This window comes from Variovorax sp. Sphag1AA, from assembly GCF_014192575.1.
Lineage (GTDB): Bacteria > Pseudomonadota > Gammaproteobacteria > Burkholderiales > Burkholderiaceae_C > Variovorax.
Window position 1 is genome coordinate 165277 of the sequence record NZ_JACHYC010000004.1, and the last position, 55548, is coordinate 220824.

The 55548-nt window shown below is 65.7% G+C and carries 56 protein-coding genes (2 of these 56 cut by a window edge); 21 read left to right on the top strand and 35 right to left on the bottom strand.

Annotated elements, in window-relative coordinates:
• On the bottom strand, positions 1-890 hold the start of the coding sequence (locus FHW64_RS16820; RefSeq protein WP_184529174.1) for a glycoside hydrolase family 28 protein. It extends 1120 nt beyond the left edge of the window; only the first 890 of its 2010 coding nucleotides appear in the window; it begins with the start codon at positions 888-890; its stop codon lies beyond the left edge, outside the window.
• Positions 891-1250: 360 nt separating this feature from the next.
• On the opposite strand from FHW64_RS16820, the gene FHW64_RS16825 reads away from it, so the two are divergent.
• Genes FHW64_RS16825 through FHW64_RS16850 form a run of 6 tightly spaced genes read left to right on the top strand, consistent with a single transcriptional unit; the run spans position 1251 to position 5752 of the window.
• Positions 1251-2042 (top strand): transporter substrate-binding domain-containing protein, encoded by a 792-nt coding sequence (locus FHW64_RS16825; RefSeq protein ID WP_184528227.1) that lies wholly within the window; start codon positions 1251-1253, stop codon positions 2040-2042.
• Between the two features lie 12 nt (positions 2043-2054).
• Complete coding sequence (locus FHW64_RS16830) at positions 2055-2717, top strand: amino acid ABC transporter permease (RefSeq protein ID WP_184528229.1); 663 nt, start codon at positions 2055-2057, stop codon at positions 2715-2717.
• 7 nt (positions 2718-2724) lie between these two features.
• Positions 2725-3378 (top strand): amino acid ABC transporter permease, encoded by a 654-nt coding sequence (locus FHW64_RS16835; RefSeq protein ID WP_184528231.1) that lies wholly within the window; start codon positions 2725-2727, stop codon positions 3376-3378.
• Positions 3362-4144: an amino acid ABC transporter ATP-binding protein gene (locus tag FHW64_RS16840; RefSeq protein ID WP_221210383.1), complete on the top strand. Its 783-nt coding sequence runs from the start codon at positions 3362-3364 to the stop codon at positions 4142-4144. Before FHW64_RS16835 ends, FHW64_RS16840 begins: the two co-directional genes overlap by 17 nt.
• 55 nt (positions 4145-4199) lie before the next feature.
• On the top strand, positions 4200-4778 hold the full coding sequence (locus FHW64_RS16845; protein WP_184528233.1) for a DUF1439 domain-containing protein: 579 nt from the start codon (positions 4200-4202) through the stop codon (positions 4776-4778).
• Entirely contained in the window at positions 4775-5752 is a 978-nt protein-coding gene (locus FHW64_RS16850) for a glycerophosphodiester phosphodiesterase (protein ID WP_184528235.1), read from the top strand. The genes FHW64_RS16845 and FHW64_RS16850 overlap by 4 nt, the downstream gene beginning before the upstream one ends.
• A gap of 4 nt (positions 5753-5756) precedes the next feature.
• Here FHW64_RS16850 and FHW64_RS16855 read toward each other — a convergent pair whose 3' ends face one another.
• The gene (locus FHW64_RS16855; RefSeq protein WP_184528237.1) at positions 5757-6230 is read right to left on the bottom strand and encodes a Cd(II)/Pb(II)-responsive transcriptional regulator; all 474 of its coding nucleotides are present in this window, start codon (positions 6228-6230) and stop codon (positions 5757-5759) included.
• 209 nt (positions 6231-6439) lie between these two features.
• Between FHW64_RS16855 and FHW64_RS16860 the strand changes: the two genes are divergently transcribed.
• Entirely contained in the window at positions 6440-7456 is a 1017-nt protein-coding gene (locus FHW64_RS16860; protein WP_184528239.1) for a P1 family peptidase, read from the top strand.
• On the opposite strand, the gene FHW64_RS16865 is transcribed toward FHW64_RS16860, so the two are convergent.
• Positions 7426-7653 (bottom strand): hypothetical protein, encoded by a 228-nt coding sequence (locus FHW64_RS16865; protein ID WP_184528241.1) that lies wholly within the window; start codon positions 7651-7653, stop codon positions 7426-7428. The two genes, FHW64_RS16860 and FHW64_RS16865, sit on opposite strands and share 31 nt — an antisense overlap.
• A gap of 241 nt (positions 7654-7894) precedes the next feature.
• Here FHW64_RS16865 and FHW64_RS16870 point away from each other — a divergent pair, with 241 nt between their 5' ends.
• Complete coding sequence (locus tag FHW64_RS16870; protein WP_221210382.1) at positions 7895-9265, top strand: TAXI family TRAP transporter solute-binding subunit; 1371 nt, start codon at positions 7895-7897, stop codon at positions 9263-9265.
• Here the strand turns inward: FHW64_RS16870 and FHW64_RS16875 are convergent.
• The 3 genes from FHW64_RS16875 to ettA form a co-directional block, all read right to left on the bottom strand.
• Positions 9187-10095, bottom strand: coding sequence for a response regulator (locus tag FHW64_RS16875; RefSeq protein ID WP_184528245.1), 909 nt, complete (start codon positions 10093-10095; stop codon positions 9187-9189). The genes FHW64_RS16870 and FHW64_RS16875 overlap by 79 nt on opposite strands.
• 130 nt (positions 10096-10225) lie before the next feature.
• Positions 10226-11515: a PQQ-dependent sugar dehydrogenase gene (locus tag FHW64_RS16880; protein WP_184528247.1), complete on the bottom strand. Its 1290-nt coding sequence runs from the start codon at positions 11513-11515 to the stop codon at positions 10226-10228.
• Between the two features lie 90 nt (positions 11516-11605).
• On the bottom strand, positions 11606-13267 hold the full coding sequence (gene ettA, locus FHW64_RS16885; protein ID WP_184528249.1) for an energy-dependent translational throttle protein EttA: 1662 nt from the start codon (positions 13265-13267) through the stop codon (positions 11606-11608).
• A gap of 102 nt (positions 13268-13369) precedes the next feature.
• Between ettA and FHW64_RS16890 the strand changes: the two genes are divergently transcribed.
• Complete coding sequence (locus FHW64_RS16890) at positions 13370-14722, top strand: tetratricopeptide repeat protein (RefSeq protein WP_184528251.1); 1353 nt, start codon at positions 13370-13372, stop codon at positions 14720-14722.
• A gap of 231 nt (positions 14723-14953) precedes the next feature.
• Positions 14954-16714 carry a DEAD/DEAH box helicase gene (locus FHW64_RS16895; RefSeq protein WP_184528253.1) on the top strand — a complete coding sequence of 587 codons (1761 nt, stop codon included), beginning with the start codon at positions 14954-14956 and terminating at the stop codon, positions 16712-16714.
• Between the two features lie 69 nt (positions 16715-16783).
• Here FHW64_RS16895 and FHW64_RS16900 read toward each other — a convergent pair whose 3' ends face one another.
• The 14 genes from FHW64_RS16900 to FHW64_RS16965 all read right to left on the bottom strand — a co-directional run bounded on the left by FHW64_RS16900 (position 16784) and on the right by FHW64_RS16965 (position 32057).
• Entirely contained in the window at positions 16784-17854 is a 1071-nt protein-coding gene (locus FHW64_RS16900) for an ABC transporter ATP-binding protein (protein ID WP_184528255.1), read from the bottom strand.
• Positions 17855-17875: 21 nt separating this feature from the next.
• Complete coding sequence (locus FHW64_RS16905) at positions 17876-18727, bottom strand: carbohydrate ABC transporter permease (RefSeq protein WP_184528257.1); 852 nt, start codon at positions 18725-18727, stop codon at positions 17876-17878.
• Positions 18724-19599, bottom strand: coding sequence for a carbohydrate ABC transporter permease (locus tag FHW64_RS16910; RefSeq protein ID WP_184528259.1), 876 nt, complete (start codon positions 19597-19599; stop codon positions 18724-18726). The genes FHW64_RS16905 and FHW64_RS16910 overlap by 4 nt, the downstream gene beginning before the upstream one ends.
• A 26-nt stretch (positions 19600-19625) precedes the next feature.
• A complete protein-coding gene (locus FHW64_RS16915) occupies positions 19626-21002 on the bottom strand; it encodes an ABC transporter substrate-binding protein (RefSeq protein WP_184528261.1) in 1377 nt (458 codons plus the stop codon).
• A 75-nt stretch (positions 21003-21077) separates the two neighbouring features.
• Positions 21078-21824: a FadR/GntR family transcriptional regulator gene (locus FHW64_RS16920; protein ID WP_184528263.1), complete on the bottom strand. Its 747-nt coding sequence runs from the start codon at positions 21822-21824 to the stop codon at positions 21078-21080.
• Between the two features lie 10 nt (positions 21825-21834).
• The gene (locus tag FHW64_RS16925; RefSeq protein WP_184528265.1) at positions 21835-22803 is read right to left on the bottom strand and encodes a 2-hydroxyacid dehydrogenase; all 969 of its coding nucleotides are present in this window, start codon (positions 22801-22803) and stop codon (positions 21835-21837) included.
• Between the two features lie 111 nt (positions 22804-22914).
• Entirely contained in the window at positions 22915-24408 is a 1494-nt protein-coding gene (locus FHW64_RS16930; RefSeq protein ID WP_184529178.1) for an amidohydrolase family protein, read from the bottom strand.
• Positions 24409-24413: 5 nt separating this feature from the next.
• Complete coding sequence (locus tag FHW64_RS16935; protein WP_260305109.1) at positions 24414-25307, bottom strand: MurR/RpiR family transcriptional regulator; 894 nt, start codon at positions 25305-25307, stop codon at positions 24414-24416.
• Between the two features lie 8 nt (positions 25308-25315).
• The gene (locus FHW64_RS16940) at positions 25316-26587 is read right to left on the bottom strand and encodes an amino acid deaminase (protein ID WP_184528269.1); all 1272 of its coding nucleotides are present in this window, start codon (positions 26585-26587) and stop codon (positions 25316-25318) included.
• A 13-nt stretch (positions 26588-26600) separates the two neighbouring features.
• A complete protein-coding gene (locus FHW64_RS16945; RefSeq protein ID WP_184528271.1) occupies positions 26601-27590 on the bottom strand; it encodes an ABC transporter ATP-binding protein in 990 nt (329 codons plus the stop codon).
• On the bottom strand, positions 27587-28630 hold the full coding sequence (locus tag FHW64_RS16950; protein WP_184528273.1) for an ABC transporter ATP-binding protein: 1044 nt from the start codon (positions 28628-28630) through the stop codon (positions 27587-27589). Before FHW64_RS16950 ends, FHW64_RS16945 begins: the two co-directional genes overlap by 4 nt.
• A complete protein-coding gene (locus FHW64_RS16955) occupies positions 28627-29493 on the bottom strand; it encodes an ABC transporter permease (protein WP_184528275.1) in 867 nt (288 codons plus the stop codon). The genes FHW64_RS16950 and FHW64_RS16955 overlap by 4 nt, the downstream gene beginning before the upstream one ends.
• Positions 29490-30440, bottom strand: a complete 951-nt coding sequence (locus tag FHW64_RS16960) for an ABC transporter permease (protein ID WP_184528277.1) — start codon at positions 30438-30440, stop codon at positions 29490-29492. Before FHW64_RS16960 ends, FHW64_RS16955 begins: the two co-directional genes overlap by 4 nt.
• Positions 30441-30458: 18 nt before the next feature.
• Entirely contained in the window at positions 30459-32057 is a 1599-nt protein-coding gene (locus FHW64_RS16965) for an ABC transporter substrate-binding protein (RefSeq protein WP_184528279.1), read from the bottom strand.
• Positions 32058-32178: 121 nt separating this feature from the next.
• Here FHW64_RS16965 and FHW64_RS16970 point away from each other — a divergent pair, with 121 nt between their 5' ends.
• The 3 genes from FHW64_RS16970 to FHW64_RS16980 are packed head-to-tail and all read left to right on the top strand — an operon-like array spanning position 32179 to position 34134.
• Positions 32179-32571 (top strand): RidA family protein, encoded by a 393-nt coding sequence (locus FHW64_RS16970; RefSeq protein WP_184528281.1) that lies wholly within the window; start codon positions 32179-32181, stop codon positions 32569-32571.
• A gap of 22 nt (positions 32572-32593) precedes the next feature.
• Positions 32594-33496, top strand: a complete 903-nt coding sequence (locus FHW64_RS16975; protein ID WP_184528283.1) for a 2-dehydro-3-deoxygalactonokinase — start codon at positions 32594-32596, stop codon at positions 33494-33496.
• Positions 33493-34134: a 2-dehydro-3-deoxy-6-phosphogalactonate aldolase gene (locus FHW64_RS16980; protein WP_184528285.1), complete on the top strand. Its 642-nt coding sequence runs from the start codon at positions 33493-33495 to the stop codon at positions 34132-34134. The genes FHW64_RS16975 and FHW64_RS16980 overlap by 4 nt, the downstream gene beginning before the upstream one ends.
• A 4-nt stretch (positions 34135-34138) precedes the next feature.
• Here FHW64_RS16980 and FHW64_RS16985 read toward each other — a convergent pair whose 3' ends face one another.
• Genes FHW64_RS16985 through FHW64_RS17005 form a run of 5 tightly spaced genes read right to left on the bottom strand, consistent with a single transcriptional unit; the run spans position 34139 to position 40133 of the window.
• On the bottom strand, positions 34139-36229 hold the full coding sequence (locus FHW64_RS16985; RefSeq protein ID WP_184528287.1) for a site-specific recombinase: 2091 nt from the start codon (positions 36227-36229) through the stop codon (positions 34139-34141).
• Positions 36230-36272: 43 nt separating this feature from the next.
• A complete protein-coding gene (locus tag FHW64_RS16990; RefSeq protein WP_184528289.1) occupies positions 36273-36983 on the bottom strand; it encodes an SDR family oxidoreductase in 711 nt (236 codons plus the stop codon).
• Between the two features lie 33 nt (positions 36984-37016).
• Positions 37017-38420: an MATE family efflux transporter gene (locus tag FHW64_RS16995; RefSeq protein ID WP_184528291.1), complete on the bottom strand. Its 1404-nt coding sequence runs from the start codon at positions 38418-38420 to the stop codon at positions 37017-37019.
• The gene (locus FHW64_RS17000) at positions 38417-39676 is read right to left on the bottom strand and encodes an MFS transporter (protein ID WP_184528293.1); all 1260 of its coding nucleotides are present in this window, start codon (positions 39674-39676) and stop codon (positions 38417-38419) included. The genes FHW64_RS16995 and FHW64_RS17000 overlap by 4 nt, the downstream gene beginning before the upstream one ends.
• Positions 39669-40133 carry a MarR family winged helix-turn-helix transcriptional regulator gene (locus FHW64_RS17005; RefSeq protein ID WP_184528295.1) on the bottom strand — a complete coding sequence of 155 codons (465 nt, stop codon included), beginning with the start codon at positions 40131-40133 and terminating at the stop codon, positions 39669-39671. The genes FHW64_RS17000 and FHW64_RS17005 overlap by 8 nt, the downstream gene beginning before the upstream one ends.
• A 52-nt stretch (positions 40134-40185) precedes the next feature.
• On the opposite strand from FHW64_RS17005, the gene FHW64_RS17010 reads away from it, so the two are divergent.
• Both FHW64_RS17010 and gloA read left to right on the top strand, forming a co-directional pair.
• Positions 40186-40722 (top strand): PaaI family thioesterase, encoded by a 537-nt coding sequence (locus FHW64_RS17010; RefSeq protein WP_184528298.1) that lies wholly within the window; start codon positions 40186-40188, stop codon positions 40720-40722.
• Between the two features lie 63 nt (positions 40723-40785).
• Positions 40786-41196, top strand: a complete 411-nt coding sequence (gene gloA, locus FHW64_RS17015; protein ID WP_221210381.1) for a lactoylglutathione lyase — start codon at positions 40786-40788, stop codon at positions 41194-41196.
• 12 nt (positions 41197-41208) lie between these two features.
• Here the strand turns inward: gloA and FHW64_RS17020 are convergent, their stop codons facing one another.
• The 4 genes from FHW64_RS17020 to FHW64_RS17035 all read right to left on the bottom strand — a co-directional run bounded on the left by FHW64_RS17020 (position 41209) and on the right by FHW64_RS17035 (position 45065).
• Entirely contained in the window at positions 41209-41937 is a 729-nt protein-coding gene (locus FHW64_RS17020) for a haloacid dehalogenase type II (protein WP_184528302.1), read from the bottom strand.
• Entirely contained in the window at positions 41934-42569 is a 636-nt protein-coding gene (eda, locus tag FHW64_RS17025) for a bifunctional 4-hydroxy-2-oxoglutarate aldolase/2-dehydro-3-deoxy-phosphogluconate aldolase (RefSeq protein WP_184528304.1), read from the bottom strand. Before eda ends, FHW64_RS17020 begins: the two co-directional genes overlap by 4 nt.
• A complete protein-coding gene (gene edd / locus FHW64_RS17030; RefSeq protein ID WP_184528306.1) occupies positions 42560-44398 on the bottom strand; it encodes a phosphogluconate dehydratase in 1839 nt (612 codons plus the stop codon). Before edd ends, eda begins: the two co-directional genes overlap by 10 nt.
• A 127-nt stretch (positions 44399-44525) precedes the next feature.
• Positions 44526-45065 (bottom strand): OmpA family protein, encoded by a 540-nt coding sequence (locus FHW64_RS17035; protein WP_184529180.1) that lies wholly within the window; start codon positions 45063-45065, stop codon positions 44526-44528.
• A gap of 150 nt (positions 45066-45215) precedes the next feature.
• On the opposite strand from FHW64_RS17035, the gene FHW64_RS17040 reads away from it, so the two are divergent.
• Together FHW64_RS17040 and FHW64_RS17045 are read left to right on the top strand one after the other, a co-directional pair.
• Positions 45216-45830 carry a gamma-glutamylcyclotransferase gene (locus FHW64_RS17040; RefSeq protein ID WP_184528308.1) on the top strand — a complete coding sequence of 205 codons (615 nt, stop codon included), beginning with the start codon at positions 45216-45218 and terminating at the stop codon, positions 45828-45830.
• A 20-nt stretch (positions 45831-45850) separates the two neighbouring features.
• Positions 45851-46387 (top strand): superoxide dismutase family protein, encoded by a 537-nt coding sequence (locus FHW64_RS17045; RefSeq protein WP_184528310.1) that lies wholly within the window; start codon positions 45851-45853, stop codon positions 46385-46387.
• Here FHW64_RS17045 and FHW64_RS17050 read toward each other — a convergent pair.
• Complete coding sequence (locus FHW64_RS17050; RefSeq protein ID WP_184528312.1) at positions 46374-46952, bottom strand: NTP transferase domain-containing protein; 579 nt, start codon at positions 46950-46952, stop codon at positions 46374-46376. The two genes, FHW64_RS17045 and FHW64_RS17050, sit on opposite strands and share 14 nt — an antisense overlap.
• Before the next feature lie 23 nt (positions 46953-46975).
• Here FHW64_RS17050 and pdxH point away from each other — a divergent pair, with 23 nt between their 5' ends.
• Positions 46976-47644, top strand: a complete 669-nt coding sequence (gene pdxH, locus FHW64_RS17055; protein ID WP_184528314.1) for a pyridoxamine 5'-phosphate oxidase — start codon at positions 46976-46978, stop codon at positions 47642-47644.
• Between the two features lie 6 nt (positions 47645-47650).
• On the opposite strand, the gene FHW64_RS17060 is transcribed toward pdxH, so the two are convergent.
• The 5 genes from FHW64_RS17060 to msrA all read right to left on the bottom strand — a co-directional run bounded on the left by FHW64_RS17060 (position 47651) and on the right by msrA (position 52142).
• On the bottom strand, positions 47651-48598 hold the full coding sequence (locus FHW64_RS17060; RefSeq protein ID WP_184528316.1) for an AEC family transporter: 948 nt from the start codon (positions 48596-48598) through the stop codon (positions 47651-47653).
• Positions 48599-48641: 43 nt separating this feature from the next.
• Positions 48642-48950 carry an acylphosphatase gene (locus FHW64_RS17065; RefSeq protein ID WP_184528318.1) on the bottom strand — a complete coding sequence of 103 codons (309 nt, stop codon included), beginning with the start codon at positions 48948-48950 and terminating at the stop codon, positions 48642-48644.
• 103 nt (positions 48951-49053) lie between these two features.
• The gene (locus tag FHW64_RS17070; protein WP_184528320.1) at positions 49054-51132 is read right to left on the bottom strand and encodes a TonB-dependent receptor; all 2079 of its coding nucleotides are present in this window, start codon (positions 51130-51132) and stop codon (positions 49054-49056) included.
• 75 nt (positions 51133-51207) lie between these two features.
• A complete protein-coding gene (locus FHW64_RS17075) occupies positions 51208-51594 on the bottom strand; it encodes a hypothetical protein (protein ID WP_184528322.1) in 387 nt (128 codons plus the stop codon).
• Positions 51594-52142 (bottom strand): peptide-methionine (S)-S-oxide reductase MsrA, encoded by a 549-nt coding sequence (gene msrA, locus FHW64_RS17080; RefSeq protein ID WP_184528324.1) that lies wholly within the window; start codon positions 52140-52142, stop codon positions 51594-51596. Before msrA ends, FHW64_RS17075 begins: the two co-directional genes overlap by 1 nt.
• A gap of 86 nt (positions 52143-52228) precedes the next feature.
• Here msrA and FHW64_RS17085 point away from each other — a divergent pair, with 86 nt between their 5' ends.
• The 3 genes in view from FHW64_RS17085 to FHW64_RS17095 are tightly spaced (at most 21 nt apart) and all read left to right on the top strand, a layout consistent with a single transcriptional unit that may run on beyond the window.
• Positions 52229-52903, top strand: coding sequence for a TetR/AcrR family transcriptional regulator (locus FHW64_RS17085; protein ID WP_184528326.1), 675 nt, complete (start codon positions 52229-52231; stop codon positions 52901-52903).
• Entirely contained in the window at positions 52900-54087 is a 1188-nt protein-coding gene (locus FHW64_RS17090) for an efflux RND transporter periplasmic adaptor subunit (protein WP_184528327.1), read from the top strand. Before FHW64_RS17085 ends, FHW64_RS17090 begins: the two co-directional genes overlap by 4 nt.
• 21 nt (positions 54088-54108) lie before the next feature.
• A protein-coding gene (locus tag FHW64_RS17095; protein ID WP_184528329.1) for an efflux RND transporter permease subunit crosses the window boundary here: on the top strand, positions 54109-55548 show its 5' end (the start). It continues 1791 nt past the right edge of the window; the window shows 1440 of its 3231 coding nt (coding positions 1-1440); its start codon is at positions 54109-54111; its stop codon lies off the right edge, out of view.

Genomic DNA, 55548 nt, shown 5'->3' on the forward strand with positions numbered 1-55548 from the left:
TCCGAAATGCCCGGCGCGGCGGTTTTCAGGTCGACGTTGCTGGCGTTGGTGCTGGCCTGTGACGGCGTGGCTGCGGCACTGACAAAGCCATAGGCGCCGCTGGTGCCCTTGAAGGTCCACCAGCAGGTGCTGGTGTTGCCCGTGCCTGCGAAAGGCGTCATGGCCTGGCCGTTGAAGATCGACGTATCGCCCTCGCCGGTGACGGCGATGTTCTTCTCGTTTCTCGCGTAGATGGGCGAGCCGAAGTTCAGGCAATCGTTCGCCTGCCAGCGGCCGTAGAACAACTGTCCGTTGGTGCCGCAGTTGATCGGCCCGTCCTTGGCATAGTCGGCCGGATCCGGGCTGAAATAGATCGTGCAGTTCTGACTCAGGTGGAAGTTGACATTGCTCTTGAGCACGATCGGACCGGCGCAATACCAGGTGCCCGGCGGCACCACGACGCGGCCGCCGCCGGCGGTGTTGCAGGCCGCAATGGCAGCCAGGAAGGCCGGCCGCGAATCGAAGGAGCCCGGCGCATGCGTCGTGTCCGCGCCGACGCTGAGTGGCGACTTGCTGGGGTCGGTGTAGGGGCTGGTCACCACCACCGTGCTGCATGGCTGCGCGCCGTAGTCCGTGACCAGGAAGTCGTGGCTGGGGAACATCGATTGATTGATGCCCTTCAGCGATTCGATGATCTGCGTGCCGAGGCCTGTGGGACCCCAGATCGGATCGACAGGTTCGGACGACACGGGAGTCGTCGATGGCGGCGCGGTGGTGCCGCTTGGCGTCGACCCTGAAGTGGACGGAAAGGGGGTCGAATTGCTGCCACCACCACCGCAGGCGCTCAGCAATGTGGCGCCTGCCGATGCGCCAGCCAAGGCGATGAATGCCCGGCGTCCTGGCGAACGCATGCCTTGCAGCGCGGACGTCGGCACGAACGATTCGATGTTTTCAACGTGAGGTTTTCTCATGGGTCTCCTGTTTTTTGAGTGGCCGCTGGGGCTCTGTCTGTGGTGATACGTCATAGGTTGTCCTACAACTTGCGACGATTATTTGGGCAAGAGAAGGCACTGTCAACACGGTCGAAGCAAGTTATCTTCAAGGGTAAATCCCAGATGCGACCCCGAAGACTTATCGGATAGGTCATAGGACAACCTACAACAAAAGCACCAATTTCGGCAAAAGGCCCCGGCGCCCGGATGGATCGAATCGGCACAGCTCTTGCGTACGGTCGGCGCATGCATTCCACCGACCTACCCAGGAGCCCTGTCATGAAATATTCCAAGCGCCGGTTCGCGGCGATCCTTGCCGTTGCCGCGCTGTTCGCCACCGGCGCCGCGCAAGCCCAGGGCGCGCTCGACCACATCCTGAAGGCCAAGGTCATCAAGATCGCGGTGCCGACCGACTACCCGCCCTACGGCTCGGTCGACAAGAACATGACGCCTCAGGGCCTGGACATCGAGATGGCGCAGCTCATCGCGAAACAGCTCGGCACCAAGGTCGAGTTGGTGCCCGTGACGAGCGCCAATCGCATCCCGTACCTTCAGACGCGCAAGGCGGACCTCGTGATCTCCACGCTCGGCAAGAACGCGGAGCGCGAGAAGGTCATCGATTTCTCTGCTGCCTATGCGCCCTTCTTCCAGGCGGTGTATGCCTCGAAGAATCTCAACATCAAGAGCTTTGCCGACATGGGCGGCAAGAGCGTGGCGGTGACGCGCGGCGCCATGGAAGACCAGGAGCTCGCCAAGGTCGCGCCTGCGAACGTCGACTTCAAGCGCTTCGAGGACAACAACGCCACCATCGCCGCCTTCGTCGCCGGTCAGACGCAGACCATCGCCACGAGCGCCGCAGTCGCGGGCGACATGATGCAGAAGAACCCGCAGCTTGGCGCCGAATACAAGCTGCTGCTCAAGGACAGTCCCTGCTTCATCGGCATCGCCAAGGGCGAAGACGGACTGAAGGCCAAGGTCAACGAGATCATCGCGAACGCGAAGAAGGACGGCACGCTCGACGCGATGGCGAAGAAGTGGCTCGGCCGTCCGGCGGGCGACCTGCCGGTCTGATCCGCCGATCGCATGGGCATCGAATTCGACTTCGGCGCCGTCCTCGGCCAGTGGCCCCTGCTGGTCAAGGGCGTGCTGTGGACGCTGGGCCTCACGGCAATCGCGACCGTGATCGGCATGGTCGTCGGCATCGCCTGCGCATGGGCGCGCGCCAACGGGTCAGCGTGGTTGCGCTGGATCGTCGGCGCCTATGTGGAGCTGATCCGCAACACGCCGTTCATCGTGCAGCTCTTCTTCATCTTCTTCGGGCTGCCTGCGGCGGGCTTCAAGCTCTCACCGGAAGTGGCTTCGGTGATCGCGATGGTGATGAACCTCGGCGCGTACGCGACGGAGATCATCCGCGCCGGCATCGAAGCCACGCCGCGCGGGCAGATCGAAGCCGCTGTGAGCCTTGCGCTCAACCGGGTGCAGGTGTTCACGCGCGTGGTGCTGCCGCCCGCGATGAAGAAGGTGTGGCCCGCCATGGTGAGCCAGATCATCATCGTGATGCTCGGTTCGGCGGTTTGCAGCCAGATCTCGACCGAGGAACTGAGCTACGCGGCGAACCTCATCCAGAGCCGCAACTTCAGAGCCTTCGAGGCCTTCATCATCGCGACGGTCATCTACCTCGCGCTGTCTGTCGGCGCGCGGCGGCTGCTCAACTGGGCCGGCCCGCGCTGGTTCTTCGGACGGTGAGGCGCAGATGAGCGACTTTTCCATCTGGGACATCCTGCGCAACCTGCTGATGGCGCTGCGCTGGACTGTCGTGCTGTCGCTGATCGCCTTCGTGGGCGGCGGGGCGGTCGGTGCCTTGCTGCTCTTCCTGCGGCTCTCCGGCGGGCGTGCGGCGGAGCGGGCCGTCGGCCTCTATGTACAAATCTTCCAGGGGACGCCGCTGCTGATGCAGCTCTTTCTCGCCTACTTCGGCATTGCGCTGTTCGGCGTCGATGTCTCGGCATGGACTGCCGCATCGGTGGCACTGACGCTTTACACCAGCGCATTCCTCACCGAAATCTGGCGCGGCTGCGTGGCGTCGATTCCCAAGGGCCAGTGGGAGGCTGCCGGAAGTCTCGCGCTGAGCTTCGGCGAGCAGATGCGCCATGTGATCCTGCCGCAGGCGGTGCGCATCGCAATCGCGCCGACGGTCGGCTTTCTGGTGCAGGTGATCAAGGGCACGGCGCTCGCATCGGTGATCGGCTTCGTCGAACTCACCAAGGCAGGCAGCATGATCTCGAACGCGACCTTCAGGCCGTTCGTGGTGTTCAGTTGCGTCGCCCTGCTCTATTTCGTGCTGTGCTTTCCCGTAAGCCTGTACGCCAAGAATCTGGAGAGGAAATTCCATGGCGCTCGTCGCTGAAGCTCCCCGGCCGGCCATCGCTTCGGCGGCCGCGCCCATCGTGCGCATTACCGCGCTGCGCAAGTCCTACGGCAACAACGAGGTGCTCAAGGGCATCGACCTCGACGTGAAGCGCGGCGAGGTGATCGCGATCATCGGCAAGAGCGGCTCGGGCAAGAGCACGCTCCTGCGTTGCATCAATGGGCTGGAGGTGTTCCAGGAAGGCTCGCTCACCGTCGATGGCAAGCCGCTCCTGCATGAAAGCGCGATGGCGATGCGCGAGCTGCGCCAGCGCGTGGGCATGATCTTCCAGAGCTTCAACCTGTTCCCGCATCTCTCGGTCGGGCGCAACGTGATGCTTGCGCCCACGCTGGTCAAGAAGCGCAGCAGCATGGAGGCCGCCTCGCAGGCGCGCAAGCTGTTGGCGCGCGTGGGGTTGGCCGAGAAGTTCGACGCGATGCCCGATCAGCTCTCGGGCGGCCAGCAGCAGCGCGTGGCAATCGCCCGCGCGTTGGCCATGGAGCCGGCGGTGTTGCTGTGCGACGAGATCACCTCCGCACTCGATCCCGAACTGGTCGGCGAAGTGCTGCGCGTGGTCGAATCGCTCGCCGATGAAGGCATGACGCTGCTGATGGTGACGCACGAGATGAACTTCGCGCGCAAGGTCAGCGATCGGGTGATCTTCATGCACCAGGGCCGCGTCCATGAAATGGGGCCACCTGCCGATCTGTTCGGCAATCCGCAGACGGCCGAGTTGAAACAGTTCCTTTCGTCGCTGCACGACTGAGGCCCTGATCGCCGGACGGCGGGAACCCGTCCGTCTGTGGCAAGCTCGGAGCGGTATGCGCAACCGCTCCCCCAACCTGTCCCGCCGTCTGATGCTGCGCGCGCTGCTGGGCGCCGCCGCATTGCCCGCGCCGCTCGCCGCGATGGCCGGCTTCAACTTCTTCACCAGCGAATACACCGCGAGTCGCGAAGAGCTCGAAAGGCAGATCGCGAAGCACTTCCCGGTGCAGAAGCGCTACGCGGACATCTTCACCGTGAGCCTGAGCAATCCGCAATTGCGGCTCGACAGCGTGAACAACCGCGCCGCGATCACGGCAGCACTCACGATCAACAGCCCGTTGCTTCGACCCTCAACCGTTCAGGGCGTTGTCTCGGTCAGCAGCGCGCTCAAGTACGATGCGCCCGCGCGTGCACTGCGGTTGGATCAACCGCAGGCAGAACGGCTCGAACTGCAGGGCGTGACCGGCCACGATGCGGAACGCCTCCAGCAGATCGGCGCGCTTGTCGCGCAAGAGCTGCTTCGCGATCAACCACTACGCACCTTCACCGCAGAAGAGCTGACCGTTGGACGCAAGACCTACGAGATCGGAGCCATCACTGTGCAGAACGACGGCATTACGGTAGAGCTCAAATGAGGCTCGCCGCTCTCATCATGACCGCAGTGCTCATTGGCGGGTGTGCGGCGCCAGCGCCCACGCCGCGAGCGGCCATTGATCTGCAGGCGCATCGCGGTGGACGCGCATTGATGCCGGAGAACACGCTCGCTGCGTTCTCGAATGCGATCGGCATGGGCGTGACCACGCTTGAACTGGACATCGGCATCACCGCAGACGATGTGGTGGTGATCTCGCACGACACGGTGCTGAACCCCGACCACACGCGAAATGCGCAAGGCAAATACCTGCCTTCGAAGGGGCCGGCGATCCGCACGCTGACGCTCGCGCAACTGCAGACGTACGACGTGGGACGCATCGATCCGGGCAGCGAGTACGGCAAGCCATTCCCAAAGCAATTGGGGCGCGACGGCGAGCGCATCCCCACGCTGGCATCGCTGTTCGAGCGAGTGCGCTCGGCGGGCGCGGACCAGGTGCGCTTCAACATCGAGACGAAGGTCGATCCCACCCGGCCCGATGAGACCGCGTCGCCCGAACAGATGGTGCGCGCGCTGCTGGCCGAGATCGACAAGGCCGCCATGGCACAGCGCGTGACCATCCAAAGCTTTGACTGGCGCACGCTCGCACTGGTGCGCGATCAAGCGCCGCAGATCCAGCGCGCTTATCTCACCTCCGCCCGCACGGTGCGCGACAGCCGCTGGACTTCAGGCCTGCGCATCGAGGATTTCGGTTCCGTGCCGCGGCTCGTGAAGGCCGCGGCAGGCGATGCGCCGGGCAAGGTCATCTGGTCGCCGGCATTCAAGGACGTCACGCCCGAGCTGCTCAAGGAAGCACACACGCTCGGCCTGCAGGTGCTGCCGTGGACCGTGAACGAGCGCGCGGACATGATCCGGCTCATCGACTGGGGCGTGGACGGCATCATCACCGACGACCCCGCGATTCTTCGCGACGTGATGAGCGAGAAGAACATGCCGCTGCCGCCGCGCGGCCGCTGAAAACTCACACGTGGCGCGTGGCCCGTGCGCGCGGCGGGTCGGGCGGAGATTCACGATCGGCGCGCGCGTGCAGCGTCCCGATGATGTGGCACTCGGCATCGGTACCGTCGCAGCAATCGCGCAGCGCGATCAAGTCCTTTTCGAGCGAGCGCAGTTCACGCAGACGCTCGCGCACATGGCCGAGGTGCGCATCGAGCGTCACGCAGGCGGCGTCGCAATCGGCCTTGCTGCGCAGGTCGAGCGCAAGCAGCGTGCGCACTTCGTCGAGCGACATGTCCATCGCGCGGCACAGGCGGATAAAGCGCAACCGGTGCACGTCGGCGTCGCTGTAGACGCGGTAGCTGTTGTCGGCGCGTCCCTGCGGCGTGATGAGCCCTTCCTTCTCGTAGTAACGGATGTTGGCGGCGCTCACGCCGCTTCTCGCGGCGGCATCGCCGATCCGGTAGGTAGCCTCTGCGGCATGGGTTGCATCCAGCATGGTGAAACTTCGGCTTGACATCGATGTTGCAGATGGTCGCAGCAGGCCACGCAATCGGCAACTCGTGCCGGACTTTGTCCCGAGTTACGCCGGACTTCTGTGGATAACGTTGTGAGTTGCGCGAGGACAGCAGGTGCCGCAGGTCCAATCCATGCGGGTTGCGACTGAGTTGCCTGCAAATGAGGCACATGAACAACCATAATCTTCGGATGCCTCACTCCCCCCCTTCCCCCGCCCCGCACGAAGGCGCCATCACCGACGTTGCCGGCATTGAAGTCGGCCATTTCACCGATTCGCGCCGCCCTACCGGCTGCACCGTCATCCTGGCCCGCGACGGCGCGGTGGCCGGCGTGGATGTCCGCGGTGCCGCGCCCGGCACGCGCGAGACCGATCTGCTCGCGCCTGGCAACTTCGTGCAGGAGATTCATGCGGTGATGCTGGCTGGCGGCAGCGCGTGGGGGCTGGCAGCGGCGGACGGCGTGACGCGCTGGCTCGAAGAACGCGGCGTCGGACTCGATGTGCGCTACGGCACGCTGCCCCTGGTTCCGGCCGCCGTGCTGTTCGACCTGCCGGTTGGCGATGCGCGCATCCGGCCCGATTCGGCTGCGGGCTACTCGGCCTGCGAAGCGGCCTCGACCGCCACGCCGGCTGAAGGCAATGTCGGCGCAGGCAGCGGCGCGCTGGTGGGCAAGCTCTTCGGCGTGCATCGCGCGATGAAGGGCGGCATCGGAACCGCTTCGGTCACGGTCAACGGGGTCACGGTGGGTGCGCTCATTGCCTGCAATGCGCTTGGCGACGTGGTCGATCCCGATACGGGCCGGGTCATCGCGGGCGCACGGACCGAGGACGGCACGAAGCTGCTCGACACACGCCGGGCCCTCCTGCGCGGCGACCTGCCGAAGCCGCTGCTGGCGGGCACCAACACCACGCTGGGCGTGGTCGCAACCGATGCGGTGCTCACCAAGGTGCAGGCAAACCGCCTCGCGACCGCAGCCCATGACGGGCTCGCCCGCGCGATCAACCCTGTGCACACGATGAGCGACGGCGACACGCTGTTCGCGCTCGCCACCGGCCGCGTGCCGCTGCAGGGCGACGCGCCGGGCATGACGGTATTGAGCGCACTGGCTGCCGAGGTGGTGGCGCGCGCGACCTTGCGGGCTGTAAATGCGGCGCGCAGCGTGCGCACCGCGGAGGCCTACTTCCCTTGCGCCGCGGATCTCGCCTGAAGCACCTTGTACGCAAGCGCCGGCAGGTACACCACGGCGACCAGCAAGACGACGCCGGAGCCGGCGCTCAGCAATAGATCGACCGGCGACATGAGCGCAAACAGGTCCTGCCCGGCGATGAGCAGCAACATCGACATCGCAAGCAAGGCCACAAGCATCTTGCCCAGAAGCAGCACATGAGTCTTGAGGTTCGTCATGGTCCGGCGAAACGCGAATGAAGGATTGGATGAAGTCCGAACAGCATCCAGGTGAATCCCCGCGGTCCTCCTGGCCTGCTGCCCGGTGCCTCTATTGGGCCTTGCACGCTGCACTGCATCAATACATCGTGCGTCAGTGTCGAAGGCCTAGTCTTTTTGGCTGAACGCGCTATGCCTTGCGCGCCCCATGCGAGCGCTTTGTAACGAAGGCTGCGCCAAACCCACAGAAAATGCCGTGCCCATGCCTCAAGCCATCCGACTTTTTCTCCTCTCGATCCGCGATCTCATCGCATCCGCCGGACCCATCGTCTTTCTCGTCATCGGTTTGCTCGTCGCCGCGTACTGGTGGCTGCAGCCGCAACCACCCAAGCAGGTCACGCTGGCAACCGGTCCCGCCGGTAGCGCCTACGCGGAATTCGGCAAGCGGTATGCGACTGCGCTCAAGGCGAATGGAATCGAGGTGATCCTCAAGCCGACAGACGGTTCGCTCGACAACCTGCAACTGCTGCGCAAGCACGAGGCGGACGTGGGTTTCGTGCGCGGCGGCAGCGCCGATCCGGTCAAGGACGAGGAGGCTGGCCTCACATCGCTTGGCAGCCTCTTCTTCGAACCGCTGTGGTTCTTCTACCGCACGGATGCCGCGCGCAAGATCGACCACAAAACCGCGACGCTGACATCCCTCACACAGATGAAGGGCCTGCGCATCAACGTCGACAAGCCCGGAAGCGGCGTGCCAGACATCATGGAACGGATGTTCGCCGCCAACCACATGGACCCGGCCACGCTCAACCTGTCGAACCTGGAGCAGACGCCGGCCACCGAGGCGCTGCAGGCCGGACTGCTGGACGTGATCGTGCTGGCGTCGGCGCCGCAATCGCCACTGGTCCAGCGACTGCTGCGCGCGCCGGACATCCAGCTCATGGATTTCGCGCAGAGCGATGCGTATTCGCGGCGCTTCTCGTTCCTGCAGCCGGTGACGCTTCCGCGCGGTGTGGTTGATCTGGCGAGCGATCTGCCGCCGCACGATGTTTCGCTGCTCGCCGCCACGACCTCACTGCTCTCGCGCGAGGAAACGCACCCGGCGATCCGGCAGCTCTTCGCGCAGAACGCGCAAACGCTGCACGGCGGCGCGGGCTGGTTCCATCGCGCCCGCGATTTCCCGAATACCCGCACCAGCGAACTGCCGGTGAGCCCTGAGGGCGATCGTGCCATCAACGGCACGCCGCCGTTCTGGCAGCGGTACCTGCCGTTCTGGGCAAGCAATCTGGTGGAGCGGATGTGGCTGGTGCTCGGCGGCTTGCTGGTGCTGATGCTGCCGCTGACCCGAGTGGTCCCGCCGCTCTATCAGTTCCGCGTGCGGCGGCGAGTGTTCCGCTGGTATGCGCGGTTGCGCGACGTCGAGCACAAGCTCGATACGCACAAGGGCGAGCGCGAGGCGCTTCTGAAGGAGCTCGACGAGCTGGACCGCGTCGTCAACAAGGTCGCGGTGCCGCTGTCGTATGCCGATGAGCTCTACGCGCTGCGCAACAACATCTACGCCGTCCGCAAGCGAGTGTTGGCGGGCACACCGCCGTCGGACGGGGCCGCGATGCCTTCGTCGCGATCGGCCTGATCCAGGGTGCGAGACCTGCGGACCGCACACAGCCGGCGGTGCTCCTTCATCGCAGCGGTGACGGCCAGTTCGAAGACGCTCTCGCGAATGGGCTTGGACGCGAACCGGAAAACCTGCGCGCCGTTGAGCAGCCCGACGATGCGGTCGAAATCGGAAGGATTCGCCACCATCACGGTGGTAGTGGTTGGGTAGTCTTCCTTCAGCACACGGAAGAGCTTTCCGACGTCCGTCCCGCCGGCTTGCACTTCGCACACGACAACACCGATCTCGTTGGTCGACAGCAGTTCGAGCGCCCTTGGAATGCTGGCCGCGCTCTGGACCTCGAAGTGATCGCCAATGAGGCTCGAGATCGCGCGGCGGTCTTCGGCGTTCTCGTCGATCACCAACACGCCCGACGAGCGGTTCGCTGCCAGCGTTGACGTCATGCCGCCTGTTACCGCTCCGCGTGCCGAGACGGCTCGCGATGCCACCACCGCCTCGAGCACGGCGCGCTTGAGCTCTTCGGGGTTCCATGGCCGATTGACGAAGCGGAAGACGTCGCCCGAATTCAGTGAACCGACAAGCGCGGCGAGTTCCGAGTAACCCGTCACCAGCAAGCGGATCGTCGAAGGCGATCGCCTTCGGACCTCCGCAAGCAGCTCGTTGCCGCGCATGGCGGGCATCCGCTCGTCACTCACGATCACGTCCACGGGGTGAGCATCGATGATCTCCAGCGCTGCCGCGCCGGAACTCGCGGTGTGCACCTGGTACGCACCGCGGAACATCATGTTCACGAGATTGATGACCCTCGGGTTGTCATCGACGAACAGCAAACTGGCCTTGCTTTTCATTCTTCTCCCTTGCGCCGCTGGTACCTGAAGGCTGCGGCCGAAGGAATATAAGCGCCCGGTTTCGAATCCGGAACGGGCTTTCGTCCCCGCGTGGGAGCGGAAAAGTCTCGCTAGCCCCGAAATTGCCGGCTCAGTGCTGAAGGCGAAGCAGCTTGCCGTCTGCACTGTCGGTCAGGAGATAGATCCAGCCATCGGGTCCCTGCCGCACATCGCGGATGCGTTCGTTGCGGTCCGCGAGCAGGCGTTCGCGCGAGCTCACCGTGTTGCCGTCGAGCACGAGCCGCCACAGCGCGGTACCGGCCAGCGCGCCGATCAAGAGATTGCCCTTCCACTCGGGCAACGCATCGCCCGTGTAGAAGGTCATTCCGCTCGGCGCGATCGAGGACTTCTCGGTGCCGGGTGTCCAGTCCGAGCCGTCGATCTTCACCCAATAGGTCACCGGCTGTTCCATGCCCGCCTTGGCTGTGCCTTCGCCTACTTGCGTCAAGGTCCCGTATTCCTGCCCGTAGCTGATGATCGGCCAACCGTAGTTGCGACCGGGCAGCACGAGGTTGACCTCATCGCCGCCTTGCGGGCCATGCTCGCTGATCCAGAGTTCGCCCGTCGTCGGATGCAGCGCGGCGCCCTGAGGATTGCGATGGCCGTAACTCCAGATGTGCGGCTGGGCGCCCGTGGTGCCCAGGAACGGATTGCCCGCAGCCGGCGCGCCATCGGTGGTGATTCGCACCACCTTGCCGTTGCCACGCGCGAGATCCTGCGCGAAGCCGCGCTGCGCATCGAGTAGCCGCTCCCCGAGCGTGACGAAGAGATATCCGTTGCGATCGAAAACGAGCCTCGACCCGAAGTGCGCGCTACTTTCGACCTTCGGCGACTGCCGATAGATGATCGTGAGATTGCGCAGACTCATGTCCGCTGTATCCAGCTCGGCACGCGCAACAGCGGTGCCGTTGAGATTGGGGCTGGTCGAGTCGCTTTCGGAGAAGCTGAAATAGATGCGCCGGTTGGTCGCGAAATCCGGATCGATCACCACATCAAGCAGACCGCCCTGCCCCACTGCGGCCACTGCCGGGACACCGCTGAGCTGGTCGGCTCCGCCGTTGGCCGACGTGCCATCGGCATTCCGCAAGCGAATCTGCCCTCCGCGCTGCGTGATGAGCATGCGGCCATCCGGCAGGAAGGCGAGTGACCACGGTGTATCCAGCCCAGTCGCCACTTCGACGACCTTGAGGGTCATGGCGGCGGGCGGAGTGGCCGTCGAACCCGGCTGCGCAGTTGTGGCGGTGGGTGAATTGCCGGGCATCGCTGCCGGCGTGGGACTGACGCCGCTCGACAACAGCGCGACATTGCCGCCGCCGCCACCGCCACCGCATGCGGAGAGAAGCAAAAGTGCTGCGGCGAACGCACGACCCGAAGCCACCATTTCTGCTCCTTCGACGCCATTGCGCCGAATTGGAATGGTGGAAGTTTGCTCCGAAACGGCGCACCCGGCGCCTCGGCCGGGCCGCCCCGATTACTTCAGGGCCTTGAAGCGCACGCGGTGGGGCTTGGCGCCTTCTTCACCCAGCCGCTTCTTCTTGTCGGCTTCGTATTCCTGGTAGTTGCCGTCGAAGAAGGTCCACTGGCTGTCGCCTTCGGCTGCAAGGATGTGCGTCGCGATCCGGTCGAGGAACCAGCGGTCGTGGCTGATGACGAGCACGCTGCCGGCGAACTCGAGCAGTGCGTCTTCGAGCGCACGCAGCGTTTCGACGTCGAGGTCATTCGACGGTTCGTCAAGCAGCAGCACGTTGCCGCCGGCGATCAGGGTCTTGGCCAGGTGCAGGCGGCCGCGTTCACCACCCGACAGCGAGCCGACCTTCTTCTGCTGGTCGCCGCCGTTGAAGTTAAAGCGGCCCGCGTAGGCGCGGCTCGCCATCTGGAACTTGCCGACATTCAGGATGTCGAGGCCGCCCGAGATGTCTTCCCAGACGGTCTTCTCGTCGGTCAGGACATCACGCGTCTGGTCGACGAAAGCCATCTTCACGGTCTGGCCGATCACCACTTCGCCGCTGTCCGGCTGCTCCTTGCCCGCGATCAGCTTGAAGAGCGTCGACTTGCCGGCACCGTTCGGGCCGATGATGCCGACGATCGCGCCCGCAGGGATGTTGAAGCTCAGGTTGTCGATCAGCAAGCGGTCGCCGAAGCTCTTGCTGACGTTCTTGAACTCGATGACCTGGCTGCCGAGACGGTCCGCGACAGGAATGAAGATTTCCTGCGTTTCGTTGCGCTTCTGGTATTCGTAGTCGGACAGTTCCTCGAAGCGCTGGATACGGGCCTTGCTCTTTGCCTGGCGACCCTTGGCGTTCTGGCGAACCCACTCGAGTTCCTTCTTCATGGCCTTGGCATGGGCTTCTTCGCCCTTCTGCTCGGCCTCGAGACGGGCTTCCTTGCCCTCCAGCCAGGTGCTGTAGTTGCCCTTCCATGGAATACCGCGGCCGCGGTCGAGTTCGAGAATCCACTCGGCAGCGTTGTCGAGGAAGTAGCGATCGTGGGTAATGGCCACCACGGTGCCGGAGAAGCGCTGCAGGAACACTTCGAGCCACTCGACCGATTCGGCGTCAAGGTGGTTGGTCGGTTCGTCGAGCAGCAGCATGTCGGGCTTCGACAGCAGCAGCTTGCACAGCGCGACGCGGCGCTTTTCACCGCCCGAAAGCAGGCCGATCTTGGCGTCCCACGGCGGGAGACGGAGGGCATCGGCGGCGATTTCGAGCTGGTGTTCCGAATCGGTGCCGGCGGCGGCAATCACGGCTTCGAGTTGGCCCTGCTCCGCGGCGAGCGCGTCGAAATCCGCGTCGGGTTCGGCATACGCGGCGTAGATTTCCTCGAGGCGGGCCTTGGCCGCGTTGACTTCGCCCATCGCTTCCTCGACGGACTCGCGGACGGTGTGCTCGGGGTTGAGCTTGGGTTCCTGCTCCAGGTAGCCGATGGAAAGACCCGGCATCGGGATGGCTTCACCCTCGATTTCCTTGTCCACGCCCGCCATGATCTTCAGCAGCGAGGACTTGCCCGAACCGTTGAGGCCCAGCACGCCGATCTTGGCGCCCGGGAAGAACGAAAGCGAAATGTCCTTCAAGATCTGCCGCTTGGGCGGCACGGTCTTGCTGACCTTGTTCATGGTGTAGACGTACTGGGCCATGTCTATCTCTGCTCGATGATGGGGGACTGCACGGGGTGATCGGGAAACCAGCAACGAACCTTGCGCGAGGATCGATTGCGGATCTGCCTTCTTGGCAGGCGCTTGCTGCTGCAGCGCGATTTCCGACCGGGATTTGGGGGTGAAGTCTACCGCAGGGGCCCCGGTCCCGTGGAATCCAGGGGCGGAATTCCATGGCGGCGCTGCTATTCTCCGGCCCCATCCATGAGCACCACACCCGCACCCGAAGCTTTCGAACAGGCCCGCCAACGCTTTTTCGAGGGCCTCGAGGCCTTCAAGGCCGGACGCTTCGCCGATGCGGAGCAGGCGTATCTCGCTTCGCTCGCGCTGGTGCCGGGACGGGTTTCCACATTGCTCAACCTCGTTGCCACCCAGCTCAGGCTCGGACGCCCGCAGGATGCGCTCGGCAGGATCGAGCAGATCCTTTCCGTCGAGCCTGACAACGCGGAAGCGCGGTTTCACAAGGCGAATGCATTCGGTCAGCTGAATCGGCACCCGGAAGCGCTCGCGAACTACGAAAAGGTGCTGCAACTCGGCACCCTGCCGCCCGGAGAACCCTGGCTGCGCCACGGCCAGACGCTGCAGGCGCTCGGGCGGCCGGAGCAGGCGCTGGATTCGTACGACCGCGCGCTGGCCGCCGACCCCGCCATCGCGCAGGCATGGACCAACCGCGGCAGCATCCTGCGCGACATGAAGCGCAGCGAAGAAGCCGCCGCCGCGTTCAGGCGGGCGCTGGCGCTCGGCGCCGATCCCGAACTGCACCGCTACTACCTCGCCGCGGTGTCGGGCGAGCAGGCGACGCCGCCGACCGCGCCCGGTCACTATGTCGAAACGCTGTTCGACGACTACGCGCATGACTTCGATGCGCATCTGGTCGGGCAGCTCGGCTATCAAGCACATCGAACGCTGACGACGCATCTCACCGGACTGGGCCGTGGGTTCCGTTCGGCCGTCGACCTTGGCTGCGGGACCGGCCTCTGCGCGCCCTATCTCAAGCCGATCGCCGAAAAACTGGTCGGCGTCGACCTGTCAAGCCAGATGCTGCAAAAAGCACAAGCGCTTGGCCTTTACGGGCGGCTGGTGCACGCGGACATCGTGGCTTACCTCGCGCAGACGGATGAGCAACACGACCTCGTCACGGCGGCGGATGTCTTCATCTACGTCGGCGATCTCGCACCGGTTTTCGACGCGCTGGACAAGGCGTTGGAGCCCGGCGGCATCTTCTGCTTCTCGGCAGAGTCGGCGGCTGACGAAAACTCGGACTTCGAGCTGCTGCCCAGCCTGCGCTATGCGCATTCGGAACGCTACCTTCGAGGCCTCGCGGCACGCCACGATCTGGATGTCGTGCGTCTGGTGCACGCGCCGATCCGGGACGACCAGCGAGAAGCGATCGCAGGGATGTTCGTCTATCTCCGGCGCCCGGAAAGCGCCCGCTGAGCCGTTCCTCCGGCGGCAGGTCTCGACTCATGAGACAATAGCGGCCGTTGTCGGGTCCAGTTGCCCGCAACACCGGCTCTCCGCCGGGGACGAAGAAGGCCTATCTCCTCTCGGTGCATCAGGTCTTCAGGCTCCCAACCCTGACCTTCATCCATCCTTACTGGCAGGGCGTCAACGAGACGCCCCTGCGGGTGGATACCACTGCGCCGTGTAGGGCGCTTGTTGAATTCAATGAACTTTGACGATCTGAAGCTGGCTCCGGCCATCTTGAAAGCCGTGCGTGAGCAGGGCTACGAAAATCCCACTCCCATTCAGGCGCAAGCCATTCCGGCCGTACTCGAAGGCCATGACCTCCTCGGCGGCGCCCAGACCGGCACCGGCAAGACTGCCGCCTTCACCCTCCCCCTGCTGCACAAGCTCACCATGAGCCGCAGCGCCAACAACAAGTTCGGCGGCACCGGCGTTCGCGCCCTCGTCCTCACGCCGACGCGCGAACTCGCGGCTCAGGTCGAAGAGTCCGTCCGCGCCTACGGCAAGTACCTGCAGCTGAGCTCGACCGTGATCTTCGGCGGCGTCGGCATGAACCCGCAGATCGACCGCCTGAAGCGCGGCGTCGACATCCTCGTGGCCACGCCCGGCCGCCTGCTCGACCTGCAGCAGCAGGGCATGCTCGATCTTTCGACCGTGCAGATGCTGGTGCTCGACGAAGCCGATCGCATGCTCGACATGGGCTTCATCCATGACGTGCGCAAGGTGCTCGCGCTGGTGCCGAAGGAAAAGCAGAGCCTGCTGTTCTCGGCCACCTTCAGCGACGAAATCCGCGAACTCGCCGCGGGCCTGCTGCGCGATCCGCAGCACATCCAGGTCACGCCGCGCAACACGACCGTGCAGCGCATCACGCAGGTGATCCACCCGGTTGGCCGCACCAAGAAGAAGGCCCTGCTCGCCCACATCATCAACGAGCACAACTGGAGCCAGGTGCTGGTCTTCACCCGCACCAAGTTCGGCGCCAACAACGTCGCCGAGTTCCTCACCAAGAACGGCATCGAAGCGATGGCGCTGCACGGCAACAAGAGCCAGAGCGCACGCACGCAGGCGCTGGCAGGCTTCAAGACGGGCGCGATCCGCGCGCTCGTCGCGACCGACATCGCGGCACGCGGCATCGACATCGACGAGCTGCCGCACGTCGTCAACTACGAGATCCCGAACGTCAGCGAAGACTACGTGCACCGCATCGGTCGCACCGGCCGCGCGGGTGCGAGCGGCGAGGCGGTGAGCCTCGTCTGCCTCGACGAAGAAGGCTTCATGCAGGAGATCGAGCGCTTCACCAAGCAGCAGATCCCCGTGAAGACCATCGAAGGCTTCGGCCCGGAGGAAGGCGAACGCGCCGAACCCATCGCGATGGGCCGCCAGACCATCTGGGGCGGCGCCGGCCGTCCGCCGAGCCGTGACGTGATGCAGGCTGCGGCCAAGGCAGCGCGCCAGGAGATGATGCAGCGCATCCGCGACAACAAGGCTGCGCAAGGCGACCGCGGCGGCAATGGCCAGCGCCGCAATGGTGGCAATGCCGGTAATGGCCAGTCTCAAGGCCAAGGAGCACAAGCGAACCGCAACGCCAATGGTGGCCAGGGCGCAGGCCGTGGCCAGGGCGGACGCGGTCAAGGTCCGCGCGGCCCGCAAGGTCCGGCGCGCACCCCGCACCACGCACCGGTGCATCACCATCACGCGCACGATCATCACGAGGAGCGCCAGCCGCGCCACCACGGCAACAGCCACAGTCCCACGCAGGCCGATGCGCTGGCACACATGCGCGCTGAGTCGATGTCGGGTGCCTCGGGCCAGCCGGATCCGCTGCGCACTAGCGTCGACAGCCTGGGAGGCCGTGGCAACCGCGGTCGCCGTGGCGGCAACGGCGGTGGCAACCGCTCGGGCGGCGGCGGTGGCAATCGCTCCGGCGGTGGCTTCGGCGGCGGTCGCTCGTTCGGACGCTGAGCGAACCACACTCCGCAAACAAAAAAGGGCGCCCTCGGGCGCCCTTTTTGTTTCTGAATGAGGACTCGGCTAACCCAGCCGCTTCCCGCTCTGTCGATCGAAGAGGTGCACGCTCCCGCCGGAGATCGCCAGTCCGACGATCTGGTCCGGCTGCGCATCGACGCGGCCATGGACCGCCAGCGTGAGGCTGACCTCCCCGACCTGCACCAGCAGCTCGGTTTCCGCCCCCGTCGGCTCGACCACCACCACGCGGGCCGGCACGCCGTTCTCAGGCGCGGACAGCGTGATGTCGCCAGGACGGATGCCGTAGTGAACCGCCTGCCCGTCCGCCGCCGACGTGCCCGCCGGCACCGGCCAACGCTCGCCCTGCGCCTCGACAAAGCTGTTGCCGTTGCTGCGGCGCACGGTTCCCTCCAGCACGTTCATCGCCGGTGAGCCGATGAACTGGGCGACGAAGAGGTTGTCAGGACGGTCGTAGAGCTCGAGCGGCGTGCCTATCTGCTCGACGGCGCCGTCGTGCATCACCACGATGCGATCGGCCATCGTCATCGCCTCGATCTGGTCGTGCGTGACGTACACCGTGGTCGTCTTGAGCCGCTGGTGCAGTGCCTTGATTTCGGCGCGCATCGCGACCCGCAGCTTGGCGTCGAGGTTCGACAGCGGCTCGTCGAAGAGAAACACCTTCGGGTCGCGCACGATCGCGCGCCCCATTGCCACACGCTGGCGCTGCCCGCCGGACAGTTCGCGCGGATACCGCTCCAGCAAATGATCAAGGTTGAGGATCTTCGCAGCTGCTGCCACGCGCTGTTGCGTCATGGCCTTCTCGGCATTGCGCAGGCGCAGGCTGAAGCCCATGTTCTCGCCGACGGTCATGTGCGGATAGAGCGCATAGCTCTGGAAGACCATCGCAATGTCGCGGTCCTTGGATTCGAGCTCGTTGACCACGCGCCCGTCGATCAGGATCTCGCCGCCCGTGATGTCTTCCAGGCCCGCGAGCATGCGCAGCAGCGTGGATTTGCCGCAGCCCGAGGGGCCGACCAGCACGACGAACTCGCCGTCCTCGATCTCGAAGCCGAGTCGCTCGATGACGCGCGTCTTGCCGTAGTACTTCTGGATGTCGCGAAAGGTGACTGATGCCATGTTGCTTCTTCCCTGAATCGGTCAGCTCTTGACCGCTCCGGCAGTGATGCCGCCGACCATGTAGCGTTTGAATGCGTAGTAGATGGCCGCCGGAGGCAGCGCATAGATGAGACCCGTCGCCATCAGCAGCTCCCACGGCGAATCGTCGGCCGCGAGGAAATTGCCGAGCGCCACCGCGAGCGTCACGCTGCGGTCGTTCGACAGCAGCAGGAAGGCGTAGAGGTATTCGTTCCACGCGAGCAGCAGCGCATAGGTGCCGACGGCCACCAGCGAAGGCACCATCAGCGGCAGATACACCAGCCGGAAGAGCTGCAGCGGCGATGCGCCATCCATGCGCGCCGCCTCGTCCAGCTCGTAGGGCAGCTTGTCCGACGCCTGCTTCAGCACCCAGATGCAGTAAGGCGAGGCAATGGTCACCATCGCAAGAATCAGCGACCACTGGCTGTTCAGCAGCCCGTAGTTGCCCATCGTCTTGTACATGGGCACCGCGAGGAACGCCGCGGGGATGAAGTAGGTGAAGAGCGCCATGTTCATCACCGTGCGCCCTCCCCGCACCTTCAGCCGGCTGATGGCGAAAGCCGCGGTGGTCGCAACGAACAGCGTGATCACACCCACCGCCACTGCAATCAACACCGAGTTGCCGAGCTGCACCCAGAAGTGATCGAGATAGAAATGCTTCTGGTGGAAGACGGTCGCGAAGTTGTCGAAGGTCGGCGAATTCGGCCAGAGCTTGCCGGTCGTCGCCTCGCCACGCGGCGAGATCGCGAACAGCACCATGTGATAGACGGGGATCAGCGTCCACAGCAGCACCGGGATGCCAATCAGCAGCAGCTTGGCCTCGTTGCCGACGGACTTGAGGGTCCAGCGTTTCATTTCGAGAGCCTCTTCATCATGAGATAGACCAGCGGCAACACCAAGGGCAATGCCACGACGATGGAAGCCATCGACAAGTCAACCTGGTCGAGCCGCAGATAGCGGATGCCGAGCGTTGCCAGCACGTGCGTCAAGTCAGCAGGCCCACCGCCAGTGAGCAGATAGACGCTGTTGAAATCGCCGAGCGTCCAGATCATCGAAAGGATCAACGACGTGACATAGAGCGTGCGCAGCGCAGGCCAGCTGATGAAGCGGAATTTCTGCCAGCTGCTCGCGCCGTCGACCGATGCGGCCTCGTACTGCTCGCCCGGGATCGCGAGCCGGCCGGCGACCAGGATCAGCGTCCAGAACGGCAGCGACTTCCAGATGTGCATCAACATCGCGAAACCCAACGCCAGCGTCGGATCGTTCAGCCAGTTCGGTCCGTCGAGCCCGGTGAGACGGAAGATGGTGCTGTTGATCACGCCCCACTCCGGATTGAGCATGAAGCGCACCGACAGGATCGTCGGGATCGACGGCACCGCCCAAGGCAGGATGAAGATGCCCGAGAGGATCTTGATCCACCACCGGCCCTGCACGAAGAAGCCCGACAGCACCAGCGCCACCAGCATCTTCACGTTGATGGCAACGACCAGGAAGATGATCGTGTTGATCACCGACCGGAAGAAGATCGGATCGGCGACCAGATGCTCGTAGCTCTGAGGATGGCGCGCCAGCCAGAGCCCGTAGCACACCGGATAAAGGACGAAGATCGCGAACACCAGCAGGTAGGGAACGACCATCAGCCGCCCCCAGAACTGCCAGCGTCCAGCCTTCGAAACCGGCGCTTCGGCGGCGCCGGGCGCCACGACGGCGCTTGCGGTGGAACTCATGGCTGGCTACCCCTTCACTCAGTGCTTCATCGCGCGACGGTCTTGATGCGCTCGATCATTTCGTCGACGGCCTTGTCCACCGGCACCTTGTCGCTCACGATGCGGTTCATTGCCTTGGCCCAGACGTTCTCGTTGTTGAGGATGGTGAACCTGTAGTTCTTCGTGAATTCGAAGGTCACGGTGCCGGCCGCGTACTGGTTGTAGACCGACTTGCGATGCGAATCAGCCTGCCAGAACGGGCTCGCCTGCCCGGCCTTGGTCACCGGGAACCAGCGGCCCAGCGAACCCTCGACGTACGGCGTGAGGTTCTCCTCCTGCATCAGGAAGCTCACGAACTCCTTCGCGCGCTGCTTGTTCTTGGCGTCCTTGAACACCACGCCGGTCTTCACCGCGGTGCGGTAGACCATCTTGCTGCCGTCCGGCTTGCTCGGGAAGCCCGCGGTGCGAATGCGCTCGAAGTAGTTCTTCTTGGCCTCCTCGCGCTGCTCCGGCGTCAGCGATGCGTTGTTCGAATCGTCGAGCCACTTGGCCGGCAGCGAGATGGTCGCGTTGTGCGTCATCACGGTCGTCTTGTTGTGGAAGGCGACGTTGTTGTCCGGGTCCTTCCAGCTCGTCGAGGACGGCGGCGTGCAGCCCTTCTGGTAGGGCGCGACATAGTCGGTCATCGCGGCGATCAGGCCCGCGCGCACCGCCGGGTCGTCCACCAGCACCTTGCCGCTGTCGTTCACCATCTTCACGTTGTAGGCATCCGCGAAGGTCAGGAACGAATAGAACGAGTCGCTCGAGTCCACGCCCATCGGCATGCCCGTGCCGAAGGTGCGCTTGCCGGTCTTCTGGCGGCTGGCGGGTTGCACCTTGTCGCACCAGAACGACCAGTAGTCCTTCCAGGTCGTCGGGATGTCCGACTCCTTGAAGCCTGCATCGGCCAGCATGTCGATCCAGTAGTTGATGTGCATCGTCTGCTGCTTGATCGGGAAGGCGTAGTAGGCCTTCGACTTCGTCTGGTCGTTGTAGAGGAAGGTGGTCTCGACCGTGTTCGGTGCAAAGCGGCTCACCATCGGCGCGATCACGCTGCTGATGTCCTCGAGCTTGCCGTCGAAGGCCCACTTGCCGGTGACCTGGAAGTCATACACGTCGGCATAGGCCACGTCCGGCGGGCTGCCCGAATCGAGCGCCGAAACCGTCTTCGGGATCATGTCCTGCACCGGGTACTGAGACAGCTCGACCTTGACGCCCTTGTGCTTCTCTTCGAACTTCTTGATGGCGGCGAAGAGCGCATCGTCTTCGGCCTTGTAGAAGCCCTTCACCCACCAGACGGTGAGTTTCTCCTGTGCCGCCGCCTGCCCGGCGACCGTGAGGCCCATCGCCATCAATACCGGGACCATCAATGTCTTCAGTTTCATACAGCTGTCTCCTTTGTTGTGAACGGGATTGGCTCGGTGCACGAGCACTGGTTGGAAGAAACGGAGTCCGGCCGCTCAGGCAGCCTTAAGTCTCGGTGGCGGGCGACCGAGACGCGGCAGGCGGCGGCGCGAGCCGAGGACTTCCTCGATGTCCTCGCGCGCGCCATCGATCAGCTTGATGATGGCCCGCTCCGCTTTCGCGGGGTTGTGCGCGATCACCGCGTCGAGCACCGCGCGGTGCATCGGCAGCGACATCGCCGGGCCGTCCTTCTTGATGGTGGAAATCTCGAAGCTGGTACGCAGCAGCGCATGCAGCGCCTTGCTCATTTGCGCGAGCATGCGGTTCTGCGCAGCACGCAACAGGCCGTGATGGAAGCGCAGGTCGAAGGTGACGTAGTCGCCGCCGAACTCGACGGCATGCTTCATACCGGCGAAGGCCGCCTCGATCTCCTCGATGTCTTCGGCCGTCGCGCGCTCCGCGGCCAGCCGCACCGCTGCAGGCTCCACGGCACGGCGCAAGTCCTGCAAGTCGCGAAGGAATTCGGGCGTGAGACCCGCGCGCGCCTGCCAGGTGATGACGTCGGGGTCGAACCAGTTCCACTGATCGTCCGGCAGGACACGTGTGCCGACCTTCGGGCCGGTCACGATGAGTCCCTTGGCGACGAGCGATTTCACCGCTTCGCGCACCACAGTGCGGCTCACGCCGAATTCTTCACACAGCAGCGGCTCGGATGGCATCGGCGCACCGATCGCGTAGCGGCGCGAAACGATCGCCTCACCCAGCAGATCCAGCGTACGGCGGCCGTGGGTGCTCTTGCTCATGCGGGGCCCTTCAGGCGTCGACAGGCGTCAGCAGCGGCGCACCGGTGAAATGCGCATGCAGGTTGTCGAACGTGAGCTGGCCCATGGCTTCGCGCGTTTGCTTGGTGCCACTGCCGATGTGCGGCGTGAGCACCACGTTGGGCGTCTCGCGCAGCGCCTCGGGCACGTGAGGCTCGTTCGCGAACACGTCGAGACCCGCACCGGCGATGACGCCATCGCGCAGCGCGTCGATCAGTGCTGGCTCATCGACCACGCTGCCGCGCGCCACGTTGATGAGGTAACCCTGTGGACCGAGTGCCTTGAGCACGCGTGCGTCGATCATTCCCCGCGTGGCAGCCCCGCCCGGCGTGATGACGATGAGGAAATCCACTGCTGCAGCCAGCGAGACCGCGTCGGGATGGTAGGTGTAGCTGACACTCGCGCGTGGCGAACGCGCGGTGTAGGCAATGTCCATGTTGAAGGCGCTCGCGCGATGCGCGATGGCCTGCCCGATGCGCCCCATGCCGACGATGCCGAGGCGGCTGCCCGTGACCTTGCGGCTCAACGCGATCGGCCCGTTCGGCCATTCGTTGCCGCGCACGAATCGATCGGCCTGCGGAATGCGGCGCGCCACTGCGAGCATCAGTCCGATGGCGAGATCGGCCACGTCGTCGTTCAGCACTTCGGGCGTGTTGGTGACCGGCACGCCGCGCTCGTGCGCTGCGGCGACGTCGATGCCGTCGTAGCCGACACCGAACACGGAGATCACTTCAAGCGCTGGCAGTTGCGCGATCAGTTCGCGCGGAACCTTGGCTTCACCGTTCGCGACCACGCCGCGGATGCGCGGCGCCACTTCGGCGAAAGCCTTCGGGTCGTTGACGTGGATGCGGTCGTGAATGGTGTACTCGCGCCGCAGGGCCTCCATGAGGAAGGGCATCAACGGCGCAACAGCCAGCAGCTCGGGGCGAGCGGTCGCGTTCGAAGCACTGGTCCCTGTCATGCGTTTGTCCCCTCCTGCAGGCCCGTCGGGCGATGTCGGCCGAATCATATGATGATTGACTTCGACACCCGGCAGGACAAACCCTGATGGTCAGGGATGCCGCTGAGAGGTTCAGCCGGACGCTGTGGGCGATGACGCGCGCATGACAAACCGCCCCGCACGCGCACCTGTCGCGCGATCCGACGCCGTGTAGCTCAACGCGCCGTTGACCCAGACGCGCTCGATGCCTTCGCTGAACTGCCTCGGCTGCTCGAAGGTCGCACCGTCCTTCACGCGCAGCGGGTCGAACACCACCACGTCCGCCATATAGCTCGCCTTCAGCAGCCCGCGTTCACCGATGCGAAAACGCGCCGCCGACATGCCGGTCATCTTGTGAATCGCTTCTTCCAGGCGCAGCAGGCCCTTCTCGCGCCAGTAGCTCGCCAGCACGCGGGGGAACGCACCCCAGAGCCGCGGATGCGGGCGTTCGTCATGTGGAAGACCATCCGAGCCGATCATCGACAGCGGATGCGTGATCACGCGCTGGACATCGTCCTCGCGCATCTGGAAGTAACAGGCGTTGCCCGGCTTCAGTCGCACGGCGGCTTCCTGCTGCGAGACGCGCCACTCCGCCGCGATGTCGGCCAGATAGCGGCCGCCCATTTCCGGATGCGTCTCGCTGCCCGTGATGAGGACGTCGATGATCCCGTCGACGAGATCCTCGCGCAGCACGGTCGAGCCCGCGGTGTAGGGATACACGTCCATGCCGATCTCCTGGCCACGCGCCAGTTGCTCGATCAGCGGAAGGGTCTCGCGCGTGCGGCCCCAGTTGTCGGGGCCCGCGCATTTGTGGTGCGAGATGACGAGCGGCAAGCCCGACTGGCGAGCGGTCAGCGCCGCCTCTTGCAGCGCCGGAAGGATGCCCGCGAGTTCGTCGCGAATATGCGTGGCGTACACACCGCCATTGCGCGCAGCCACGCTCGCCACGGCCACGAGCTCGTCGAGGTCCGCGGCGTAGGCCTCCTTGTAGAAGACGCCCGATGAAAGCCCGAGCGCACCTGCATCCATGGCCTCTTGCATGTCCGCAGCCATTGCGGCGCGCTCGCCCTCGTCGGCCGCGCGGTCGAGCGCAGCCACGTGGCGCATGCGCAAAGCCGTGTGTCCCAGCAGCGCAGCGACGTTGACACCCGGACGCGCCGCGTTCACCGCATCGGCATACGCACGCATCGTGGAGTGAAGAAACTGCTCGCGCCCCAGCAGCGACAGCGGGGCCAGCGGAGCGTCGGTCACCACCGGCGCCAGCGAGATGCCGCAGTTGCCCACGATCACCGTGGTCACGCCCTGCGAGAGCTTGGGCAGCATGTCGGGCTTTTCGATCGCGGCCGCGTCATCGTGCGTGTGCACGTCGATGAAGCCGGGCGCGATGACCATGCCGGTGCAATCGACTTCCTCCACGCCATTGGTGGCGCGCAGGTCCGCGAGCATTTGCGGCGGCGTCTGCCCCGGAAGCGCGACCGACGCGATGCGCTCGCCCACGAGCAGCACATCGCCTGTCCATCCGGGAACGCCGGCACCGTCGACGATCTGGCCACCCTTGAGCAGCGTGGCGGGTCGGTTGTCTTGCATCGTCGTCATGTCTCTTCGTCGGTGGCCTCGGTGGCGCCGGAGTATTCGGCGCTGTCGAAGCCATGCTTGTGCAGCAACTGCTTGAACTGCTGGAGGCCATGCGTGACGGATGGCCCGAGCTTCTGCGCGAGACGCACCATCAGGATCTCGATGACCACCAGATGCGCAAGGTAGGCCTCGGTGCCGACGCGCATGACGGCATCCTGCGGCACCGATACGCCGATCACCAGGTCGGCGATCTCGGCCAGTTGCGTGTCGGGCTGCGTCAGCGCGATCACTGTCGCGCCTTGCGATCGCGCGAAGCGAGCCGCCTCCAGCGTGTAGGGCATGCGGCCCACGTGCGAGATCACGAAGGCGACGCCTTCTGGACCGAGCGTGCTGGCCGACACGAGCTGCTGGTGCGCATCGAAGATCGCGTTGGATGTGCATCCGAGGCGAAACAGACGGCTTTGCAGCTCGGCCGCCATGAAGGTCGAAGCAGCACCTACCGAGTAGCAATCGATACGTTTCGCCGCTGCGAGCCGCGTCGCAACCCGATCGAGCAGGTCGACGTCGATGCGCCGGCCGAGTTCGGTGAGCGAGGACACCGCCGCATGGATGATCTTGCTCGCAACATCGCTTGCGCTGTCCTCTGCCAGCACACTGCGGTGCAGGTAAGAACCGGTCACAGCCAAGTCCTGCGCAAGTGCAAGCATGAACTCGCGCACCGAATCGAAGCCGAAGGCGCGGCAAGTCCGCACGATGGTGGGCATCGACACGCCGGCCTGCTGCGCAAGCTGCTCCACGGTCGCAGCCACCGCGGCGCGTGGATCGTCGAGCACGACCTGCACCACGCTTCGCTGCGCGGCAGGCAAGCCGCCCATGCTTTCGCGCAGGCGCTGGAGCAAGGAACTGTTCATCGCGGTCATCAGAAACGGGTGCTGATGGCGCCGGTCACCGCCAGGTCATCGTCCACCAGCGCGAGCCAGCGCCACTTGTCGAAGGTGGTACACGGGTGCGAGATGCCCAGCGCCACGCGATCGCCGACCTTGGGCACCGTGCCCGCAGGATCGAAGCGCAGGTAGGCATGCTGGTCGTTGAGCGCGCTGATCTTCCAGTCGGCCGACACGGCGGTCGCGGCGCGTGTGCCGCGGGCCGAATGCCGCACCGGGATCGGCATTTCGATGTCGTACGAGATATCTCGACGGCCGCAGGTGAGCAGCGCAAGGCCCGGCTCGGGCACGGATTGCACGATCGACCAGACTTCGAGTGCCGCCCTCAGCGAACTGTCCAACCCTTCGCGCTGCTCGACCTGCTTGAGGAAGCGGGCGTAGTTGCCGTTGTCATGCGTGATGTAGCAACCCGAGCGCAGCACGCCCTGCATGGGGCGCGACAAACCCTGTGCGCGAAGCAGCGGGATCACGAGGTCGAACACCGCCGAACCGCCAGCCGTCAGCATCGGCGGTTCTTCGCCGAAGAGCCGTTCCTCATCGCAGCGCCGGGCGACTTCGAGGACGCGCTCCACCAGTGCGGTGACTTCGCGCGCGTCGTGCTCGCTGTCGCAGCGCGCGAGTCCGCCTTCGTAGCATTCGATGCCCCCAAGCCGAACGACGCGAGATTGCGAGATCGCCCGCGCGAGTTCGAGTGCCTCGCCCAGCGTGCGACAACCGGTGCGCTGGCCGGGGATGCCGATCTCCACCAGCACGTCGAACGTGCGATGGGACTGCCTGCGAGCCGCCCAATCTTCGATGAGCGAGAGTTGCGCGAGCGAATCGACGAGGAACCAGACGCGCAGATCGCTGTGCCCGGCGAGCAGCATGTCCAGCCCGTCGAGATCGGCATCACCGAGCACCTGGTTGGCGATGATGGCGCGGCGCGCGCCCGCTTCGACGCCCACCGCAAGCTGATAGATCGTGGCAAACGTCAGGCCCCAGGCGCCGCCGGCGAGCTGCTGTTCGAACAACTCGGGCGACATGGTGGTCTTGCCGTGCGGTGCGAGCAGGACGCCCTTGCGCTTCGCGTAGTCCTGCATCCAGGCGATGTTGTGCGCGAGCGCCGAACGATGGACGACGGCCAGCGGATAGGCCAGGTCATCGGCGAGCACGTTCCATCCCTTGCTGCCCAGGTCGGCGGCGCGGCACGGGGCGGCCTCCAGCGGATAGCTCTTGCTTCGGTGGTCGAGGATCAGCTCTTCGTTCATGTCTTGTTCCTTCTCAGAGATCTTCGCGCCAGCATGCATGCCAATGGCCTGACTGCACTTCGCGCAGTTGCATGTCGGCGCTCGCACAGCGTTCCTCGGCCATCGGACACCGCGTGCGAAAGACGCAGCCCGAGGGCGGGTTCGCCGGCCTCGGCAGATCGCCCTGCAGCAGCGGCACCACGCGACGCTGCGCCGGATCGGGAATCGGCGCCGCAGCCAGCAGCGCGCGCGTGTACGGGTGACGGGGGTTCGCATAGAGCGACTCGGTCGGCGCGATCTCCATCACGCGGCCCAGATACAGCACGACGACACGGTCACACAGGTATTCGACCACGTCCAGGTCGTGCGAAATGAAGAGCAGTGTCAGGCCGAGCTGTTCCTTCAGTTCGCCCAGCAGGTTGACGACCTGCGCCTGGATCGACACATCGAGCGCCGACAGCGGCTCGTCCGCGACGATGAACTGCGGCTCCACCGCGAGCGCACGCGCGATGCCGATGCGCTGACGCTGGCCGCCCGAGAACTCGTGCGGATAGCGGTCGGCATGCTCGGGGCGCAAGCCCACCTGCTGCAGCAGTTGCTCGATGCGCGGTTTGCGTGCGCTGCCTTTCGCGAGGCCATGCGTGTCGAGCGCTTCGCCCAGCACGTCGCGAATCCGCATACGCGGGTTGAGGCTGGCGTACGGGTCCTGGAAGATGATCTGGATCTTCGAGCGCAACGGTCGGAACTGCGACTGCGAGAGGCCCGCCAGATCCCGCGGTGCCACATCCGATCCGTTGGGCTGATAGAGCATCTCGCCATCGGTTGGATCGACCAGACGCGTGAGCAGCCGGCCGATGGTGCTCTTGCCGGAGCCCGATTCGCCGACCAGCCCCAGCGTCTCGCCCTTGCGGATGCTGAAGCTCACGTCGTCCACCGCGCGCACGGGATGGTTGCCCTTGCCGAAGTACTTGCGCAGGTTGCGCACTTCGAGCAGGTTGTCACGGGCGAGAGTTGCCGTCGTCATGCGACCTTCTCCTGGTTTTCGACGAAGCCGATGCAGCGCACCATGCGCCCGCCGCCGGCCGGTTCCAGCTTCGGGACGCAGACCTCGCAGGCTTCCCGGCGGTACGCGCAGCGAGGCGCGAAGGCGCAGCCCGGCGGCGGCGCGAAGGGGCTCGAAACCTGGCCCGGGATCGCCACGAGCTGCGGACGCCGGCCCTGCACTGCATGCGCACCGCGACGACGCGCAACGCCCGGCAGGCACGCCAGCAGCCCGCGCGTATAGGGATGCGCCGGCCGCGCGAACAGGTCATGCACGGGCGCGGATTCGACGATGCGCCCGGCGTACATGACCGCGACCGCATCGGCGTATTGCGCGACCACGCCAAGGTTGTGCGTGACAAAGAGCATGCTCATGCCGGTCTCCTTCTGCAGGCGGCCCATGAGCGCGAGGATCTGCGCCTGGATGGTGACGTCGAGCGCCGTGGTCGGCTCGTCGGCGATCAGCAATGTCGGATTGCAGGCCATCGCCAGCGCGATCATCACGCGCTGGCGCATGCCGCCGGAGAGCTGGTGCGGATATTCGTTAACGCGCTGGCCCGCAGCGGGAATCTCGACCAGTTCGAGCATGCGGCGCGCATGTGCGAGCGCGCCAGCGCGATCAAGCCCGAGGTGCAGCCGCACAGATTCGGCGATCTGCTCGCCAATGGTCAGAACAGGGTTGAGGCTGGTCATCGGCTCCTGGAAGATCATGCCCAGCTCGTTGCCGCGCAGCTTGCGTTTGTCGGCCTCGGGAATGGCGAGCAGGTCGACTCGACGGCCATCGCGCTGGACGAACCAGGCCTCGCCTTGCACTTGCGCATGCGAAGTGCGGGCATGCAGGCCCATCAAAGTGAGGCTGGTGACGGACTTGCCCGAGCCCGATTCGCCGACCAGCGCCAGCGTCTCGCCGGGGCGGATCGTGAAGGACACATCGGCCACGCTCTGCACGCGACCGGCCTCGGTCGCGAAGGAGGTGGAGAGTCCACTGACTTCGAGCCGCGGTGAAGCATTGGTCTGGCTCATGCTGCTTTCCTCAGCTTGGGGTCGAGCATGTCGCGCACGCCGTCGCCCAGGATCTGCAGCGACAGCGCGGTCAGCACGATCGCAAGGCCGGGGCAGAAGATGGTCCAGAAGGCCTTGTCGGCATATTCGAGGCTGCCGGCAATCATGGTGCCCCAGGTCGGGATGTCCGGCGGAACACCGACACCGAGGAACGAGAGGCCAGCCTCGGCCAGGATCGCGTAGGCAAAGATGAAGGTCACCTGCACAAGGATGGGCGACATCAGATTCGGCAGGATGTGCTTGCGCAAGATGCGCGGCGTGCGCACACCAAGGGCGCGTGCCGCATCGACGAACAGCAGTTCACGCAGCACCAGCGTGGTGGCGCGCACCACCCGAGCAACACGCGGCGTGTAGACGATCACCAGCGCCAGCATCACGTTCCACAGCGACACGCCGAGGATCGACACCAGCGCGATGCCCAGCAGGATGTCCGGGAAGGACATCATCGCGTCGACCACGCGCATCAGCGGTGCGTCGAGGCGGCGGAAGAAGCCGGCGAGCATCCCGAGCAGCGTGCCGCAGAGCACGGCACCGGCAGCGGTAATGAAGCCGATCAGCAGCGAATAGCGCGCGCCGTGCACGATGCGCAGCATCACGTCGCGGCCGAGTTCGTCGGTGCCCGCCCAGTGTTCCATCGACGGCGCGTGCAGCCGCTGGCTGATCTCGATTGCGCCGGGGTCGGCGTCCGAAACCAGGGGAAGGATCAACGCCACACCGACCACCAGCAGCAGCACCAGCGCAGAGACCAGCACGATCCGGCGCATGAACAGCCGGCGCGCCATCGGCAGCAGGCTGCCGACAAAAGAAGAGACGGCCGCTTTCATTTGGACTCCAGCCGGATGCGCGGATCGACCAGCGTGTAGATGAAGTCGATGCCGAGGTTGATGAACACGTAGATGGCCGCGATGACGAGCAGCGTGCCCTGGATCACCGGATAGTCGCGCCGCAGCACCGCGCGCACCACGAGGTTGCCGACGCCGGGCAGGTTGAACACCGTCTCGGTCACCACGGTGCCGCCGATCATCAGCGCGAGCGTGAGGCCGAGCACCGTGACGATCGGCACCAGCGCATTGCGAAGCACGTGGTGGACCATGATCACGCGCTCTGGCAGGCCCTTGGCGCGTGCGGTGCGCACGTAATCCTCACCGAGGATGTCGAGCACCGAGGCGCGGGTGAAGCGGATGATCAGCGCCGAGTTGAGCAGCCCGAGCACCAGCGCGGGCAGCAGCAGGTGATGCAGTCGCTCATGCAGCGGCGAAGTCGGGTCGCCGTAGCCCGACGCCGGAAACCACCCCAGCTTGACCGCGAAGAACTGAATCAGGATCAGGCCGAGCCAGAAGCTCGGCACGCTCGCACCGAGCATCGCGACGCTGCTGACGGCCTGATCGGCCGCGCTGCCGCGCCACACCGCCGCCGCCATGCCGGCCGGGATGCCGATGAGCGCCGCGATGAACACGGCGAACAGCGCGAGGAACAGCGTCGGCTCGGCGCGCTCCATCAGCGCTTGCGCAACCGGGCGCTGCAGGAACAGCGACTGCCCCAGGTTGCCCTGCAGCAGTTCGCCCACCCACAGCACAAACTGCGTCGGCAGCGGCTTGTCGAGCCCGTATTGCACGCGGGCCTGGGCAATGTCGGCGGCAGTGGCCTGGTCGCCGAGCAGGAGCGCGACGGGGTCGCCGGACGCGAGGCGCGTCAGGGCGAAAACCAGCACCGCGACGATCGCGAGCACCGCCAGGGCCCCGGCCAGGCGGGTGAGCAGGAAGCGCAGCATGACGAGAGTCCGTGGCGTTTACTTGGCGAGGCCGGTGTTCCAGAAGAACGGCCAGATGGCCGGCGTGTAGCCCTCGAGCTTGGCGGAGCGTGCCGACAGGCTGTTGAACTTGCCGACTTCGATGAACGGCACTTCGTCATACACCGTCTGCTGCACCTGACCCCACAGCGCGCCGCGCTTGGCGACATCGCTCTCCTGGTTGAAGGCGGCCAGCGTCGACTTCTTGGCCGGCGTTTCCCACCAGCCCGGTGCGCCATCACCGAGTTGCGGCGGCGAGAGCATCGGCTCGGGGAAGAGGCCCGAATGTGTGAAGTACACATCCCACAGCTTGGCATCGTTGCGCCGCTGCACCAGCGTGGCCCAGTCCACCACCTGCAGGTCGGTCTTGAAGCCGGCCTTCTTGAGTTGCTCGGACATCACGAGCGCCATGTTGTAGTGGAACTCGTACTGGCGGCTCGCCATGATGCGAATCGGCTGGCCGTTGTAGCCGGCCTTGGCGGCAGCCTCCTTGGCCGACTGCGGATTGCGCGTGTTGTAGGCGTTGCTGCCGGCGGTTGAGAAGTACGGCGTGCCCTTCGGGAAGAAGTTGGGCTCGACGACGAAGAAGCGGTTGTCACCGAAACCCGCGGCCATCAGCTCGCCCTGCCCCACGGCGGTCTGCACCGCGCGGCGCAGCGGCTGCGATGCCAGCACGCCTTCCTTGGTGTTGAACACGATGTAGGGGAAGCCGAAGTTCTTGGTCACGATCGGCACCACCGCTGGCGCCCCCTTGTCGATGCGGCCTGCGGACTCGACGGGCAGCAGGTCGGCGTACTGGAACTGGCCCGACAGCGCGCCTTCGACGCGTGTGTTGGCGTTGGGCACGGGCACGAAGCGCAGTTCGTCCAGCAGCGCTTCACGGCGGCCGGCGTAGCCGCTCGGCGCTTCCTTGCGCGGCGAGTAGCCGTCATAGCGCACCAGCACCGTGAACTGATCGGGGCGACGCTCCTTGAACTTGTAGGGGCCGGTGCCGATGAAATCCTTCAGCTGCGGCGCGATGCTTTCCTTGGCCATGATCGCCGCCATGCCGCTGGGCAGCGCCAGTTGCGCGAGCAGCGGTGCGTACGGGGCGTTGAGCTTGATCTCTACCGAGAGCGGGCCCTTGGCCGTGAGCGAGGCGACTTCCTTGCCCACCGACTTGCCGCGCGGCGAGAGTTCCATCCAGCGCTGCAGCGACGCGACCACGTCATCGGCGTTCAGTTCGCGTCCGTTGTGGAACTTCACGCCCTTGCGCAGCGCGATGGTGTAGGTCAGGCCGTCCTTCGAGACCACCGGCAGGCCTTCCGCAAGCATCGGCGCGATGTTCCAGTTCGCATCGAAGGTATAGAGTGGCTCGTACACGTGCTGCATGATCGTGCCGACGAGATCGGCAGTGCTGATCATGGGGTCGAGGCCTTGTGGCTCACCGACCATTGCCAGATTGGCCGCACCGCCCTTCGGCGGTTCGGCGAATGCAGCGCCGGGCAGGACGCCGAGCGCAAGAACGGCGGCGGCAGCCCCCGCGAATGCCCGCCAACGCGGTGCGCGCACCGTGCTGGGAGACGAAAAACCAGATGTCGGTACAGTGGTGGCGGTCATTTGCATCGTGGCCTCATGAGTAATAACATTACATCGGCAATCCTATTTTGCGAACTCAAAGACGTCAAAACCGGGTTTACCCTAGCAGTTCATGTAATTTCTTTACAAACATCACACCACCATGTCCCACGTTGAAATGCTCGGCCAGTCGCCGATCGCCTCCGATCGCCAGGCACGCCCCCTCTCGCCCGCCACCCGTGCAGGCGATTTCGTCTTCGTCTCGGGCCAGGTCCCCACGGACGACCAGGGCCAGGTGATCGTCGGCGGCATCGAGGCGCAGACGCGCCAGGTCTTCAAGCGCATCGAAGAGGCGCTCGCGCTTGCGGATTGCAAGCTCTCGGACATCGCCAAGGTCAGCGTGTGGCTGAACGATGCGCGCGACTTCGGCAGCTTCAACCGCGTGTACATGGAATGCCTGGGCGACCATCGCCCGGCGCGTTCGACGGTCGAGTCGCGGCTGATGATCGACGCCAAGGTCGAGATCGACGTCACCGCATACAAACCACGCGGCTGAGCCAATCCAGGAGGGCGACATCATGAGTCACACCCGTCTTGTCGCCGTCGACTGGGGAACGAGCTCCCTTCGGGGCGCACTGCTCGAACCCGACGGCAGCATCGTCGAGGAACAGAGCCATCCGCGCGGCATCCTCACCGTCAAGCACGGCGGCTTCACCGACGTGTTCGAAACGCTCTTTGCCGACTGGATGCGGCCGCAAGGAACCCGCTGCCTGATCTCCGGCATGGCGGGCAGCAAGCAGGGATGGGTCGAAGCGCCCTACTGCGCCTGCCCCGCGGGTCTCGCCGAAGTGCGCAACAAGATCATGGAGATCGAACCCGGCCGCATCTCGATCGTGCCGGGCCTGAGCGATGCGCATGACGGCGTGCCCGACGTGATGCGCGGCGAAGAGGTGCAGATCCTCGGCGCAATGGTGCTCACCAACCTGCGCGACGGCCTGTTCGTCCTTCCCGGCACGCACAACAAGTGGGCACGCGTGAAGAACGGCATGGTCACCGGCTTTCGCACCTTCATGACCGGCGAGTTCTATGCGCTGCTAAGCCAGCACTCGATCCTCGCGCGCACGCTCGACACCTCGGCCGGGCTCGACGAGGCCGCGTTCCTGCAAGGCGTGACGCAGTCCGACAACAACCAGGGTCTCTTGCACAACGCCTTCGGCGCGCGGACGCTTTCGCTCTTCGACCGCATGCCGGCGCGCGAGCTGTCGAGCTACCTGTCGGGCATCCTGATCGGCGAGGAGCTTCGCACTCAGTCCCTGCACGCAGCGGGCGAGGTGGTGCTGATCGGCACACCGGCGCTCACGCAACGCTACATGCTCGCGCTGCAGGCCTCGGGCATCAAGGCGCGAACTCTGGGCTCCGAAGCCACCTGGGCCGGCCTGCACGCACTCCACGCACCCAATCCAACCCAACGCAAGCAATGACCGCTCCGCACGACAAATTCATCGCCGCCGTACGGCACCTTCCCCTCGTCGCCATCCTTCGCGGCCTGACGCCGGAGGAAGCACCTGCAGTCGGCGACGCCATCGTCGAATCGGGCTTTCGTCTGCTCGAAGTGCCGCTGAACTCGCCGCGTCCACTAGAGAGCATCGCGCTTCTGAAGCAACGCTTTCCGCAGGCGCTGGTGGGCGCGGGAACGGTGTTGACTGCGCAGGAAGTGCGCGACGTGCACGCGGCGGGCGGCGAACTGATCGTGGCGCCGAACTTCAACGCTGAAGTGGTCGCCGAAGCGAAGCGCCTTGGCCTCGTGAGCCTGCCCGGCGTGATGACGCCAACCGAGGCTTTCGGCGCGCTCGCGGCCGGCGCGACGGGACTCAAGCTGTTTCCGGCCGAACTGGCGTCGCCGGCGGTCGTCAAGGCGCTGCTCGCGGTGTTGCCGAAGGGCACCCCGCTGATGCCGGTCGGGGGCATCACGCCGGACAACATGGAAGCGTGGCGAGCCGCAGGTTCCGCGGGCTTCGGCATCGGCTCGGCGCTCTACAAGCCCGGCAAGACCGCGGCGGCCGTGCGTGAAGATGCGGAGCGCTTCGTCGCCGCGTTCAACGGCGCTCAGCGCGCCTGATCGCCTAGCCGGCGCGCTGCTGGCCGACTCGCGGCCAGAACAGATCCAGCGGCCGGGCTCGCACGCGCCGCCATACGCCCTGGTACAGCGACCGCACATGCGATCGCCGCAGATCGCGTGAGCGGATCGCCATGTGGAAGGCCAGCGCGAAGCTCACCCCGACATTCAGCACCGCCATGCTGCACACGCCGGCCACCGCCCACCACAAGGTGGCGGAGCGCAGGGTCTCCATGCCAAGCACACCCAGCGCGATGCCGATGGAGCCTGCGCTCAGCGTCACATGGCGCACGTCGAAACTGAAGGCGAAGGATGCAAGAAGCGCCGGGACCAGGCCCAGCATCAACCCGAGCGAGATATTGCCCGCCACGCCCGCGATGTTCGAGCGCCAGAAAGCCGCGAGCCGCGCCGCGCCCGCAGCGCCGATCGTCAGCCGCAAGCGGCGGTTGTGCTCCAGCGCATCGCCGACGCGGTGCAGCACGAACCAGTTGTCCACCCAGCCCGCGAGCAGGCTCGACGACCACAGCAGCACGCCGGTGAGCGCCGCATAGATCGGCGTCGGGCCGAGCAGCGAGAACGACTCGAGCGTCGCCTCCGCCTTCACAGGCGAAATGATCTCGGCACCGAACACCCACCCCAGCAGCAACTGCAGCCCGAGGCACACCGGAAAGACCATCATCACGTTTCCCAGCACCGCGGCGGCCTGCGTGCGGATCAACGCGAACACGGATGTGACGAACTCGTCCATGCCCTGCGGCGTGCCGGCACCGTCGAGCTCGCGGGCGAGCGTCGGCGCCGTCATCGCGGGCTGCTTCGTGGCGAGCGAGAAATGCAGGAAATGGATCAGCAGAAAGCTCGCCGCATAGTTGACGCCCGAGATCAGCCCTTCGAGCAGCGACGGCAGGTATGCACCGGTGATCGCGAACTTGACGCACACCGTCATCACGGTGACGAGCCCGCCTCCGGCCGCCATGCGCAGCATCTTCAGGTACTCCTGCCGATCGCGCGCGATGTAGTGCTCGCCGGTGTCGGCGTTGTATTCGACGACCTTGCGGGTGAGCAGCGAGACATTGCTGTTCAGCAGGTGCGAGACGCTGCGGCTTTCCTGGTTGGCCTTGACGAGCTCCGCAGTGAGACGGGAGACGGCGCGCATGTCGTCCGACGCCATCCAAGCATCGAGCAGATGCTCCGTCCGCGCGATACGCATGCGCATGCGCTCGACCTGAAACACGATGTCGACGCTGACGCCGTTGCGGTAGAGGTTGGCGAACACGGCGTCGGTGGCGATGCGGCACTGGTCGAGCACCAGGCGCAGGTAGTTGACTTCCCGCAGCAGTTGCGCGGGCTCCGCGCCCTCCTCCACCGAGTGGTGCGCAGCCTCGACCGCGAGCATGGCCCGCGTCAGGCGGTAGAACGGCTGCGACTCGGTCGCGACGCGCGCGTCCGCATCACCGAGCCGGCTGCGCACCAGTTGTGACATGCCGGTGGAACTGATCTGGCACGTGAGGTTGTGCAGGGCCGCCAGCAGGTCGAGCGAGAAAGCGCCTGTGCGCTGTGCGTCGTCCGCCTCGTCATGCAGGAACAGCGCACGGATTCGATCGAGCAGATCGATGGGCAGCGCGTCAATCCATTCGGCGTCGTGGCTGGACGTGAACATCAGCGTGAACAGCGCGCTGAGCTCGCGGCGGTTCGGCGCCGGCGGAATCATGAGCGTCTGCACGCGCTCGACCAGTGCACCCACAAAGCCCGAATGAACCGGCATGCCGGCATCGCACAGCAGCGCCATGCCGTCGCTCTCGCGCAGCAGCGCGCGGAGAATTCCGGTGACGTTGGCCTTCCATTGCGGATTGCGGTCGAGAACGTTCAGCACATAGCGCAGGCGTGTGTGCTCCGCGAAGCTGCGTGTCGTTGAGCCGTCAGCGCTGTCGGTCTGCAACGTGCCCGAGCGGCGAATCCAGTGCGCCAGCTCGATCAGCCATTCGCTGCGCGTCGTGTACGAAGCGCCCGCATCGGCCATGGCCAGCAGGACGTCGAGTTGATGACTGGCGCTGTGCGCGGCGCGCCAGTTCTTGATGAAGGCAGTGATCGAACGGAGCATGCGGGGGCGCAGATGATACCTGCGGCCCCCGCGCCGTTTCGGATCAACCCGCGCGTTCGACGGCGTATGGCGGAAGCTCGGCGGAAAGGCCTGCCTTGACCTGCTGCGTGAGCGGGTCGGCGAGCACTTCGAACTTGCCCGCTTCGAGGGCTTCGTACGTCTTCTTCACCACATCGTCCGGCGATGCCTTGGGGCCGGGGATGCGGCTCGTCATGTCGGTGTCCATGAAGGCGACATGCAAGCTGAGCACCTGCGTGCCCTGGCCACGCAGTGCGGCGCGCAGGGCATTGCTCAGCGACCATGCGGCGGACTTCGAGGCGCTGTAGCTGACGGCACCGGGCAACGTCAGCCAGCTCAGGATCGACAGCACGTTGATGATCGCGCCGCCACCGTTTGCCGCGAGCACGGGTGCGAAGGCGCGGCTCAGCGCCCATGGCCCGAAGAAATTCGTCTCCAGCTCGGCACGTGCGCTGTCGAACGCATCGTCCGCGCCGAGCACGCTCGTGCCGCGCGAGATGCCGGCGTTGTTGATCAGCAGGTTCACATCACCGCATTCGCGCGCGGCGGCCTCGGCCTGCTCCGGCCGCGTGACGTCGAGCGCGATCGGTATGACGCCGGGCAGCGTGACGCTCTTCGGATCGCGCGCGGCCGCATAGACCTTCTTCGCGCCGGCCGCCAATGCGGCGCGTGCGAACGCCAACCCGAGGCCCCGGTTTGCGCCGGTGATGAAAACAACGGAATCCTTGATCTGCATGGTGACCCTTTCGGTAAGTCTTGCTTTGTGGAATCAGGAGGGCTGGATGCGGCGAAGCAGCCCGGCCGTGGTGCGCGGCCAGCCGACGCGGCCGAACCACGCACCGCCGGCGATGGCCGAGGCGATGACGACGCCATACACCACGAGCGCCGCGCCTTGCGCGATGAACACGTCGATCAACTCGCCGCCCCAGCGCAGCGCCAGCCAGCCGCCGAGCCCCGCGACGATCAGCCGCGCGATGTTGCCGAGCACCGGCCACAGCAGCCGGCCGGCACCCTGCGAGGCGAAATACAGCACCAGGCCGACGCCGAAGAAGCCATAGAACGGCCCGACCGCGCGCAGGTACTGGGAGCCCGCTTCGAGCATCGCGGGATCGCTGCCGAACAGCATCAGCCACTGGCGCGGGAACAGCGCGGCCGCGAGGCCCACCGATCCGGCGAGCACGAATGCGATCGCAGCACCGGTCCATGCCGCACGCAAGGCGCGTTCGCGTTGACCGGCGCCAATGCAGGTGCCGATCATCGCGAGCAACGGCGCGCCAAGGCCGAAGACCAGCGGCACCAGCAGGTACTCGAGCCGCGATGCAGTGCCGTAACCCGCGATCGCGTTCGGACCGAAGTGGCCGGAGAGCGCGGTCGCAATGCCGATCGACAGATTGGTCGCCACCGTCGACACCGCGCCCACGAGGCCGACACGCAGGATGTCGCGGAACAGCGGCCACTGGAAGCGCGCATGCGCCCACGACGGCTTCAGCAGGCTGCGATCCGAGCGCAGGTAGAGCCACAGCGCGATCGACCCGCCGAGGTAGTAGGTCAGCAACGCAACCGCGCCGCCCGCGATGCCCAGGCCCGGGACAGGCCCCCAGCCGAAGATCAGCAAAGGCGACAGCGGGATCAGCACAACGACACCTGCCACGGTCACGTTCGCCGGCACAGCCATGTTCCCGGTGCCGCGCAGCACGGCGGCCAGCGAGTTGAAGACCCACACCAGCACCGCACCCGCGAAGACCACGTTGGAGTAGCGCAGCGCCGCTTCGAGCGATGCGCCCGAACCGCCCATCAACCCGAAGAGCCAGCGTCCACCGACGAGCAGCGCAAGCATGAAGACGATGCCGAAACCGATCGCAATGGCAATCGCATGCAGCACCAGCGCGTCTGCCACGTCACGGCGCCGTCCACCCAGCGCACGCGCGATCGACGATGCAATGCCGCCGCCCATCGCGCCGGCCGAGGTCATCTGCATCAGCATCACGACCGGGAAGACCAGCGCCATGCCGGCGAGCGCATCGGTGCCGAGCTTGCCTACGAAGTAGGTTTCGATGAGGCCCACCGCAGCCTGCGCAACCATCACCAGGACGTTGGGCAGCGCGAGGCGCAGCAATGTGGGAACGATCGGCGCTTCGAGCAGCAGCCGCGTCCGCGCATCGAGCGCGCTCATGCGGGCTTCGCCATCAGTGCCGGACGCGACTCGCGGATCGGCAGGTTGACGAGTGCCGCACCTGCAGCCAACGCAATGTCGATGTACCAGACGATGTCATAGCTGCCCGTGGCCTGGAACACATAGCCGCCCAAGAACGCGCCGAGGAAGCCGCCGATCTGGTGCGCGAGCATCACGATGCCGAACAGCATCGCCATGTTGGCCGGGCCGAACATCTTTGCGACCAGCCCTGCGGTCGGCGGAACGGTCGACAGGAAGGTCACCCCCATCACCGCGGCGAAGATCAGCATCACGGCCGGCGTCTTCGGGGCGAGCAGGAAGATCAGCACCGCAATTCCGCGCGCGGCATAGACTAGCGCAAGCAGTGACTTCATCCGCCACCGGCCGACCGCCCAGCCCATCAGGAGGCTGCCGACGATGTTGAACAGGCCGATCATGGCCAGCGCCCAGCCACCGATCTCAGGTGGAAGCCCGCAGGCCGCAACCACGCCGGGCAGGTGCGTCGCGAGGAAGGCGACATGAAAGCCGCACACGAGGAAGCCCAGGCTCAGGTAGCGGTAGCTCGGCGTGCCAATGGCCTGGCTGATCGCCTGGCGTGCGGTGAGCGGGCTCCCCCCTTTGGTCGCCGTCTGCGCGGCAAGCGCCTTCGAATTGCCCTTGAGCACGAAGACCGCGGGCAGTGCGACCAGGATCAACACGGCGAGCCATTGCATCGCACTGGCCCAACCGACGGTTGCCATCAGCCCGATGGCGATCGGCGCCATCGCGAACTGGCCGAAGGATCCACCCGCATTCACTACACCGGTCGCGAGGCCGCGCTTGTGCAAAGGCACCAGCCGCGTGGTCGCGGCCATCAGCACCGAGGGGCCGGCCATGCCCGCTCCGCCCGCTGCCAGCACGCCAATCGCGAAGATGAGTCCGGCGGTCGTCGTCATCAGCGGCGTGATGAAGGTGCCGAGCGCCACCAGCAGCACGCCGATGAAGATCACGCGGCCTGTGCCGATGCGGTCCGCGACCGCACCCGCGAAGGGCTGCGTCAGGCCCCACCAGAGCTGCCCGAATGCGAATGCAAGGCTGATGCTGCCAAGACCCAGCCCAGTCGACGTATTGAGCGACGAAAGGAAGAGCCCCATCGTCTGCCGTACGCCCATCGTCAGCGCGAAAGTGCCAGCGGCGGCGAGGAGCACCAGCCAGATGGCATGGCTAGCTGCGGGAGGAGTCGCGCCGGGAGCGGCGGAAGCGGCGCGGTCAGTCATCGAGTTCTCCTTCGTCGGTCTCGCCAGCGGTCTGCAGCACCGCGATGCTTTCGTCGATCAACACATGAAGCGCAAGCACGCGCTCCACACCGAGCAATTCGTTGAGCTTTTCCTGCGCGGTGCGCCAATGCCGTTGCGCCTCGCTGCGCTTCTTGCGGCCTTCGTCGGTGAGCTCGATGAAGCGGCTGCGCGCGTCGGGGCCCTCGCCTTGCACCAGCCAACCCGCCGCGATCATCGGCTTGAGGTTGCGCGTGAGGGTCGATGCATCGACACCCATGGCCTGCGCCAGGTCCACCGGACGGACCGGGCCCAGATGCAGCACGTGCGACAGCAGCGAGTACTGCGTGGTCTTGAGGCCGCTTCGGGCGACCTCGGCGTCATACAGCCGCCCCACTTGCCGCATCAGATGACGCAGCTTGAAGTTGGTGCAGCCCTGGGGCTTTGCGATAGCATTCATGCCGATGATTGTAGCTACAATCATTGCATATGCAACTTTACGGGAATTGTCGATGACACCAGCAGAACAACTCGCCTCCTGGATCGCCGAGGAAAAAACCGTCGCGGATCGACTCGACGCCGGCCCGGGCCCTGGGCTCGCGCGTCCGGACCAGATCGTCGGCAAGACCGGCCTTGAAATGATGCAGGCGATGCTCCGTGCGGAAATCCCCTATGCCGCGATCGCGAAGACGCTGAATTTCCAGATCATCGAAGTCAGCCCCGGTCGCGCGGTGTTCCAGGGCAAGCCGCTGCCGGAGCACCTGAATCCGCTCGGCACCATCCATGGCGGCTGGTTCGCCACCCTGCTCGATTCGGCCCTCGGCTGCGCGGTCCACACCATGATGCCGGCCGGACGCGCCTACACCACGGCCGAATTGGGCGTGAACCTCGTCAAGGCGCTGACCCCCAAGGTCGAACGCGTGCGCGCCGAAGGCAAGGTGATCCATTGCGGCCGCCAGCTCGCGACCGCCGAAGCGCGCCTGGTCGGCCCGGACGGCACGCTCTACGCCCACGCCACTACGACCTGCCTGGTGTTCGAGATGCGCTGACGGCGTAGGTGGCGGGGGAGCGCGACAATCGCCGATCGACAACATCTGATGGCGACCCACGAAATGCGAATCCTCCACACCATGCTGCGCGTCGGCAATCTGCAGCGCTCGATCGACTTCTACACGCAGGTGCTCGGCATGCAGTTGCTGCGCACGTCGGAGAACCCCGAATACAAGTACAGCCTCGCCTTCGTCGGCTACGAGGGCAACCCGGCACAGGCCGAGATCGAGCTGACCTACAACTGGGGCACCGAAAGCTACGAACTGGGCACGGCTTACGGCCACATCGCGCTCGGCGTGCCCGATGCGTATGCGGCCTGCGACAAGATCAAGGCCGCGGGTGGCAATGTCACGCGCGAAGCCGGGCCGGTGAAGGGTGGCACGACCGTGATCGCGTTCGTGACCGATCCGGATGGTTACAAGATCGAACTCATCCAGCGCGCAGAAAGCGCTGCCGGCGCAGGCCTGCGCTGATTCCCGCCGCGCTCAGCAGCCGAGCAGATCCGCGAGATGCTCGATGCTGCGCGCGTGCAGGTTGTTGTCCGGCTCCGGCGAGACGTCCTTCGGCCGGGCCGGGCCGAACTCCAGAGGCCGTTCGATGTAGCCGGTGCGCAGCCCGCAAGTGCGCGCGGCCGCAAGGTCGTCGTGATGCGCCGCGGCGAGCATCACCTGCCCCGGTGACACATCGAACACCGCCGCCACACCTAGATAGGTGCGCGGGTCCGGCTTGTAGGCCTTGAAGACCTCGGCCGACAGCACGCAATCCCAAGGCAGGCCGGCGTTCTTGGCCATTTCGGTCAGAAGGCCGATGTTGCCGTTCGAGAGCGAGCAGATGATGTACTTGCGCTTGAGCCGGGCAAGCCCCGCAACCGAATCCGGCCACGCGGGAAGCCGGTGCCAGGCCTTGTTGAGCTCGCGCTTGCGATCCGAATCGAGGTCTTCGACGCCGAAATCGCGCAGCACGCTGCCGAGGATGCCCATGTGCAGCTCGTCGAGCAGCGTGAAGCCGCCCTCGCCTGCTGCAAGGCGTTCCATGACGCCCTTCATCGCCGGCTGGTAGCCCGCCCGCCATGCCAGAGCGAATGCCCCGCCATCGATACCCGGCAGGATGCGCTCGGCCTCGGCAGCGATGCCCGAGTACCAGTCGACCACGGTGCCAAAGACGTCGAAGGCGATGACCTTCAGGTCACTCGCGTCGAAGGTCGCTTCGCTCATCGCGCGAGCTGGCTCGCTTCTCGGGCGAGCGCCTCGATGCGCGACCAGTCGCCGGCAGCGATCGCATCGGTCGGAACGATCCACGAACCGCCGACACACGCCACATTCGACAGGGCAAGAAACTCAGGTGCATTGCCCGCATGAACGCCGCCAGTCGGGCAGAACTTCACATCGCCGAACGGCCCCTGCCATGCCTTGAGCATCGCGAGCCCGCCGGCCTGCACCGCCGGGAAGAACTTGAGTTCTGTGAAGCCGTCTTCCTGGGCCATCATGATTTCGCTGCCCGTCGCGACGCCGGGCAGCAGCGGCAGGCCCAGGTCGTGGCATGCCTTGCCGACTGCGCGCGTGTAGCCCGGGCTCACGCCGAACTTCGCGCCCGCGAGCGCCGAGGCCTGTGCGTCGGCCGCGCTGCGGATCGTGCCCGCGCCAGCCACTGCTTCGGGCACTTCTTTCGAAATGGCTTCGATGCACTCGAGCGCTTCGCGCGTGCGCAGCGTCACTTCGAGCATGCGGATCCCGCCCGCCACGAGTGCGCGTGCCAACGGCACCGCGTCCTTCACGTCATGCAAAACGATCACGGGGATCACCGGTGCATCGCGCATCACGTCGAGCGCGGTCAAATTCACAGCCATGTGCAGGCTCCTTCTTCTGCTGTCAATGCATTGCGGCGCATGCCGGCGAACAGTTCACGGCCCAGGCCGTGACCGTTCGCGGTGCGCTGTTCTTCGGGTTGCTTTGCGACTTCGCGCTGTGCCCACTCGTCATCGGGCACCAGCACGGCGAGTGTGCCGGCAATCGAATCGAGGCGGATCAGGTCGCCGTCGCGCACCTTGGCCAGCGGCCCGCCCGCGGCGGCTTCGGGCGACACGTGGATCGCGGCGGGCACCTTGCCCGAGGCGCCGCTCATTCGGCCATCGGTCACGAGCGCCACGCGGAAGCCCTTGCCCTGCAACACCGAAAGCGGCGGCGTCAATTTGTGCAGCTCCGGCATGCCGTTGGCTTGCGGCCCCTGCCAGCGCACGACGCACACCACGTCGCGCTGGAGTTCGCCGGCCTTGAAGGCATCCTGCAGTTCGCCTTGCGAATCAAAGACGCGGGCCGGCGCCTCGATCACATGCCGGTCATCCGGCACTGAAGACACCTTAATCACGCTCCGGCCAAGATTGCCGACCAGCACCTTGAGCCCGCCGGTCGCGCTGAACGGCGATGCGGCCGGACGCGCAACTGCATCGTTCTTGGTCGGCGCCGCGACATGCCACGCCAGCGCGTGCTCGTCGGATGGCGTGGCGGCGAGCGTGGGGATGTTCGCGAACTCGCGGATTCCGCCGGCGCGCACCGTCTGCACGTCGGCGTGCATCAGCCCGGAGTCGAGCAGTTCACCGATCACGAAGCCGGGACCGCCCGCGGCCTGGAACTCGTTGACGTCGGCCGTTCCGTTCGGATAGACCCGCGTGAGCAGCGGCACGACCTCCGACAGTTCCGAGAAGTCGTTCCAGTCGATCAGGATGCCCGCTGCCCGCGCGACTGCCACCCAATGGATCAGGTGATTGGTCGACCCACCGGTGGCAAGCAGGGCCGCCATCGCGTTGACGATCACGCGCTCGTCGACCATTTCACCGATCGGCGGCACCGCATACGCCTTGTCGGAAGCCCGCCCGAGCACGGTACGCACCGCCTCGCGGGTGAGCGCTTCGCGCATCGAATCACCGGGCTGGATGAACGCGGTGCCGGGCACATGCAGGCCCATCGCTTCGAGCAGCATCTGGTTGCTGTTCGCGGTGCCGTAGAAGGTGCAGGTGCCCTGTGCGTGGTAGGCCTGCATCTCCGCATCGAGCAGGCCTTGCCTGCCCACCAGCCCCTGTGCGGCCTGTTCGCGAACCTTGGCCTTCGCACTGTTCGAGAGGCCTGAAGGCATCGGCCCCGCGGGTACGAAGACCATCGGCAGATGACCGAAGTGCAGCGCACCGATCAGCAGGCCCGGCACGATCTTGTCGCAGACGCCGAGCAGCAGCGCGGCATCGAACATGTCGTGCGTGAGCGCCACGGCGGTCCCCATCGCGATCACATCGCGGCTGAAGAGGCTGAGCTCCATGCCAGGGGTGCCCTGCGTGACGCCATCGCACATCGCGGGAACGCCACCGGCCACCTGCGCTGTCGCCGCATACCGCCGCGCCTCGTGCTTGACGATGTCCGGATAGCCCTGGAACGGCGCATGGGCCGAGAGCATGTCGTTGTAGGCGGTGACCACGCCGATGTTCGGCGCACGTTCGGTCACTACCTTGAGTTTGTCGTTGGCCGGAATCCCGGCCACGGCATGCGCGACGTTGGCGCAGCCCATGCGATCGGAGCCGCGTTCGCGGTGTCGGATCTCGGAGAGACGCTGGAGGTAGGCACTGCGCAGCGTTCGGCTGCGCTCGCGGATGCGGTCGGTGACATCGCGGACTGTGGGGTGTGTAGTCATGGGATATGTCGCACTGCCGTTGAGCCGCCAGGTAGTGACGGTCTCACTCGCGCATGGTATCAAGCCAGAATGAAAAAGCCCCGTCATGCGGGGCTTTGTTCACGTCGCCACTGGGGCAAAGGCGAAGTCAATCGATGAGCTTGACCTCGACGCGCCGCGCCTCGGCGTTGTTCCCGCTGCCGGTAGTGACCGCGGGGCGCTCCATCTGGACCTTGTCGACCGGGCAACCAAGGCCGACGAGCACGTCGCGCACCATTTGGGCGCGCTTCTTGGCAAGCTCGTCGTTGAGCGCCGGATCGCCGGTGGTGTCGTGGAAGCCGGACACCAGCGCCTTCTTGCCGCCTTCGACGCCCTTGAGCACGATAGCGAGCGCCTCGGCGGCGCCGGGCGCGATGTCCGCGCTCGCGGTGGCGAAGTAGAAATTCACCACGCCGCCCGCGACGCGGATGCTTGCTCCGTCGGGGATCACGACCGTCACGGTCTCGGTCACGACCGCCACGGTCGTCGCCGGTGCCGTTGCGGCAACGGGCTGCGCCGGAACAGCCGCGTTGTGGCTCTTGAAATAGAGCACGATGCCGATGACAAACAGAATCACCAGCGCAATCAGGCCAAGCAGGAAGGCAAGGACGAAATTCTGTTGGCTGTCGTCGTCACTGGTCGCAGACATGGGCGGATCTCCGTAGTTGAGGGGTCGGTAAATAATGGTGCGGTGAACCATGACCGCGAAATTGTAGGTGCGGCCCCCGAGCCGCCGAAAGGTGATCCGGGCCCTCCCGGGCTCGATCCGCTGCCCAAGCCCCTGCGCGATCCCAAACCGATGCTTGATCGTGTGATCGAGGAATGGGGCGGTCACCAGGACCTGTGGCTCTTCGGCTACGGCTCGCTGATCTGGCGACCCGAGTTCGGCTTCATCGAGCGACACCCGGCGCGGGTGCACGGCTGGCATCGTGCCCTCAAGATGTGGAGCCGGGTCAATCGCGGAACGGTCGAGAACCCGGGCCTCGTCTTCGGACTGCTGTCGGGCGGCAGCTGTCGCGGCATGGTCTTCCGCGTGCCGGCTGCAGACGGACTCGAGACGCTAGGCCGCCTCTGGCTGCGCGAGATGCCCACCGGCGTCTACGACCCGCGCTGGCTCGAATGCAACACACCGCATTCGAAGGTGAAGGCGCTGGCCTTCACGCTCTCGCGCCACAGCCCCAACTTCACCGGCGAGCTCAGCGACGAGCGCTATCGCCACATCTTCGCAAGCGCAGTCGGGCGCTACGGCAGTTCGCTCGACTATGCGCAGCAGACCTTGCTGGAGCTCAAGCGCCACTCGATCCACGACGCAGCGCTGTCGCGGCTCGTCAAGCTGGCCGAAATCCGTTTGTCGGCCGAGGCCGATGGCGGAAAACCGCCGTCTTCGCTATACCCTCCCGAATCTCGAACCTGATCAACATTCAAGGAGTTCACATGCCCCGTCGAATCATCGCCCTCGCCGCCACCCTCGCCGCTGCTGCCACGCTGGCCGCCTGCGGCACCATGGGCCAAGGCGCGGGAGCCACGGCCACCCTCGCACCGACCGGGGCGATCTCGCCGAATCCGACCATGGGCAAGGTGACCTTCACGCCGCTCGAGCATGGCGTACGCGTGTCCGGCGAAGTCCGCGGGCTCCCACCGGGAACGGAACACGGCTTCCACATCCACGAAAAGGGCGACTGCGGGGACAACGGCAATGCCTCTGGCGGCCACTTCAACCCCGCTGGTGGCACGCATGGCAAGTTCGCGGCACCGGGCAGCCATGCCGGCGAGCTGCCGAGCCTCGTGGCCGACGCCGGTGGCGTGGCGAAGTTCAGCGTCGAGGTGCACGCCATTTCCCTGACGGAAGGCGCCGCCAACAATGTGGTCGGCCGTGCGGTCGTGGTGCATCGCGACCGCGACGACTTCACCACGCAGCCCGCCGGCAACTCCGGCCCGCGCGTCGCCTGTGGCGTGATCACCCGCGGCTGAGTCGCTCCTGCAGCAGCGCTTCGGCGCGGGCCAGTTCTTCGGGTGTGTCGATGTCGGTGACGATACCGACGTCGTCAAGCTCAAGTTCGGCTACCTGCCCCGCCTCGCGCAAAGCGCGCAGCACCGGCGCCGCACCCAGGTTGCCCGACAGGGCTGCAAGCCGGGGTCCGCATGGCGCCGCGAAGCCGACTGGATGGCCGCGCGTGCCGCGATAGCTCGGCTGCGCCGCCTGCACTTCGCCCTGCAATGCATGCGCCACGGCCTGCAGTGTCGAGGACTGGACCAGCGGCAGGTCGGCCGGAAGAATCAGCCAGCCCTGCGCATCAGCCGTTGCCCGCACGGCAGCGGCGATCGAATCGCCCATGCCCGGATGCCCGACGTCTTCCAGATGCCACGGAAGTCCGCTCGCACTCACTGCGGCCAGCGTGTGCTCCAGCACCGTCGCGCCGACCAGCGGCGCGTGCAGTTTGTGCCCAGCGCCGCCCGCAGCCTTGAACCGCTCCCCACGGCCCGATGCAAGGACGATGACGATCGGAAGCCCGGACGACGGTGATGCGGCATTCATGCGCCGAAGTATCTTCGCTTTGCATGCGCAACAATGGCGCCATGATGAGCTCCCCCAACGAAGCACTGGCCGCACTCCGCAAAAGCTACGAGCGCGCCGAACTCGACGAAACAAGCAGCGCGGAAGACCCGCTGAAGCAATTCGAGCGCTGGCTGGCCGAAGCCATCGACGCCAAGCTGCCCGAGCCGAATGCGATGACGCTCGCCACCGTCGGCGGTGACCTCCGTCCGTCGACGCGCATCGTTCTCATCAAGGGCTACGACGAGCGCGGCATCGTCTGGTACACCAACTACCAGAGCCGCAAGGGGCAGGATCTCGCCGGCAATCCGTTCGCAGCGCTGCAGTTCCATTGGGTCGAGCTCGAACGCGTGGTGCGCATCGAAGGCCGCGTCGAGAGGGTCAGTGACGCCGAGAGCGACGCCTACTTCGCGAGCCGGCCCCTCGATTCGCGCATTGGCGCCTGGGCCAGCCCGCAGAGCGAGGTCATCAGCGGCCGCGATGTGCTGGTGAAGAACGCGGCCATCCATGCCGCGAAGCATCTGCTCTCGCCCCCGCGTCCGCCTCACTGGGGTGGCTTCCGCCTCGTGCCCGATCGCTGGGAGTTCTGGCAGGGCCGCAAGAGCCGGCTGCACGACCGGTTGCGCTATCGGCTCGAAGCCGGCGACTGGCTACGGGAACGCCTCGCGCCCTGAGGCCGCTCAGAGCCGGCCCGCGAGCGCCATCACGACTGTGAGCGTGACCAGCGCGAGCCCGGTCGAGACGACGACGCTCGCTGTCACCAGCTCTTCGGCGGTGCGGTAGCGCTGCGAGAACAGGAAGACGTTCGCGCCGATCGGCAAAGCGGCAGCGACCACCATGACGGTCAGCGGCAGGCCTCGCAACCCCAGCATCCAGCCGAGCGCAGCGACGAGAAGCGGATGCACGAGGTTCTTGATCAACGCCTGCACGAGCGCGCCACGCCAGTGCATGCCCACCGGTGTCAGCGCCAGCGTGATGCCCACCATGACCAGGGCCACGGGGCTGAACGCGCCGCCTAGCAAGCCGATCGTCGTGTCGATAGCCTCCGGCATCCGCAGGCCTGATTGCCCGAACAGCAGACCAGCCAGGATCGGCAGCGGCACCGGGTGGATGATCGCGTTGAAGAGCGCGCGCCCGACGACACGCATCATCGGCTTGCGCGCCTCGCCGCTGCTCGCGGCCTGTTCGTGCGCCACGGCGAGTTCGAGCACGACCGTCGCGCTGGTCAGCAGCACCAGCGAGTGCAATGAAATGAGCGTGAGCAGCACCACCGTCCCCTCCGGCCCATAGGCGAGGCCGACCAGCGCAATGCCGATCATCACGGTGTTGCTGTAGGTATTGGCCAGCGCGAGCACCGCCGCCGTGCGGTTGAAGCCGCGCCAGAGCATCGTGCCCGCGAAGATGAGTCCCGCCGCGATGAAATACGCGGCCACTGGGCGAAGACTGAGTTGCTCCACCTGCACCGTGCTCATCGAGCGAAACAGCAGTGCCGGCGCAAGCAGCAGGAAGATCAGGTTCGACAGGTCGCGCACCGCACCACCGCCGACCCAGCCCCGTCGCCCCGCCACGAAACCGACAGCAATGAGCAGGACGACTGGAAGCAGGGAGGAAAGGACGGTCGCATTCACCGCGGCGAGCATACCCGCGCACGCAACGCGGAAGCCGCGCCGCTCACGCCGTGGGATGGCGCTCGAAATTTGCGAACCGGTCGAACGGCCGCGGCACTTCCTTCACTTCGAGCGACGACACCCGTGCGCCCGGCACTCCCGTGCGCAGCCAGTCGCACATGTGCGCGATCTGGTTGGGCGAGCCCTGCAGCACCGCTTCGACCGAGCCGTCCAGCCGGTTGCGGACCCACCCGGTGATGCCGAGCCCGCGGGCATGACGGACGCAGGCCTGGCGATAGCCCACGCCCTGCACCCTGCCGACGACCCGGATCAAGCGGCAGTCGATCGCCGCAGTGTTGTCGCCTCCTTCCATCGCCGTGGCTCCTCTTCTCGGATGAAGGGAGAGCATCGTCGAACAGGCCCGCCGAGCCAAGTTTCAATTGGTGAGCGGGCCTGCGGGAGCAGGACTCTGAAGGTCAGAAGGTCGCGCGCAGCCCCACCTTCGCTGACCGGCCCGGCAACGGCACGCCCGGGAAGGCGGTCGTGGTCAGGATCGAGGTCGCGCTGTAGGCCAGCTCATTGGTGATGTTGTCGATGCGCGCATACCAGGTGAGGTTCGCGCGCTGGACCTTCATCTTGTAGGTGAGCGAGGCATTCCACAACGTATAGGCGTCGGTTTCACGATCGCCTTGCGGCACGCGATGCTGCGCGGCGTAGTAGTCGAAGCCTAAGCGTGCGGTCCACGGGCCATTGCCATAAGCCAACGTTGCACCTGCGCGCGCCGGTGAGATGCGGGGGATAGGCTGATCGGTGTCAGTGTTGGTCGCACGCACCAAGTCGCCGCGCCATTCGAGGTCGAGGGTGCCCCCGTCGCCCAGACGCGAGAAGCCATCCTTGCCGAGCAGGCGCAACGTGCCGCTGGCCTCGAGGCCGGTGAAGCGCGCACGAACGCCTGTGTACGCGTATTCGGGCAACGTGTTGTCTGAGTCGCTCGGATTCACCTCGCCGTCTTCGCCGCGCACATTGCCGGTCGCGTTGAGTCCGATGTAGTTGCTGAACCGCGTGACGTACGCGTTGACCTTCGCGTTGTTCGGCCCCGAACGCCACTGCGCGCCGAGGTCGAAGCCCGTCGACTTCTCCTTCTGCAAATCAGGATCGCCGATTTCCCAGGTGCCGGTCGCCACGTGCGGGCCGTTGGCGAACAACTCGTAGTCCTTGGGTGCACGCTCTGTGTAGGCGAGGTTCGAAGTCAACTGCCATTGCGGCGCAAGGTCGACCAAAGCGCCGAAGGCCGCGCTGTGCGGGCTGAAGTCGCGCTCGCCGCTGAAGAAGCGCGTGACTTCCGGATCGTCTGAACCGAAGGACTTCACCTTCACCTGCTCGGTGCGCGCGCCAAAGCTCAGGCGGCCCCAAGAGGCGGCCAGTTCCTCATGCAGGAACAGCGCATTGCTGCGCGTCCGGCTCGCAGGGACGAAAGCTTCCTCGCCCTCGGCGGAGAAATCACCGGACTCGTTGGTGAAACCGATCAGGCCCTCCACGTTGCCGATCTTGCGGTGCCGCGCCTCGATGCGGAAGTCGTCGCTCTTTTTCGTGAACACCGTGCCGGGCACCGGGCCTTCGTATTCGGTGTGGCCGTAGTCGGTACGGCTCACTTTGGCGTGCACGCTGCTGAAGAACCCGCCCGGGCGCCACTCGCCTTCGAGCGCATAGCGGTCCGACTTCATGCCGATGGTCACGTTGTCTTCGGCAACCGTTCCGTAGGTGCTGCGATAGGTGCTGGCCGATGCGCCGATCCAGCCTTGATCGAAGAACAGCGTGCCGCCGAACGCACCGCCCTCGGCCTGGTTGGCCGAGTTGCAGATCTTGCGGGCGATGCCCGGCCTTTGCGTGTTGGCGCAAGGCAGATCGATCGGCACCGAGACATCGTCCGAGTCGCGGTGGAATGCATCGACGTGCAGCGCGTAGCGGTTGTTGCCGCCTTCGAGCACCACGCCGCCCGCCTTCTCGCGGTTGCCGGTCGCATAGCCAAGATCCGCGCGACCGCCGAAGCCTGCGATCGGCTCCGTCGGAATGCGGTTGTCGAGCAGGTTCACGACGCCGCCCACCGCGCTGCCGCCGTATTGCAACGCCGACGGGCCGCGCAGGACTTCGACCCGATCGGTCACCAGCATGTCGACCGGCACCGAATGGTCGTAGCTCAGCGACGACGCATCAGGCGCGGCGCCGCCGTTTTGCAGGATGCGGATGCGATCACCGTCCTGTCCGCGGATGATGGGGCGGCTGGCATTCGGGCCGAAGTAGGTGCTGCCGACACCCGGGAGGCCGTTCAGCGTCTCGCCAAGGGTGGATTGGGAACGCATCAGCAGCGCGTCGTTCGCGAGCGATGTAGTGGGCGCGATCAGGTCGCTGGCACCGAGAGGATTGCCGGTGACGGTGATTTCACCGAGCGTGGAAGCGGGTTGGGTCTGGGTTTGGGTTTGAGCCCACGAAGCGGAGCACGCGAGCGAAAGAAGGACAGCAACGCCCACGGCATTGCGACGGAATGGAAATGGCATGTTGAAACACTCGTTGAATCGACAGACGCAGGCCGCCGCCCGCCATGCGGACGGCGACTGCAGACGGAGGGGGATTCAGCGAGTGGAAGGCGGGCCGCGCGCGTCGAAGAGCGTGGCCCAGCGTGCCAGCGCCTCACCCTCGAGCCATGCGAAGGTGGCAGCCGGCAGCGTCACGGGGAGGATCACCAACGGCACGCTGAGGGCGGCCGACCCGTGGGAAAGCTGGTCATATAAGCGGCATTCGGCATCGGTGTGATCGCCGAAAAGCGCAAAGAGACCGTGCGGGGAGGAATGGGACGAAGAAGGAGCAGAAGCGTCCACCTTCTCAGCCAGTTCAGGAAGGCCCGTCGCATGCGCGTGCAAGGTGCGGTGCACGAGACCCAGCGTCGCCGCGATCCACAACGCGAGCGCCAGCACGCAGACGAGCGTGCGGGTCGCGGTGGAACGGGACGTGGAATGCATCAGGACTTGAGGTACTTCGCGAAGGTCTTCTGGAACTTCTCGACCTTGGGACCGACAACGAAGGCGCAGTACCCCTGGTTCGGGTTGTTCAGGAAATAGTCCTGATGATAGGCCTCAGCCGCCGAGTAGTTGGCCAGCGGCTGCACTTCGGTCACGACGGGCGAGCGATAGGTCTTGCTGTCGGTGATCTCGCGGATCACCTCTTCGGCCACCTTCTTCTGCTCGTCGTTCGTGTAGTAGATGCCGCTGCGGTACTGCGTGCCGACGTCGTTGCCCTGCCGGTTGAGGGTGGTCGGGTCATGCACGACGAAGAAGATCTCAAGGATCTCGTGCAGCGAGATCTCGTCCGGGTCGAACACCAGCTTGACCACTTCCGCGTGGCCGGTGCGGCCGGTGCAGACCTGTTCATAGCTGGGGTTCAATGCCTGGCCGTTGCTGTAGCCGGATTCGACGTCGAGCACGCCGCGGACGCGGTCGAACACTGCCTCGGTGCACCAGAAGCAGCCGCCGCCAAGGACGATGGTTTCGGTTTGAGTTGATTGGGTCATGAGGTACTCCGAGAACCCAACATTGTGGCGGCTTGACGCGAACCAAGGCCCTCACTACATTACTAACCCGCCAGTCATTAAGCCCCATGCCCGCCCCCCGATTCCTCAGCGACAAGATGTGCCCCGTACGCGCCAAGCGCGAACGTCGCAAGGAAGCCCGTCCCGGCGAACTGCTCGAGGCGGCGCTCGATCTCTTCGTCGAGAAAGGCTTCGCCGCCACCCGATCCGAGGAAGTCGCAGCCCGGGCCGGCGTCTCCAAGGGCACCCTCTTCCTGTACTTCCCGAGCAAGGAAGAGCTGTTCAAGGCGGTGGTCGTCGAGAACCTCGCTGGCCGGTTCACCGAATGGAATCGCGAGTTCGACGAATTCGAGGGCTCCACCATCGACATGCTGCGCTACTGCATGCGCATCTGGTGGGAGCGCGTCGGATCGACCAAGGCATCCGGCCTCACAAAGCTCATGCTGAGCGAAGGCCGCAATTTCCCCGAACTGGCGGAGTTCTACCGCCGCGAAGTGGTCAAGCCTGGGCACACGCTGCTCCGGCGAATCATCCGGCGCGGCGTCGACAGTGGCGAATTCGCGCCGATCGACGTCGACAACGCTATCTATGCCGTCATCTCACCCATGATCTTTCTGATGCTGTGGAAGCACTCCGCGCCAATTTGCGTCGACGGAGAATCCGACATCGACCCCGAAAAATACCTCGCGATCCAGACCGAAATCGTGCTCAATGGGCTCTGCAAGCCCAAGGCGGCGTCATGAAGCGCTCCATCAAGTGGGTCGTCGTGGCCCTCATCCTCGTCCTCGTGGTCGGCGGGGTGCTGCGTGCCATCGGTGCACGCAGGGCGCACCAGGCGGCGGCCGCGGCCAGCGCGAAGCCGGCCGAAACCATGATCGAGCTGACAGCAGCGGACGTGGTCCGCGCGAAGCGGCGCGAACTGGCCGAAACGCTCCCCATCTCGGGCACGCTGAGGGCAGTCGATTCGGCTCAGCTCAAGGCCCGCGTGGCCGGTGAACTGATCGGCCTCACAGTACGCGAAGGCGACACGGTCAAGGCAGGACAGGTCATCGCGCGCATCGATCCGATCGAATTCCATTCGCGCATGCGGCAGGCGCAAGAGCAGGCCGATTCGGCTCGCGCGCAAGCGGAGGTCGCACAGCGCAACTACGACAACAACCGCGCGTTGGTGGATCAAGGCTTCATCTCGCGCACGGCGCTCGACACCTCGCAGTCGAACCTCAATGCCGCGCTGGCGACGCATCGCGCAGCATTGGCGGCAGTGGACGTGATGCGCAAGTCGCTCGACGACACGGTGCTCAAGAGCCCCATCAACGGACAGGTCTCGCAGCGCTTCGCGCAACCCGGCGAACGCGTGGGCATCGACGCCAAGGTGATCGAAGTCGTGGACCTCAGCCGCATCGAGGTCGAAGCCACGCTGGCCGCCGCCGACTCGGTGGCGGTGCGCGTCGGCCAGCGCGCAACGCTGCAGATCGAAGGCGGCGGCGCCATCGACCCTAGGAGCGGCGAACGCAGCGTCGGCGCAACCGTCGTGCGCGTGAACCCTTCCGCCCAGGCCGGAAGCCGCAGCGTGCTCGTCTATCTCGAACTCGATCGCAGCACCGGCTTCCGCCAGGGCCTGTTCGCGCAGGGCTCGATCGACGTGGGCCGCACCGAAACGCTCTCCCTGCCCCTGACCGCCGTGCGCACCGACAAGCCGGCGCCCTACGTGCAACTCGTCACCGAGGGACGCATCGTCCACCGCCAGGTCGAAACCGGGCTGCGCGGGCAGCACAACGGCCAGATCATGGTCGCGGTGCGCGGCATCGATGAAGGCGCTGTCGTGGTGGCGGGCAGCGTCGGCACGCTGCGTGACGGCACCGCAGTGCGCCTTGCGCCAGTCGCGGCCACCGGCGGCGCGCCGGCAGCGGCCCGTTCCGCACCCTGACGCCCTGAGCTAGGCAGCGCCATGTGGTTCACCCGCGTCAGTCTGAAAAACCCCGTCTTCGCGACGATGCTCATGCTCGCGCTGGTCGTGCTGGGCGCTTTCTCGTATCAGCGCCTGCAGGTCGATCAGTTTCCGAACATCGATTTCCCGGTGGTGGTGGTCATCACCGAATACCCCGGTGCCTCGCCTGAGATCGTCGAGAGCGAAGTGACCAAGAAGGTCGAGGAAGGCGTCAACTCGATCGCCGGCATCAACGCCCTCACCTCGCGCAGCTACGAAGGCCAATCGGTCGTCATCATCGAATTCCAGCTCTACGTCGACGGGCGCAAGGCCGCCGATGACGTGCGCGAGAAGGTCGCGTCGGTGCGGCCGCTCTTCCGCGACGAGGTGAAGGAGCCACGCGTGCTGCGCTTCGACCCGGCATCGCGCGCGGTGTGGTCGGTGGCTGTGCTGCCCGAAGGCGACAAGAACAAGCAGCCGAGCGCCGTCGAACTCACCAACTGGGCGGATCAGGTGCTCAAGAAGCGCCTAGAGAACGTCCGCGGCGTCGGTTCGGTCACGCTGGTCGGAGGCACCAAGCGCGAGATCAACATCTATCTCAATCCGCAGGCGATGGAAGCCTTCGGCGTGAGCGCCACGCAGGTGGTCGACGCAGTGCGCAACGAGAACCAGGCACTGCCGGTGGGCTCGGTGCGATCGCTGGAGCAGGACCGGGTGGTGCAGGTCGATGCGCGCATGGAGCGCCCCGAAGACTTCGGCCGCATCATCATCACGCGCAAGGGTGGCGCACCGATCCGCGTGGACCAGGTCGCGACCGTGAAGGACGGCGCCCAGGAACTCGACAGCCTCGCGCTCTACAACGGCGAGCGCACGCTGCTTCTGTCGGTGCAGAAAGCGCAGGACGAAAACACCATCCAGGTGGTCGACGGCCTGGTCAAGGCCATCGCCGAGATCCAGCCCCAACTGCCTGCGGGCGTGAAGCTGCAGCCGATTGCCGATGCGTCGCGCTCCATTCGCGTCGCGGTGGAGAACGTGCGGCAGACGCTGCTCGAAGGCGCGGTGCTCACCGTGCTCATCGTGTTCCTGTTCCTGAACTCGTGGCGCTCGACCGTCATTACCGGCCTCACGCTGCCGATCGCCCTGATCGGCACCTTCTGGTTCATGGCGATGTTCGGCTTCACGATCAACATGGTCACGCTGATGGCGTTGTCGCTGTGTGTGGGCCTCCTGATCGACGACGCGATCGTGGTGCGGGAGAACATCGTGCGGCACGTGCAGATGGGCAAGTCGCCCTACGCGGCATCGCTCGACGGCACGCAGGAGATCGGCCTCGCGGTGCTCGCGACCACGCTGTCGATCGTCGCGGTGTTCCTGCCGATCGGCTTCATGGAAGGGATCATCGGCAAGTTCTTCCACGAGTTCGGCATCACGATCGTCGCTGCGGTGCTGATCTCGATGTTC

Coding starts and splice junctions, on each gene's coding strand:
- FHW64_RS16825 (WP_184528227.1), top strand. CDS start 1,251: ATGAAATATTCCAAGCGCCGGTTCGCGGCGATCCTTGCCGTTGCCGCG.
- FHW64_RS16830 (WP_184528229.1), top strand. CDS start 2,055: ATGGGCATCGAATTCGACTTCGGCGCCGTCCTCGGCCAGTGGCCCCTG.
- FHW64_RS16835 (WP_184528231.1), top strand. CDS start 2,725: ATGAGCGACTTTTCCATCTGGGACATCCTGCGCAACCTGCTGATGGCG.
- FHW64_RS16840 (WP_221210383.1), top strand. CDS start 3,362: ATGGCGCTCGTCGCTGAAGCTCCCCGGCCGGCCATCGCTTCGGCGGCC.
- FHW64_RS16845 (WP_184528233.1), top strand. CDS start 4,200: ATGCGCAACCGCTCCCCCAACCTGTCCCGCCGTCTGATGCTGCGCGCG.
- FHW64_RS16850 (WP_184528235.1), top strand. CDS start 4,775: ATGAGGCTCGCCGCTCTCATCATGACCGCAGTGCTCATTGGCGGGTGT.
- FHW64_RS16855 (WP_184528237.1), bottom strand. CDS start 6,230: ATGCTGGATGCAACCCATGCCGCAGAGGCTACCTACCGGATCGGCGAT.
- FHW64_RS16860 (WP_184528239.1), top strand. CDS start 6,440: ATGCCTCACTCCCCCCCTTCCCCCGCCCCGCACGAAGGCGCCATCACC.
- FHW64_RS16865 (WP_184528241.1), bottom strand. CDS start 7,653: ATGACGAACCTCAAGACTCATGTGCTGCTTCTGGGCAAGATGCTTGTG.
- FHW64_RS16870 (WP_221210382.1), top strand. CDS start 7,895: ATGCCTCAAGCCATCCGACTTTTTCTCCTCTCGATCCGCGATCTCATC.
- FHW64_RS16875 (WP_184528245.1), bottom strand. CDS start 10,095: ATGAAAAGCAAGGCCAGTTTGCTGTTCGTCGATGACAACCCGAGGGTC.
- FHW64_RS16880 (WP_184528247.1), bottom strand. CDS start 11,515: ATGGTGGCTTCGGGTCGTGCGTTCGCCGCAGCACTTTTGCTTCTCTCC.
- ettA (WP_184528249.1), bottom strand. CDS start 13,267: ATGGCCCAGTACGTCTACACCATGAACAAGGTCAGCAAGACCGTGCCG.
- FHW64_RS16895 (WP_184528253.1), top strand. CDS start 14,954: ATGAACTTTGACGATCTGAAGCTGGCTCCGGCCATCTTGAAAGCCGTG.
- FHW64_RS16900 (WP_184528255.1), bottom strand. CDS start 17,854: ATGGCATCAGTCACCTTTCGCGACATCCAGAAGTACTACGGCAAGACG.
- FHW64_RS16905 (WP_184528257.1), bottom strand. CDS start 18,727: ATGAAACGCTGGACCCTCAAGTCCGTCGGCAACGAGGCCAAGCTGCTG.
- FHW64_RS16910 (WP_184528259.1), bottom strand. CDS start 19,599: ATGAGTTCCACCGCAAGCGCCGTCGTGGCGCCCGGCGCCGCCGAAGCG.
- FHW64_RS16915 (WP_184528261.1), bottom strand. CDS start 21,002: ATGAAACTGAAGACATTGATGGTCCCGGTATTGATGGCGATGGGCCTC.
- FHW64_RS16920 (WP_184528263.1), bottom strand. CDS start 21,824: ATGAGCAAGAGCACCCACGGCCGCCGTACGCTGGATCTGCTGGGTGAG.
- FHW64_RS16925 (WP_184528265.1), bottom strand. CDS start 22,803: ATGACAGGGACCAGTGCTTCGAACGCGACCGCTCGCCCCGAGCTGCTG.
- FHW64_RS16930 (WP_184529178.1), bottom strand. CDS start 24,408: ATGCAAGACAACCGACCCGCCACGCTGCTCAAGGGTGGCCAGATCGTC.
- FHW64_RS16935 (WP_260305109.1), bottom strand. CDS start 25,307: ATGAACAGTTCCTTGCTCCAGCGCCTGCGCGAAAGCATGGGCGGCTTG.
- FHW64_RS16940 (WP_184528269.1), bottom strand. CDS start 26,587: ATGAACGAAGAGCTGATCCTCGACCACCGAAGCAAGAGCTATCCGCTG.
- FHW64_RS16945 (WP_184528271.1), bottom strand. CDS start 27,590: ATGACGACGGCAACTCTCGCCCGTGACAACCTGCTCGAAGTGCGCAAC.
- FHW64_RS16950 (WP_184528273.1), bottom strand. CDS start 28,630: ATGAGCCAGACCAATGCTTCACCGCGGCTCGAAGTCAGTGGACTCTCC.
- FHW64_RS16955 (WP_184528275.1), bottom strand. CDS start 29,493: ATGAAAGCGGCCGTCTCTTCTTTTGTCGGCAGCCTGCTGCCGATGGCG.
- FHW64_RS16960 (WP_184528277.1), bottom strand. CDS start 30,440: ATGCTGCGCTTCCTGCTCACCCGCCTGGCCGGGGCCCTGGCGGTGCTC.
- FHW64_RS16965 (WP_184528279.1), bottom strand. CDS start 32,057: ATGACCGCCACCACTGTACCGACATCTGGTTTTTCGTCTCCCAGCACG.
- FHW64_RS16970 (WP_184528281.1), top strand. CDS start 32,179: ATGTCCCACGTTGAAATGCTCGGCCAGTCGCCGATCGCCTCCGATCGC.
- FHW64_RS16975 (WP_184528283.1), top strand. CDS start 32,594: ATGAGTCACACCCGTCTTGTCGCCGTCGACTGGGGAACGAGCTCCCTT.
- FHW64_RS16980 (WP_184528285.1), top strand. CDS start 33,493: ATGACCGCTCCGCACGACAAATTCATCGCCGCCGTACGGCACCTTCCC.
- FHW64_RS16985 (WP_184528287.1), bottom strand. CDS start 36,229: ATGCTCCGTTCGATCACTGCCTTCATCAAGAACTGGCGCGCCGCGCAC.
- FHW64_RS16990 (WP_184528289.1), bottom strand. CDS start 36,983: ATGCAGATCAAGGATTCCGTTGTTTTCATCACCGGCGCAAACCGGGGC.
- FHW64_RS16995 (WP_184528291.1), bottom strand. CDS start 38,420: ATGAGCGCGCTCGATGCGCGGACGCGGCTGCTGCTCGAAGCGCCGATC.
- FHW64_RS17000 (WP_184528293.1), bottom strand. CDS start 39,676: ATGACTGACCGCGCCGCTTCCGCCGCTCCCGGCGCGACTCCTCCCGCA.
- FHW64_RS17005 (WP_184528295.1), bottom strand. CDS start 40,133: ATGAATGCTATCGCAAAGCCCCAGGGCTGCACCAACTTCAAGCTGCGT.
- FHW64_RS17010 (WP_184528298.1), top strand. CDS start 40,186: ATGACACCAGCAGAACAACTCGCCTCCTGGATCGCCGAGGAAAAAACC.
- gloA (WP_221210381.1), top strand. CDS start 40,786: ATGCGAATCCTCCACACCATGCTGCGCGTCGGCAATCTGCAGCGCTCG.
- FHW64_RS17020 (WP_184528302.1), bottom strand. CDS start 41,937: ATGAGCGAAGCGACCTTCGACGCGAGTGACCTGAAGGTCATCGCCTTC.
- eda (WP_184528304.1), bottom strand. CDS start 42,569: ATGGCTGTGAATTTGACCGCGCTCGACGTGATGCGCGATGCACCGGTG.
- edd (WP_184528306.1), bottom strand. CDS start 44,398: ATGACTACACACCCCACAGTCCGCGATGTCACCGACCGCATCCGCGAG.
- FHW64_RS17035 (WP_184529180.1), bottom strand. CDS start 45,065: ATGTCTGCGACCAGTGACGACGACAGCCAACAGAATTTCGTCCTTGCC.
- FHW64_RS17040 (WP_184528308.1), top strand. CDS start 45,216: ATGCTTGATCGTGTGATCGAGGAATGGGGCGGTCACCAGGACCTGTGG.
- FHW64_RS17045 (WP_184528310.1), top strand. CDS start 45,851: ATGCCCCGTCGAATCATCGCCCTCGCCGCCACCCTCGCCGCTGCTGCC.
- FHW64_RS17050 (WP_184528312.1), bottom strand. CDS start 46,952: ATGAATGCCGCATCACCGTCGTCCGGGCTTCCGATCGTCATCGTCCTT.
- pdxH (WP_184528314.1), top strand. CDS start 46,976: ATGCGCAACAATGGCGCCATGATGAGCTCCCCCAACGAAGCACTGGCC.
- FHW64_RS17065 (WP_184528318.1), bottom strand. CDS start 48,950: ATGGAAGGAGGCGACAACACTGCGGCGATCGACTGCCGCTTGATCCGG.
- FHW64_RS17070 (WP_184528320.1), bottom strand. CDS start 51,132: ATGCCATTTCCATTCCGTCGCAATGCCGTGGGCGTTGCTGTCCTTCTT.
- FHW64_RS17075 (WP_184528322.1), bottom strand. CDS start 51,594: ATGCATTCCACGTCCCGTTCCACCGCGACCCGCACGCTCGTCTGCGTG.
- msrA (WP_184528324.1), bottom strand. CDS start 52,142: ATGACCCAATCAACTCAAACCGAAACCATCGTCCTTGGCGGCGGCTGC.
- FHW64_RS17085 (WP_184528326.1), top strand. CDS start 52,229: ATGCCCGCCCCCCGATTCCTCAGCGACAAGATGTGCCCCGTACGCGCC.
- FHW64_RS17090 (WP_184528327.1), top strand. CDS start 52,900: ATGAAGCGCTCCATCAAGTGGGTCGTCGTGGCCCTCATCCTCGTCCTC.